General features: G+C 69.6%; 51 protein-coding genes and 1 tRNA gene (2 of these 52 only partly in view). 31 read left to right on the top strand and 21 right to left on the bottom strand.

The window, feature by feature from the left end; genetic code table 11:
• On the bottom strand, window positions 1–310 hold the beginning of the coding sequence (locus ACMGFE_RS12225) for a hypothetical protein (RefSeq protein WP_436925478.1). The gene continues 1,178 nt to the left of window position 1, outside the view; only the first 310 of its 1,488 coding nucleotides appear in the window; the start codon lies at window positions 308–310; the stop codon falls past the left edge of the window.
• Between the two features lie 339 nt (window positions 311–649).
• Between ACMGFE_RS12225 and ACMGFE_RS12220 the strand changes: the two genes are divergently transcribed.
• The 5 genes from ACMGFE_RS12220 (at window position 650) to ACMGFE_RS12200 (ending at window position 7,658) form a co-directional block, all read left to right on the top strand.
• Window positions 650–2,020, top strand: a complete 1,371-nt coding sequence (locus ACMGFE_RS12220; RefSeq protein ID WP_436925477.1) for a polysaccharide deacetylase family protein — start codon at window positions 650–652, stop codon at window positions 2,018–2,020.
• 44 nt (window positions 2,021–2,064) lie between these two features.
• Window positions 2,065–3,789 carry an asparagine synthase-related protein gene (locus ACMGFE_RS12215; protein ID WP_436925476.1) on the top strand — a complete coding sequence of 575 codons (1,725 nt, stop codon included), beginning with the start codon at window positions 2,065–2,067 and terminating at the stop codon, window positions 3,787–3,789.
• Between the two features lie 80 nt (window positions 3,790–3,869).
• Window positions 3,870–4,841 carry a hypothetical protein gene (locus tag ACMGFE_RS12210; RefSeq protein ID WP_436925475.1) on the top strand — a complete coding sequence of 324 codons (972 nt, stop codon included), beginning with the start codon at window positions 3,870–3,872 and terminating at the stop codon, window positions 4,839–4,841.
• 184 nt (window positions 4,842–5,025) lie between these two features.
• A complete protein-coding gene (locus ACMGFE_RS12205) occupies window positions 5,026–6,216 on the top strand; it encodes a glycosyltransferase family 4 protein (protein WP_436925474.1) in 1,191 nt (396 codons plus the stop codon).
• Complete coding sequence (locus ACMGFE_RS12200; RefSeq protein ID WP_436925473.1) at window positions 6,216–7,658, top strand: sulfatase-like hydrolase/transferase; 1,443 nt, start codon at window positions 6,216–6,218, stop codon at window positions 7,656–7,658. Before ACMGFE_RS12205 ends, ACMGFE_RS12200 begins: the two co-directional genes overlap by 1 nt.
• 531 nt (window positions 7,659–8,189) lie before the next feature.
• Here the strand turns inward: ACMGFE_RS12200 and ACMGFE_RS12195 are convergent.
• The 6 genes from ACMGFE_RS12195 to ACMGFE_RS12170 all read right to left on the bottom strand — a co-directional run bounded on the left by ACMGFE_RS12195 (window position 8,190) and on the right by ACMGFE_RS12170 (window position 16,679).
• Window positions 8,190–9,701 carry an oligosaccharide flippase family protein gene (locus ACMGFE_RS12195; RefSeq protein ID WP_436925472.1) on the bottom strand — a complete coding sequence of 504 codons (1,512 nt, stop codon included), beginning with the start codon at window positions 9,699–9,701 and terminating at the stop codon, window positions 8,190–8,192.
• A gap of 156 nt (window positions 9,702–9,857) precedes the next feature.
• Entirely contained in the window at window positions 9,858–10,814 is a 957-nt protein-coding gene (locus ACMGFE_RS12190) for a hypothetical protein (protein ID WP_436925471.1), read from the bottom strand.
• A gap of 344 nt (window positions 10,815–11,158) precedes the next feature.
• On the bottom strand, window positions 11,159–12,523 hold the full coding sequence (locus ACMGFE_RS12185; RefSeq protein ID WP_436925470.1) for a polysaccharide deacetylase family protein: 1,365 nt from the start codon (window positions 12,521–12,523) through the stop codon (window positions 11,159–11,161).
• Window positions 12,524–12,697: 174 nt separating this feature from the next.
• Window positions 12,698–14,326, bottom strand: a complete 1,629-nt coding sequence (locus ACMGFE_RS12180) for a right-handed parallel beta-helix repeat-containing protein (RefSeq protein ID WP_436925469.1) — start codon at window positions 14,324–14,326, stop codon at window positions 12,698–12,700.
• Between the two features lie 320 nt (window positions 14,327–14,646).
• Window positions 14,647–15,672, bottom strand: a complete 1,026-nt coding sequence (locus ACMGFE_RS12175; protein WP_436925468.1) for a DUF354 domain-containing protein — start codon at window positions 15,670–15,672, stop codon at window positions 14,647–14,649.
• Window positions 15,669–16,679 carry a glycosyltransferase family 2 protein gene (locus ACMGFE_RS12170; RefSeq protein WP_436925467.1) on the bottom strand — a complete coding sequence of 337 codons (1,011 nt, stop codon included), beginning with the start codon at window positions 16,677–16,679 and terminating at the stop codon, window positions 15,669–15,671. The genes ACMGFE_RS12175 and ACMGFE_RS12170 overlap by 4 nt, the downstream gene beginning before the upstream one ends.
• Window positions 16,680–17,055: 376 nt before the next feature.
• Here ACMGFE_RS12170 and ACMGFE_RS12165 point away from each other — a divergent pair, with 376 nt between their 5' ends.
• The 4 genes from ACMGFE_RS12165 (at window position 17,056) to glmS (ending at window position 23,189) form a co-directional block, all read left to right on the top strand.
• Complete coding sequence (locus tag ACMGFE_RS12165) at window positions 17,056–18,393, top strand: nucleotide sugar dehydrogenase (protein ID WP_436926090.1); 1,338 nt, start codon at window positions 17,056–17,058, stop codon at window positions 18,391–18,393.
• 365 nt (window positions 18,394–18,758) lie between these two features.
• Window positions 18,759–19,385, top strand: coding sequence for a DUF7344 domain-containing protein (locus ACMGFE_RS12160; protein WP_436925466.1), 627 nt, complete (start codon window positions 18,759–18,761; stop codon window positions 19,383–19,385).
• A gap of 277 nt (window positions 19,386–19,662) precedes the next feature.
• Window positions 19,663–21,156, top strand: a complete 1,494-nt coding sequence (locus tag ACMGFE_RS12155) for a helix-turn-helix transcriptional regulator (protein ID WP_436925465.1) — start codon at window positions 19,663–19,665, stop codon at window positions 21,154–21,156.
• A 215-nt stretch (window positions 21,157–21,371) separates the two neighbouring features.
• Window positions 21,372–23,189, top strand: a complete 1,818-nt coding sequence (gene glmS, locus ACMGFE_RS12150) for a glutamine--fructose-6-phosphate transaminase (isomerizing) (RefSeq protein WP_436925464.1) — start codon at window positions 21,372–21,374, stop codon at window positions 23,187–23,189.
• 287 nt (window positions 23,190–23,476) lie between these two features.
• Here glmS and ACMGFE_RS12145 read toward each other — a convergent pair whose 3' ends face one another.
• Window positions 23,477–24,298, bottom strand: coding sequence for an AAA family ATPase (locus ACMGFE_RS12145; RefSeq protein WP_436925463.1), 822 nt, complete (start codon window positions 24,296–24,298; stop codon window positions 23,477–23,479).
• A 370-nt stretch (window positions 24,299–24,668) separates the two neighbouring features.
• Between ACMGFE_RS12145 and ACMGFE_RS12140 the strand changes: the two genes are divergently transcribed.
• Window positions 24,669–24,953, top strand: coding sequence for a PadR family transcriptional regulator (locus ACMGFE_RS12140; protein WP_436926089.1), 285 nt, complete (start codon window positions 24,669–24,671; stop codon window positions 24,951–24,953).
• A gap of 217 nt (window positions 24,954–25,170) precedes the next feature.
• On the opposite strand, the gene ACMGFE_RS12135 is transcribed toward ACMGFE_RS12140, so the two are convergent.
• The 5 genes from ACMGFE_RS12135 to ACMGFE_RS12115 all read right to left on the bottom strand — a co-directional run bounded on the left by ACMGFE_RS12135 (window position 25,171) and on the right by ACMGFE_RS12115 (window position 30,353).
• Window positions 25,171–26,790: an alkaline phosphatase family protein gene (locus ACMGFE_RS12135; RefSeq protein WP_436925462.1), complete on the bottom strand. Its 1,620-nt coding sequence runs from the start codon at window positions 26,788–26,790 to the stop codon at window positions 25,171–25,173.
• A gap of 175 nt (window positions 26,791–26,965) precedes the next feature.
• Window positions 26,966–27,373 (bottom strand): hypothetical protein, encoded by a 408-nt coding sequence (locus tag ACMGFE_RS12130; protein ID WP_436925461.1) that lies wholly within the window; start codon window positions 27,371–27,373, stop codon window positions 26,966–26,968.
• Between the two features lie 416 nt (window positions 27,374–27,789).
• The gene (locus ACMGFE_RS12125; protein WP_436925460.1) at window positions 27,790–28,527 is read right to left on the bottom strand and encodes a helix-turn-helix domain-containing protein; all 738 of its coding nucleotides are present in this window, start codon (window positions 28,525–28,527) and stop codon (window positions 27,790–27,792) included.
• A 179-nt stretch (window positions 28,528–28,706) separates the two neighbouring features.
• Entirely contained in the window at window positions 28,707–28,940 is a 234-nt protein-coding gene (locus ACMGFE_RS12120) for a DUF7576 family protein (protein ID WP_436925459.1), read from the bottom strand.
• A 201-nt stretch (window positions 28,941–29,141) separates the two neighbouring features.
• Window positions 29,142–30,353, bottom strand: a complete 1,212-nt coding sequence (locus ACMGFE_RS12115) for a site-2 protease family protein (RefSeq protein ID WP_436925458.1) — start codon at window positions 30,351–30,353, stop codon at window positions 29,142–29,144.
• Between the two features lie 127 nt (window positions 30,354–30,480).
• Between ACMGFE_RS12115 and ACMGFE_RS12110 the strand changes: the two genes are divergently transcribed.
• From ACMGFE_RS12110 to ACMGFE_RS12100, 3 genes are all read left to right on the top strand, one after another.
• The gene (locus tag ACMGFE_RS12110; protein ID WP_436925457.1) at window positions 30,481–30,876 is read left to right on the top strand and encodes a cupin domain-containing protein; all 396 of its coding nucleotides are present in this window, start codon (window positions 30,481–30,483) and stop codon (window positions 30,874–30,876) included.
• Between the two features lie 80 nt (window positions 30,877–30,956).
• Entirely contained in the window at window positions 30,957–31,358 is a 402-nt protein-coding gene (locus ACMGFE_RS12105; protein WP_436925456.1) for a DUF7968 family protein, read from the top strand.
• Window positions 31,359–31,456: 98 nt separating this feature from the next.
• Window positions 31,457–33,508, top strand: a complete 2,052-nt coding sequence (locus ACMGFE_RS12100; protein ID WP_436925455.1) for a DEAD/DEAH box helicase — start codon at window positions 31,457–31,459, stop codon at window positions 33,506–33,508.
• 16 nt (window positions 33,509–33,524) lie between these two features.
• On the opposite strand, the gene ACMGFE_RS12095 is transcribed toward ACMGFE_RS12100, so the two are convergent.
• On the bottom strand, window positions 33,525–34,169 hold the full coding sequence (locus tag ACMGFE_RS12095) for a DUF8127 domain-containing protein (RefSeq protein WP_436925454.1): 645 nt from the start codon (window positions 34,167–34,169) through the stop codon (window positions 33,525–33,527).
• A gap of 163 nt (window positions 34,170–34,332) precedes the next feature.
• On the opposite strand from ACMGFE_RS12095, the gene ACMGFE_RS12090 reads away from it, so the two are divergent.
• From ACMGFE_RS12090 to ACMGFE_RS12040, 11 genes are all read left to right on the top strand, one after another.
• The gene (locus ACMGFE_RS12090; protein WP_436925453.1) at window positions 34,333–35,163 is read left to right on the top strand and encodes a CehA/McbA family metallohydrolase; all 831 of its coding nucleotides are present in this window, start codon (window positions 34,333–34,335) and stop codon (window positions 35,161–35,163) included.
• 57 nt (window positions 35,164–35,220) lie between these two features.
• The gene (locus tag ACMGFE_RS12085) at window positions 35,221–37,095 is read left to right on the top strand and encodes an SLC13 family permease (RefSeq protein WP_436925452.1); all 1,875 of its coding nucleotides are present in this window, start codon (window positions 35,221–35,223) and stop codon (window positions 37,093–37,095) included.
• Window positions 37,096–37,171: 76 nt separating this feature from the next.
• A tRNA-Pro gene (locus ACMGFE_RS12080) sits at window positions 37,172–37,244 on the top strand.
• A 245-nt stretch (window positions 37,245–37,489) separates the two neighbouring features.
• On the top strand, window positions 37,490–38,035 hold the full coding sequence (locus ACMGFE_RS12075; protein WP_436925451.1) for a hypothetical protein: 546 nt from the start codon (window positions 37,490–37,492) through the stop codon (window positions 38,033–38,035).
• Between the two features lie 90 nt (window positions 38,036–38,125).
• Window positions 38,126–40,222 carry a minichromosome maintenance protein MCM gene (locus tag ACMGFE_RS12070; protein ID WP_436925450.1) on the top strand — a complete coding sequence of 699 codons (2,097 nt, stop codon included), beginning with the start codon at window positions 38,126–38,128 and terminating at the stop codon, window positions 40,220–40,222.
• 11 nt (window positions 40,223–40,233) lie between these two features.
• Window positions 40,234–40,599, top strand: coding sequence for a DUF7854 family protein (locus ACMGFE_RS12065; RefSeq protein WP_436925449.1), 366 nt, complete (start codon window positions 40,234–40,236; stop codon window positions 40,597–40,599).
• A 145-nt stretch (window positions 40,600–40,744) separates the two neighbouring features.
• Entirely contained in the window at window positions 40,745–41,326 is a 582-nt protein-coding gene (locus ACMGFE_RS12060; RefSeq protein ID WP_436925448.1) for a DUF7504 family protein, read from the top strand.
• 67 nt (window positions 41,327–41,393) lie between these two features.
• The gene (locus ACMGFE_RS12055; RefSeq protein ID WP_436925447.1) at window positions 41,394–41,732 is read left to right on the top strand and encodes a DUF7855 family protein; all 339 of its coding nucleotides are present in this window, start codon (window positions 41,394–41,396) and stop codon (window positions 41,730–41,732) included.
• A complete protein-coding gene (locus ACMGFE_RS12050; protein WP_436925446.1) occupies window positions 41,729–42,610 on the top strand; it encodes a DUF7856 family protein in 882 nt (293 codons plus the stop codon). Before ACMGFE_RS12055 ends, ACMGFE_RS12050 begins: the two co-directional genes overlap by 4 nt.
• An 87-nt stretch (window positions 42,611–42,697) precedes the next feature.
• Complete coding sequence (locus tag ACMGFE_RS12045) at window positions 42,698–43,540, top strand: DUF7857 domain-containing protein (protein ID WP_436925445.1); 843 nt, start codon at window positions 42,698–42,700, stop codon at window positions 43,538–43,540.
• Entirely contained in the window at window positions 43,537–44,226 is a 690-nt protein-coding gene (locus ACMGFE_RS12040) for a MinD/ParA family ATP-binding protein (protein WP_436925444.1), read from the top strand. Before ACMGFE_RS12045 ends, ACMGFE_RS12040 begins: the two co-directional genes overlap by 4 nt.
• A gap of 167 nt (window positions 44,227–44,393) precedes the next feature.
• Here ACMGFE_RS12040 and ACMGFE_RS12035 read toward each other — a convergent pair whose 3' ends face one another.
• Entirely contained in the window at window positions 44,394–45,263 is an 870-nt protein-coding gene (locus ACMGFE_RS12035) for a transcription initiation factor IIB (RefSeq protein ID WP_436925443.1), read from the bottom strand.
• Between the two features lie 144 nt (window positions 45,264–45,407).
• Window positions 45,408–45,809, bottom strand: coding sequence for a hypothetical protein (locus ACMGFE_RS12030; protein ID WP_436925442.1), 402 nt, complete (start codon window positions 45,807–45,809; stop codon window positions 45,408–45,410).
• A 294-nt stretch (window positions 45,810–46,103) separates the two neighbouring features.
• Between ACMGFE_RS12030 and ACMGFE_RS12025 the strand changes: the two genes are divergently transcribed.
• A complete protein-coding gene (locus ACMGFE_RS12025) occupies window positions 46,104–47,159 on the top strand; it encodes a DUF2249 domain-containing protein (RefSeq protein ID WP_436925441.1) in 1,056 nt (351 codons plus the stop codon).
• Window positions 47,160–47,320: 161 nt separating this feature from the next.
• Here the strand turns inward: ACMGFE_RS12025 and ACMGFE_RS12020 are convergent, their stop codons facing one another.
• Window positions 47,321–47,605, bottom strand: coding sequence for a sulfurtransferase TusA family protein (locus ACMGFE_RS12020; RefSeq protein ID WP_436925440.1), 285 nt, complete (start codon window positions 47,603–47,605; stop codon window positions 47,321–47,323).
• Window positions 47,598–48,614: a hypothetical protein gene (locus ACMGFE_RS12015; RefSeq protein ID WP_436925439.1), complete on the bottom strand. Its 1,017-nt coding sequence runs from the start codon at window positions 48,612–48,614 to the stop codon at window positions 47,598–47,600. The genes ACMGFE_RS12020 and ACMGFE_RS12015 overlap by 8 nt, the downstream gene beginning before the upstream one ends.
• Before the next feature lie 197 nt (window positions 48,615–48,811).
• Here ACMGFE_RS12015 and ACMGFE_RS12010 point away from each other — a divergent pair, with 197 nt between their 5' ends.
• From ACMGFE_RS12010 to ACMGFE_RS11995, 4 genes are all read left to right on the top strand, one after another.
• Window positions 48,812–49,120 (top strand): CGCGG family putative rSAM-modified RiPP protein, encoded by a 309-nt coding sequence (locus ACMGFE_RS12010; protein ID WP_436925438.1) that lies wholly within the window; start codon window positions 48,812–48,814, stop codon window positions 49,118–49,120.
• Between the two features lie 198 nt (window positions 49,121–49,318).
• Window positions 49,319–50,215 (top strand): hypothetical protein, encoded by an 897-nt coding sequence (locus ACMGFE_RS12005; RefSeq protein WP_436925437.1) that lies wholly within the window; start codon window positions 49,319–49,321, stop codon window positions 50,213–50,215.
• Window positions 50,216–50,360: 145 nt separating this feature from the next.
• Entirely contained in the window at window positions 50,361–50,987 is a 627-nt protein-coding gene (locus ACMGFE_RS12000) for a DUF7998 family protein (RefSeq protein ID WP_436925436.1), read from the top strand.
• 181 nt (window positions 50,988–51,168) lie between these two features.
• On the top strand, window positions 51,169–51,831 hold the full coding sequence (locus ACMGFE_RS11995; protein ID WP_436925435.1) for a helix-turn-helix domain-containing protein: 663 nt from the start codon (window positions 51,169–51,171) through the stop codon (window positions 51,829–51,831).
• A gap of 31 nt (window positions 51,832–51,862) precedes the next feature.
• Here the strand turns inward: ACMGFE_RS11995 and ACMGFE_RS11990 are convergent, their stop codons facing one another.
• Complete coding sequence (locus ACMGFE_RS11990; RefSeq protein ID WP_436925434.1) at window positions 51,863–52,900, bottom strand: Gfo/Idh/MocA family protein; 1,038 nt, start codon at window positions 52,898–52,900, stop codon at window positions 51,863–51,865.
• A 126-nt stretch (window positions 52,901–53,026) separates the two neighbouring features.
• On the opposite strand from ACMGFE_RS11990, the gene ACMGFE_RS11985 reads away from it, so the two are divergent.
• A complete protein-coding gene (locus ACMGFE_RS11985; RefSeq protein WP_436925433.1) occupies window positions 53,027–53,545 on the top strand; it encodes a DUF7858 family protein in 519 nt (172 codons plus the stop codon).
• 72 nt (window positions 53,546–53,617) lie between these two features.
• A complete protein-coding gene (locus ACMGFE_RS11980; protein ID WP_436925432.1) occupies window positions 53,618–54,115 on the top strand; it encodes a helix-turn-helix domain-containing protein in 498 nt (165 codons plus the stop codon).
• A gap of 726 nt (window positions 54,116–54,841) precedes the next feature.
• Here the strand turns inward: ACMGFE_RS11980 and ACMGFE_RS11975 are convergent.
• Both ACMGFE_RS11975 and ACMGFE_RS11970 read right to left on the bottom strand, forming a co-directional pair.
• A complete protein-coding gene (locus ACMGFE_RS11975) occupies window positions 54,842–56,179 on the bottom strand; it encodes a sulfatase family protein (protein ID WP_436925431.1) in 1,338 nt (445 codons plus the stop codon).
• A gap of 62 nt (window positions 56,180–56,241) precedes the next feature.
• Window positions 56,242–57,004, bottom strand: partial view of an IclR family transcriptional regulator gene (locus tag ACMGFE_RS11970; RefSeq protein ID WP_436925430.1) — the 3' portion only. Its footprint extends 14 nt past the window's final position; 763 of the gene's 777 nt are visible here — the last part of the coding sequence; its start codon lies beyond the right edge, outside the window — the gene reads right to left on this strand; it ends in the stop codon at window positions 56,242–56,244.

Below are 57,004 nucleotides of genomic sequence, written 5' to 3'. Positions count from 1 at the left end.
CGTCCAGCCCCGCCATCCCGAAGTGGTCGAAGTCGGTGAACCGGACCTTCCGGTCCATGTAGTACCGCCCCGACGGGAACTTCAGGAGCGTGTCGTCGTCCGCGAGGTCCTCGATCACGTCTACGACTGATTCCTCGCCGGTGCGGTCCGCGCCGTAGTCGGTCACGTAGAGCGACGTGCCGTACTCGTCGTCGAGTTCGTGGTACGCCGACGCGACCCCCGAAAAGAGCCCCGCTCCCGCGAGTCCCGCACTCCCCGATTTCAGAAACGATCGCCGGTCGAGCCGCGTGGAAGACAGTTCCGATGTCACGGGAGATGGGCCGTGGCTGGGGGTGATGAATGACCCCCATAGTCTCGACCGTTTCGGACTGTTTCGGCCGATTTCGCCGGCGAAACGGTCAGTCGCGCGAACACTATCCCGGAGGTCGGGCCCGAACTGCGAGGGATCTGCGCGGTCGACACCCGTCGTTTAGGCCCTCGATAGTCGCCGGCCGACCCGCCGACGGCGGCCAAACCGGCCGATCGAGGCGGTGGGCACGAGCGACGCAGCCACGCGCGAGTGAGACCGGGTGGAGGGACGGCGGTGGCCACCCGGTGGCGGCCTACGCGACAGATAAGTAAGTAGGTCGATGGCGTGGGGACGACCCAGATGAGACAGTCCAGACGAGCCTTCCTCGCGACCGTCGGAGCGGTCGGCCTCGCCGGGTGTAGCGACGTCGGGGGCCGGAACGACCCGGACGCCGCCGCGCCCGCGGGGGGAACCGACCCGGCTATCGAGGTCGCGACCGGTACCGAGACGGACGTCGCGACCAGCGGCCAGACGAGCGTCACGACCGCTGGCGCGACCGACGGGGAGACGAGTACCCCCACGCCCGCCAGCCGGACGGGAACCGCGTCGGCCCCCAGGACGGACGTGGGAGCGCGGCTCGAAGGCTTCGAGGACCTCGAGTACTGGTACGCGCTCTCGGACCAGGGGACGATCGAGCCGGAGAGCGAGGGCGTCTACGCCGGCTCGCAGTCCCTGCGCCTCCGGGCGTCGGGCGACGACGCGTTCGCCGGCGCGTTCACGTCGTTCGGCGAGCCGCGGGACTTCGGCGGCAAGAACGTCTCCCTGGCCGTCAAGGTGCGAGAGCCGGCGATCGCGAAGCTCTCGGTAGCGCTACTGGCCCCGGACGAGTCGAACATGGTCAGGATGACGCGGACGTTCCCCGGACCCGTCGGGGCGTGGGTCCGCTCGGACATGGGCGTCACGGCGGTCCGCGGCGACCCCGACCGCTCCGCCGTCCAGGAGGTCCGACTCGTCGCCCGGCGCCGCGACCAGGACGGTGCCGCCATCGACGTGTCGGTCGACGACGTGCGGCTCGCGGACGCCCCCGACACGGGCTCCGTGACGTTCACGTTCGACGACACCCACGAGAGCCACTACGAGACGGCGTTCCCGCTGATGGAGGAGTACGGCTTCAGCGGCGTCGAGGGCGTCATCGCGGACGCCGTCTACCGGGGCGACCGCCTCGACGTGGGGATGATGACCGAGATGGCGGACGCGGGCTGGGACATGGCCTCACACCCGTACGTCGGGGAGAAGCTCCTCACGGAGTTCTCCGCGGCGAAGCAGCGGCGCGTCGTCGAGCGGAACAAGCAGTTCCTCGTGGACAAGGGGTTCGAGGAGGGCGCGCGGCACTTCCTCACCCCGAAGAACATGGTCGGGCCGGCGACCATGCGCGTCGCCCGGGACGTCCACGACTCGCTGTACACCTTCGGCGGCATGCCGAACGGACGGCCCGCCACGACGAACTACTACAACAGCCGGATCGCGGCCGCGAACACCGACCGGATCAGGCGGTACGTCGACTACGCGGCCGAGTTCGGCCAGCACCTCGTTCTCAATCACCACGCGATCGGGACGGGGGCGGGCGCGCTCGCCGAGACCGACTTCGCGGCGCTGCTCGAGTACGTCGACGGCGCGGACGTGGACGTCGTGACGTGTTCGGACACACTCGCGCCGCAGGGACAGCATTGACGAGCAACGTGAGCGACTCTCTCCGCGACACCACGAGGGGCACGATGGAACTGTTGACACGAGAAGACGACTGGATCGCCCGGGCCGGGACCGACCGGACCCGAATGCGGATGCGCAAAGAGTTGTTCGGCCTCTTCGGCGACCGGTCGGCTTTCGAACGCCACCGCGAGACGGACGCGTTCGACACCGTCGTCGCCGGCGAGTACCTGACCGTCGGTCTCAGAGACCCCGCGCTCGGCGTGTCCGGCCGTAGCGACGTCTACGAACACGACGCTGGCCACTGCGTGGTCTGGGGTGAGGCGTTCTGTCCAACCGGCGGCGACGACGTCGCCGCCTGGCTCGCCGACGCCTACGCCGAACGCGGCGAGGCGGCGTTCGCCGATCTGAACGGCTCGTATCTCGTCGCGCTCGAACACGGCGAGGAGGCCCTCGTCGCCACCGACCCGATCCGTTCGTGGGAGTGTTTCTACACCGACGCTCCCGGGACCCGCGTCTTCGGCTCGGACCCGACGCCGGTCCAGGAGACCGTCCCGGACCCGGAGGTGCGCCGCACCGCCCTGCTGGAGTTCCTCCACCTCGGGACCGTGCTCGGGGAGAAGACCCTGTTCGAACGGACCCGTCGCGCGCCCTTCGACGGGTACGTCACCCGCGACGGCCACGGGGAGTTTCGCCGCTTCGTCTACGATCCGGCCGAGTTCGACTACGCGGCCGAACTGGCCGACCGCCTCCGCACCGCCATCGACCGTCGGAGCGACTACCCCGGCGAGACCGGGCTCCTCCTCTCGGCCGGCTACGACTCGCGTGTCCTCCTCTCCGAGCTCCCCGCCGTCAGCCGATGTTACACCGTCGGCTCGCCGAACGACCAGGAGGTCGCCGCCGCCCGGCGGGTGGCGGACCAGTACGGCGCCGACCATCGGGTTCTCGAGACCGACGACCGCTACCTGTCGCTCGACCCGTCCAAGAGCCGCTACAGCCAGTCGATCAAGGAGTCCCTGCACGTCCACCACGCCGGCTACACCGACGACATCGAGGTCGACTCGGTGTACCACGGCCTGCTGTACGACACCCTCTTCAAGGGCTTCTTCCTCGAACGCGACGCCGTCGAGATCGCCGGCAAGCGCCTCCCGTGGCGGCGGCTGGCGGCCGACCCGGACCCGTTCGACTCGCTCCTCGACACGCTCGGCTTCTCGGCCCCTGACAGCCGAGACCTCACTCGGTCGGCGACGCGCGTCTTCGAAGACGTCGAGGTCGACGACCCCGCCGCGTTCCTCCGATCGTCGCTGGAGAGCGAACTCGACGCCTGCCGGGACCGGGCGGCGAGCGCCCACAACGCCACCGACCTCCTCGCCATCCGCAACCAGCCGGTGTTGCCCTTCCGGACGCACCTGGCGGACAACTTCCTCGAATCGTTCGTCGCCGTCGACAGCGGCCTCCTCGAGTGGCACCTCCGCACCCCGCCCGAACACCGATCGCCGGACACGTTCCGCGAGGCGATGGAGCGACTCGATCCCGCGATCGACCGCCACAACCCGCCGGACCGCCCCCACGACGCGCCGCTACTCAATTACGCCGAGTCGTTCCTCCGTCGGTTGCTCCCGTTCCTCTCGCCGTTCGAGTCGGCGTGGCCGGACCGCGAGGCGGTCTACGAGCGCTACGACGTGGCCGCCCGCCTGTCCGCTCCGGTGCCAGAGGACCTGTCGGTCCGGCACGCGCTCCGGCTGCACGACGCGCTCACGCAGGCGGCCGCCCACGAGTGCCGCGAACACTGACCGCCCAGCCGCGAAACGGGGCTCCGAGGGACTTACCGCGTGCATAAGGAAGGGCCGGCCGCCGGTACGGGCCGGTACCCGTGAACATCGCCGAACTCGCCCGGAGCGGCTCGGGCCTGTCCTACGCCGTCGCGCGCCGCGCCTACGACGCGTACCTCGGGACCTGGTACACGATCACGTCGCGATACCCCCTCGGGACGAACGTCTACGAGCGCGAGTGGGACGTGCTGCTCGTGCTCGACGCCTGCCGCGTCGACGCGCTCCGCGCGGTCGCCCCGGAGTACGACTTCCTCGACGCCGACCGGATCGAACGGACGGTCTCGGTCGGGAGCCACTCCTTCGAGTGGCTGGCCAAGACCTTCACCGGCGACCGGCGCCGCGAGGTGGCCGACACCGCGTACCTCACCGCGAACACGCACGCGCAGATGCTGTTCGTCGACGGCGACGTCCCGCCCTACGAGCGAGAGGTCCCTGGCCGACCGGCCTGGGACGCGGTCGACGCCGCGGACTTCGGCCGGCTCGACATGGTCTGGCGGGACGGTCACGACGACGACCTCGGCAACGTCCCGCCCAGGCGGGTCACCGACCGACTCGTCGACGTGGCGCGCTCGGAGGACCACGGGCGGGTCATCGCCCACTTCATGCAGCCCCACGCGCCCTACCTCGCCGGCGCGCTCGCCGAGGACCGCGATCCGACCCCTCTCGAACGGTCGCCGCTGGACGCCTTCGCGCGCGGCGACGCCGACCGCGAGACGGTGTGGGAGCTGTACCTCGACAACCTGCGGCTCGTCCTCGACGAGGTCGCCCTGGCGCTGGAGAACCTCGACGCGGAGACCGTCGCGATCACGGCCGACCACGGGGAGGCCATCGGCGAGTGGGGCGACGTCGACCACCGCGAGGCGTTCCTCCACCCGGTCGTGAAGACGGTCCCGTGGATCGAGACGACCGCCACCGACGAGGGCACCTACGAGCCCGAGACGGCGGAGGTGCCGGACGACGACGAGGGAGACGTCGACGTCGAGAAGCGACTCCGCGACCTGGGGTACGTGTGACGCGGCCCCGGTCGGCTCGCGGTGTGACGCGGCCACCGTCGGTTCGCAGTGTGTCGCGACCATGGCCGGTTCGCAGTGTGACGTGACAACGGCCGGTTCGGACCACCTAACCCGGTTGGACGTGCCCTTATCGGACCGATAAGGAAGTGCGGTGGGCGGGTAGTCGACCTCGATGCATATCGGGATGGTTTCGATACCCCTCCAGTCCGGAGGGGCGGAACGGCTCGTCATCGAAGAAGCGAAATACTTCGCCGGGGTCGGACACGAGGTCACGCTCGTCACCGCCGACTACTCCGACTCGTTCCTCGACGAGTTCGACCTTCCCGCGAACGTCTCCGTCCGCACCTACAGCGCGCCGAACACCGCCTCGGGGATCGCCGACTTCGTCACCGAGACCGGCGGTCTCCTCGCGACGGTCCCCGACGTCGACCCGGACGTTCTCTTCACGCACTACCGCAACATCCAGATCTACCTCGTCGAAGCGTTCTCGGATCTGGACGTGCCCTTCACGACCCACGTCCACGGGTCTATCCTCTGGTTTCGCGACAACCCGCGCCTGCTCCCCCACCGCCGCGACGACGGCTTCGACGACCTGATCGACGCCGTGCCCGGCCACTCGGAGTTCCAGTCCGACATCGACGACGCGCTCGTCCCGCGGGGGAAAGCCGAGATCGAGGAGTGGCTCCAGCGCCGGGCGATGGCCGCCTGCGACGTCGTCTTCACCGGGTCGAACCGGGTCGCGGCAGAGCTCGAAGTGCTCTACGACGTCGACCCGGTCGTCGTCCACCCCGGCGTCGCCGACGAGTGGCTGTCCGACCACGACGAGACGCCCCGCGTCGAGCTGATGGACCGCGAACACGTCGTGCTGGCGCTGAGCCGCCTCGACCCGCGCAAGCGTCTGGACCTCCTCCTGCGCGCGTTCGCGCGCCTCCGCGAGCGTCGCGACGACGTCGGCCTCGTGATCGGCGGCACCGGCTCCCACGAGGAGACGCTGCGAGAGATCGTCCGTGACGAGGGCATCGAGGACGACGTCAGGTTCGCCGGCTACATCCCCGACGACGAACTGCCGGCCCACTACAAGTCGGCCGACGCCTTCGCCTGTCCGGCGTGGATGTCCTACGGCCTCGCGCCGCTGGAGGCCTACGGCATGCGGACGAAGCTCGCGCTCTCGGCGGACACGTTCGTGAAGGAGCTGCTGGGCGACCAGCGCGGCGTCGCCGTGGCCGAGCCCCGGACCGAGGCGTGGGTCGACTGCCTCGACGAACTGCTCGACGCCGACGAGACGCCGGGGGCCGACGACGTGTCCGTGGTCCCCACCTGGACGGAGTACTGCGCGGAGAAACACCGCGTCCTGGAGGCCGAGGGGGTGCTGTGATGGGGCGGCGCAACGTCGCGCTCGTCGTCCTCGACACCGTCCGCAAGGACGCCTTCGACCGTCACGCCACCCGCCTGCAGGCACTCGCCGACGTCGACGTGGCCGAGTGCCGCGCGGCCAGCGTCTGGAGCACGCCGAGTCACGCCAGCATGCTCACCGGCGAGTTGCCCCACCGCCACGGCGCCCACACGCACAACGTCGACTTCGCCGGTATCGACCGGGCGGACACGTTCCTCGCCGACCTGCCGGACCACGCCGCGCTCGGCGTCAGCGCGAACGTCCAGGCGAGCTCGGCGTTCGGCTTCGCGGACTGCTTCGACGCGTTCACCGACGTGAACCCCGACGCGCGATTCAGCGAGGGGCTCGACCCGGCGGCGTTCTACCGGTCGGACGACCGCACCGGTGCCGCGCTCTACGCGGGCTTCCTCCAGGCGGCGCTGTCGCACGAGCGCCCGCTGGCGAGCCTCGCGAACGGCGCCCTCGCCCAGATCGACAGCCTGGCAAAGCGGGGTCCGACGCCGGCGCTGTTCGACAACGGCGCCCGCGTCGTCGCGCGGGACGCCAAGCGCGCCGTCGACCGCACCGACGAGCCGTTCGTCCTGTTCGCGAACTTCATGGACGCGCACGTCCCGCTCCGCCCGACCTACGGGTTCGACGGCGACCTCCACGACGCACCACCCCGGTGGCACTCGGCGGAACTGGCCAAGTGGGAGATAAACCTGGACGGGCTCGGACCCGAACACGAGCGCGACCTGCGCCACTACCGCGACCTCTACGGGGCCGCGGTGGACTACCTCGACCGCCGCGTGGCCGACCTCGTGATGGATCTGCGCGCACGGACCGACCGCGAGACCACGGTCGTGATCACCGCCGACCACGGCGAGAACCTGGGCTACCCCGACGAAGACGGACTCGTCGACCACAAGTCCTCAGTGAGCGAGGGCCTGCTGCACGTCCCGCTGTGCGTCGTGAACCCGCCCGACGGCTTCGAGCGAGTCGCGCGCGACGCCGACGGGTACCTCTCGCACCTCGCGCTGGGCGACGTGCTCGCGGCGTTCGCCCGCGACGAGGTGCCCTCGCCGTTCACCGACCGTGCGGTCGCCGAGGTGGTCGGCGTCGGGACGACCGTCGGGCCGCTCGACCAGCCCGGCCGCGAGGAGGAGTACGAACACTGGGACCGACTCATCCGGTGTGCGTACGACGACGGCGAGAAGTACGTCTGGGACTCGCGGGGCGCGAGCGAGCGGTACGCCCTCGACGGCGGCCCCTGCTCGCAGACGCTCCGGAGCGACGACGCCGCCGTCCCCGCGTGGGCGACCGACCGATTCGACGGGACGGCGAGCGAGGCCAAAGCCGCGGCACGGGGCGACGGCGACGACGGCCTCGAATCGACCGTCGACGACGACACCCGCGACCGGCTCGCGGAACTGGGCTACCTCTGAGGAGAACGGGTGATCTCGTGGTCAGCCCCCGTGGCGCGGTACGGTTGCCGTCGCGGATTTGCTGTCCCTGGCATCCTGACGAGCGAAGCGAGTCGGGTCGCAGGAGCGTTTGCGCTGGTGGTGGACTGGACGGGCGAGGCGCGCGTGGCGCGCCTAGTGAGGGACCGAAGGTCCCTCATACCATGCGAACGGGCGGCGAAGCCGCCCGTGAGCAGACGAAGGGAGTGCCACGGCTGGCCGAACGGGGTCCTGTCGAACCGAGTCAGACAGGGCTCGGAAGACGAACCCAGTGAGTCTTCCGGAGAGCGAAGCGAACCGTGAGGCGCGCTCGCGGCGTCGCGAAGTCGTCTGAGCGGGCCACTATCCGCGCGAGTGCTGTGCGGTACGGCTGTCCGAGCGCGGATATCCCGTCTCGGTTCGAGAGAGATCCGCTCTCCCGCCGTCCTGATATCCTGCGTTTTTCTGAGACAGCGACCGTGAGCGGGGCAAATCCCACCGAGCGTCTACGACGGCTGACATCGTATACGCCTCTCAGTCGCCCACCTGCGAGAGCGTCTGGTCGACGAACTCGCGGTCGGCGTCGTCGATGCCGAGGAGCCAGACGACGGCGCCGAACGTGCCGAGGCCCACGAGGCCGCCGAAGAGGATCAGGGGGAGCCCCGAGAGCGGCGGCGCACCGAACAGGCGGACCGCCAGCATGGCGATGGTCGCGTACCCGACGGCCCCGACGGGCTTGAGGTAGCGCCGCGAGTACGGCGTCATCCCCTCGAAGTACCAGACCTGGGCGATGCGGGCGACGTTGACGACGGCGATGGAGATGCCCGTGGCGACCGCCGCGCCGACCATCCCGTAGCGGAGGATGAGCACGTAGTTGAGGACGACGTTGAGGAGCGCGGTGCTCACCTGGTTGACGACGTTGAGGTACTGGTGATCGGTCATCATGAGGACGTAGCCGCTGGGCCCGGCGGCGACGTTGACGACCTTCGCGACCGCGAGGACGACCAGCACCGTGGAACCGGCGGTGAACTCCGGGCCGAACAGCGCGAGGACGGGCGCCCGGAAGACGACGAGCGCCGCGCCGCCGAGCAGGGCGACGCCGAACATCCAGCGGGTGAGGAAGCCGTAGATCGATTCGAGGTCGTCGTAGTTGTCCGCCTCGTAGAGGCGGGAGGCGACGGGTGGAAACACCTGGTTGGTCGCCATCAGCGGGAGCGCCAGCAGCGAGGCCAGCGCGAGCGAGACGTTGTAGATGCCGACGTCCGCGGCGCCGGAGGCGAGCACGCCGAGCATGAGCACGTCGACGTTGCTGTAGACGAGCGAGCCGGCGCGCGAAATCGTCAGCGGGAGCGAGTAGTCGTAGTACTCCGCGGCCACGTCGCGAGTGCCGGCGAGGCGCGGTCGCAGGTCCGTCCGCGCGAACAGCAGCGCGAACGAACCGGCGAAGACGACGACGCCGGCGAGGACGAGCGCGACGACGACGCCGACGAGCGACGCGTCGAGGAGGAACGCCGCCCCGACCGCGACGACCTGCGCGGCCGGCAGCGCCACCTTGTTGACGCCCACCGTGTACTCCAGTTGTTCGAGGCTCCGGAACGTCGCGGTGACGACCCGCCGGAGCGTGTAGAAGGGGAGCACGACCGCGAACACCCGGAGCGCGTCCGGGAACAGCGGTTCGTTGAGCGTGTAGGCGTTGATGGCCGGGGCGGCGACAGCCAGAACCGCGGCGGCGGCGAGGCTGGCGACCAGCGAGGTGACCAGTCCGAGCGTCAGCACCGCGCCCTGGCGCTCGGGGTGATCCTCGAACTTCGGCATGAACCGCAGGACCGCCTTGTCGGCGCCCAGGTCCGCGAGGCCGGCGCCGACGGTGATCAGTTTCTTCGCGAAGACGTACACCCCGTAGGCCACTGCCCCGACGGCGTGGGTGAGCGCGAGCGTGAGCAGGAAGCCGAACGCGCGCGCGACGAGCGTCCCGACGGTGAAGATGGAGCTCCCGCGCAGGATCGAGAGCATCGACGACCCTCGTACGTCCCCGTCGTCGCTCACGCGGGGCCACCTCTACGTCGGACGCGCCCGCGCTCGGCAGTCGACCGGCGGTCGCCCGTCACCGAGGGACCGTCAGCCGTCGGCGGGAGCCCGTCGCCCGCCGCCGGGGGACCGTCGCCTGCCACTGGGGGACCGTCGCCCGCCGCCGGGAGCGCTTCAGGCATAGCCGAGGTGGTCGAGGCGGTCCCGGACGGTGTCGCTCGCCACGTCGTCGGTCTGTTCCGGTGGGTCGGCCGTGACGGTCCGGCGCTCGTCGGCCGGGAGCTCGTGCCACGGCACCTCGACGAGTTCCGGGACGCGGAGGCGGGCGGGGTGACCGTACCGGCGGAACGGGACCGGCCACTGGCGCTCGCCGAAGAGGTTCCCGTGGTCGGCGGTGACGACGGTCTTGCCGTCCAGCGCCGCCGCGAGGTCGGCGACGTGCTCCTGGACGAGGTCGAAGTTCTCCGCGTAGGCCGCCCAGGCGGTCTCCGGCGACACGTCGGGGTCGCCGTCGGCGAGGCGGTCCCAGATGGAGTCGGTCGGTTCGTCGGTCTTGGCCTGCCCGGTGACGTGGCCGGTGACGCCCCCGCTGTCGAGATCGCGTCCGCGCTCCCCGATGAAGGGGTAGTGCGGTTGCATGAAGTGGACGAGGAGGCGCTTCCCGGGATAGCGTTCGCTGGCGGCGCGGGCCGCGTCGGCCACCGCCCCGGGCGGGACCGTCCCCAGGTCGGGATCCCACTCGTCGGCGAAGCAGTCGACCACGCGGTGGAAGACGCCGTCGTCGAGCCGCGTGACGAAGGGGTTCGCGGTGACGTAGACGGCGTCGTGGTGCGTCTCGCCGGCGAAGTTGCGCTCCATGAACTCCAGGCTCTGCGAGCCCGCCGACGTGACCTTCCGCAACTCGCCGGGCAGGTCGTGGCGCTCGGCGAAGAGGTCGTAGCGGCAGGCGTCGAGGACGAAGCAGTTGTCCCAGTCCTCGTCCATGATGGCCACGGCGTCCCCGGGCGGGTGCCGGCGCGCGGCCACGGCCCGGTTGAGCCGCGAACCGAGCGCCTCCGCTTCCGTCCGGAGCCGCCGGGGGTCGCGCACCACCCGGCGCAGATTCGTCAGGTTGTACCGAGACGGCAACATACCCGGCCCTTCGGGACGGGTGCATTTTTCTACGGGCCAGCTAATCGGCGGGCGGCGGCCGTCTGGTCGCGATTCCGTCCCGCCCGCGAGCGGCGGTGGCGTCCGACCGCCGTCCGTCGTTCGCGCCGCAGCGGCCCCGAGGGCGCCGGCGAACGGTTTTGGCATCGCGTAAGGCGCCGAGCAGCGGGGCGCGGAAGCGCGGTGGCGCAAAAGCGCGGCGGCGTGGAAGCGCAGTGACGCGGAAGTACGGCGGCGCGGTGGCGCGGTGACGCGGAAGTACGGCGGCGTGGAAGCGCGGTGACGCGGAAGTACGGCGGCGCGGTGGCGCGGGGGCGCGGGGCCGCTTACTCAGCGCGCATCGCCCAGAGGTCGGAGAAGGTGATCGCCTCGACGCCGTCGGTCTCGACGACGTGGTCGAGGAGTCGCTCGTACTCGCCGGGGTCCATCGTGTTGTCGGTGCCGAAGTGGTGGAAGTTGAGGATGCCGCAGTTACGGTGGGCGGCGGCGCGGTCGACGACGGTCTTCGCGACTGCGAGGTCGTGGCCGATGGTCCGCGGGAGGACCAGCGGGTCGAAGCCGTTGACGCCCGTCGTGTTCACGTCGCCCGCCTGGTTCATCCCGCCCATGTTGAAGTAGCGGTCGGTCACGTCCAGCGACGTGGCGTCGAAGTTGTTGCCGGGGTAGACGACGAAGTCGCTCCCGTCGAAGTCGTTGGCGAGCAGCCAGCGCTTCTTGCGCGCCAGCATCGTGTCGAGTTGCTCCGCCGACACGGTGCTGAACGTCCGTCCGGTGGTCCCGTGGGCGACGACTTCGTCGCCCGCCTCGCTGACCTCGTTGAACTGGTCGCGACGCATGAACGGCCCCTCTCCCACGTGGTCGACCGTCGGCGGCATCGTCACGACGCCGGGCAGGTCGCGTTCGCGATGGAGCGGCGCCGCCTCCTCGGCGTAGGCGCGTCGCCCGTCGTCCCAGCTGAGGACGACGTACCCCTGGTCGGGCTTGGGGTGGGTCCGCACGTCGTCGACCCACACCTCGACGTCGTCGGGGCTCGCGTTGAGCGCGACTAGCTGCACCCGCTCGACGTTCGCGAGGTCGGGGACCTGGTCGCTGGTGGCGTAGACGCCCGGGCAGGTGCGGAACCAGCCCACGTCGGGCGGCTGGTAGGAGAGTTTCCGGAGCGAGAGCGCCGCGTAGTTGCCGTAGCCGTCGACCAGTCTGACGACGAAGGCGATTTCCCGGGGCGTCGTCGACCGGATCCCGACCGAGAGGTCCTTGTCCGAGAGGTCGGTGGGCGAGATCGACTTCGCGATCGAGGCGTTCTCCCCGCCCGGGCCGACCAGTTTGACGCCCCCCGCGTCGGTGATCCCCCGGTCGGAGGCGTGCGCCTCCCCCACGACCGTCCGCCACTCGTCGGGGCCGTCCAGCGGGGCGAGCGACACTCCGGGCTGGCCGTATCGCTCGCGCGACCGGTAGTCCGTCTGGAGCTGTTCGCGCGACGGCGTCGCCGTCGCGGCATCGGTCCCGGTGGTCGTTCCACCCGACCGGGCGGTCGTCGTCGCGGTCGTGGTGCCCGGTTCGGCGGCGTCCGTGCCGCTGGTCGTCGGATCGCTCGAATCGAGCGGTGTATCGCCCGTCGCGTCGCCGCCGCAGCCGGCCAGACCGCTCGCCACGACGGCGCCGCTCGCCCGGAGGAATCGACGTCGGTTCATCGGAGACGCATCACACCGCACGTTCGCACCCCCGTGGTCCTTCTTATGGGGTTGATAGCACGGCCGCCGCGCCGCGGCGACGCCGCTAGGGCAGTGGTAATCCGTGAGAGAGTGCGAATCGAACCGGCGCAGACGGAGACAGCGGGGACGCCGGGACGCGGCCCAGCCGCCCACTCAGAAGAAGGTGTTGCCGACCATCTTGAGGTCGGAACAGCCCTCGTCTTTGACGTCGTCGTCGATCTCGTTGTTCTTGAGATAGACGCGCTCCGTGGTGTCGGTGAGGCGGATACCCTGGCGGTCGTCGGCGGACCGGAACGTCGAGTTCTCCACCCAGGTGTCCGCGGCCGTGTCGATGAGCGGGTGCTGGCGGGCGGTGAAGTCACACGCGTACACCATGCAGTCGTCGCCGAAGTTCTCCAGCGCGCGGCGCTTGGACGAGCCGGTCTGATCCACGTCGACGGCGCGGAACTCGACGTTGTTGCGCTTGTTGTAGATGCCGGCGCGGTTCCACTTGTGGCCGGCCGACCCGGTGACGGTGACCTGCGCGAGCATCGCCGACTCGTCGTCGGTGCCCTCGCCGTCGATGTAGAAGGCGGCGCCGCCAGGGCCGTTGTGCTCGACGCTCGTCTGGTAGACGGTCACGTCACCGGTCCGGGCGGCGACGCAGACCCCGTGGTTGAACACGGGGCTGTCCACGACGACGGTGTTCCCCTTCAGGTAGGCTTTCTCCACGTCCCACTGGACCGAGATCGCGTGGCTGTTGGGCGTGTCCGCGGCGATGCGGACGGAGCAGTCTTTCACGTCGATGTCGTCGGTCTTCTCGACGCGGATGCCGCGCTGGGCCTGGGTCTCCTCCCAGTTCCGGTCGACGACGACGTCGACGCCGATGATCTCGCTGTTCGGACCGCCGACGCGGACGTTCGCGCCGTTGCTGTTCCTGTAGGTGCCGCGCCAGACGCGGATCTGTCCCTTGCTCCCCGCCGCGTAGAGGCCGTTGTCCGGGAACCCGCCGAGTTCGCAGTTGCGGAACGTCATCCGCCCCTCGTTGTAGGTGTTGCAGATGAGACCCGAAGGGCCGCGCCAGAGCTTGTCGTGCGGGGCGTTGGCCGAGTACTCGCCGCCGCCCAGTGCGGTGAACCGCTCGACGACGCCCGTCCCGTCGGGATCGGTGACGACGAACCGGCCCGGTCCCCAGGCGCCGGAGTCGTGTTTGCCCTGGACGTCGACGTCGCGGACCTCCATGCGGTCGGCGACGGCGACGTCGAAGACGCGGGCGCCCGTGTCCTCGGCCGTCTGGTCGACGGCGAAGTTCTCGACGAAGAGGCGGTTCCCGGGGTTGTAGGAGACGCCCAGCCGGAACAGCTTGTGCTTGTCGTCCCCGAAACTGTGGTAGTCGGCCGGCACGAACGTGGCGTCGTTGCCGTACATGCCGAACAGGTCGAAGCCGGTCATCCGGAACTGCCGGTCCACGTAGTAGCGGCCCGGCGGGAAGTACAGCAGCGTCCCCTGCTGGAGTCGGTCGTCGTCCCGCAGTCGCTCCAGGACGTCGACGATGGACTCCGAGCCCGTGTCGTCGGCGCCGGCCTCGACCACGTCGACGACGCGGTCGAACGTCTCGCGCAGTCGCGTCGGAATCGCGTCGGTTCCCGTGTCGGCGCTCGCGACGCCCGACCCGAAGACCAGTCCGCCCGCGGCCGCCGCGCCCGTCTTCAGAACCGCACGTCGAGAGAAACGCCGCCCATCGCGACCGCAGGCCCGCCCGGTTTCGCCGCGTTCGTCCGCATTTCCGTCCGTCTGTGTCATGTGTATCTTCTCAATTCGGATACCCACCCCTGTGGCTACCCCTTCACATGTCCACCGTTTAAGTTCGCGGCGGGGAGAGCGCCTGAAAAGCCCGAACGCCCCCCGGAAACCACCGGTCCGCGGCCCTGTCGTTTCGAAACCTGATATTCAGATGGCGCGGGCGGGTGCCGATCGGGGCCCGACGGGAAGACGGAGAGATGCGTCTACCGGTCACGACGAGAACGCTGCACGCGTGCGGAGGTCTATCGGGCGGCCAGTTCGCAGGGACGAAAACGGCGGAGGAGAGCGGACCCGGCCACGGTCCAGCGAAGGGGAGCGGGTCACCCTCCCGCGAGGACGCGGTCGACGACGACGTCGGTCACGTCCCGCTTGTCCTCCAGGACGCGGGCGCGGCGGCGCTGCCACCGCCCCCCGTCGGTCTCGCCGAGCAGTTCGACCGCGCGGCGGACGCCCTCCTCGTGTCTGTTCGGACCGTTGTACTGGAAGACCAGTCCGTACTCATCGGCCAGTTCTGTCGTGTATCCCAGCCGCAGGGAGTTGACGTAGACGGCGGGCGTCCCGAGGAGCGCGCTCTCGGTCGCGGTCGTCGCGCCCTCGCCGACCGTCAGATCGGCGTGGTAGAGCAGGTCGTGCATCCGCTCGGGCGCCACCGACAGCTCCCGGTCGGCGAGTTCGGGCGGGAGGTCGACCTCGGCGGTGAGCTGGACCGTCGCGCCGGCCGATTCGAGCCGTTCGACCACCTCGGTGAGGTCGTCGAACCCGCCCTGGCCCACGTCGTGCGAGGAGTCCCAGCTGCTGAACCGGCAGACGACGAGCGGGTCGTCGGGGTCCACGCCGGCGTCGTCGAGGACGGTCTCGTCGGGCGTGTACCGCGAGGGGTGCAGGTACGCGAGTTCGTGGTACCCCGGGTAGCGGACGTGCTTGTCGCCCTCGTCTTCCGTGTAACAGTCGGGCGTGCAGACCTCGTCGGCGAAGGGGTAGGCCAGCCGCTTGATCAGCGAAGCGTGCTCGGTGTCGTAGAAGACGACGCTGCGGGCGCCGACCGCGGCGGCGACGTGGGACGCGGCGACGCCGCCGATGGCCGCGATGACGTCGGGGTCGATCTTCCAGGCGCGCGCGAGCAGGCGGCTCTCGTAGGTGAGCTGGACCCGGGCGAGCGACGGGAGCGACGCCGAGGCCCCGGCGAGCATCTCGTAGTCGATGCCGTACGCCGACAGCAGGGCCGCGGTCACCTCGTTCTCCCGGGCGAAGACGTGGACCTCGTGGCCGGCGGTCTCCAGTTCCCGGATGGCGTGTTTGAAGAAGTGGACGTGTCCGGGATGCTGGACGGTGACGACGACCTTCATTCCTCGCTCGGCCCCTCCGCGTCGTCGCGGCGCGACAGGACGACCCACGTCACGACGGTGATGCCGACCAGGGCACCGCGGACGGCGGTCCGCGGGTCGGCGTTCCCCGGGACGAGTGCGCGACCGAGACGCCAGCAGAAGCCGCGAAGCAGCGTCAGCGAGGTCTCGGGCACGAACTCGGCGTAGTCGATCGTGCTCTCCTCGTCGTCGTAGACCGCGGGCATCGCGACGTCAGCCACGGACTTGTCGGCCACCTGCAGTCGGACGAGGAGGTCGTTCGGGTAGTCGTGGCCGTCGGGGAGCGACTCGACATCGACGGCCGCGAGCGCGTCGCCGGAGATTGCGGTGTAGCCGTTCTGCGGGTCCATCACCCCCCAGTAGCCGCTGGCGATCTTGGTGAGGTAGGTCAGCAGCCAGTTACCGAAGCGGCGGAACGGCGGCATCCCGCGGCGGTCCTCGGGGTCGGCCAGGCGGTTCCCCTTGGCGTAGTCGGCCCGCCCGTCGGCGACGGGGTCGACGAGCGCCGACATCAGCTCCGGGTCCATCTGGCCGTCCGCGTCCATCGTCACCGTCACGTCGATGCCCTCGTCGAGCGCGGTGAGATACCCCGTCCGGAGCGCCCCGCCCGCGCCCTGGTTCGCTTCGTGTCTGATCGGCATGATCCGCCCGTCGACGTCGTCACCGTGGGGTCCGGGGCCGCTCGGGACGCGGGCGCGGATCTCCGCCCAGGTATCGTCGGTCGAGGCGTCGTCGACCGCGTAGATGCGGTCGACGAACGGCGGGATCGAGTCGAGTACCTCGCCGACGCGGCCGGCCTCGTTGTACGCGGGGACGACGACGGCGATCGTCGTGTCCGGATACGCCGTGGCGGCGGCCCGGTCCCCGTCCGACGAACCGGTCCGCGGACCGCCCCCGTCCGGCGGATCCGCCGGTCGGACGCGCCGATAGTCCGTCGTGCGGTCGATCGTCGCTGCGTTCGCTGTCAGATCGGTCGTGGTGGCGTGCATGGGAAACCCCTGTGTGGTCTGTCTTCGGATCCGTCGCGTGACGGGGCGAAGCCGAGAGATGCCACGCAGTCTGCGGATTTTATTATTGAGCTGATAATCGACAGCAGGATCGAAACGATCGCAACAGTTCCGAAAATCCACCGCACACAGACCCCACGAACCGCAAATACGCCACACCATCCGATCGATTGTTTCGCGTCTTACCCCCGGAATAAGCGACCACCTATCAGATTTATAATAAAGCCCATCGCCGGCCGAGGTCGGACACGGACAGCGAGCGGGCACCCGCTCGCGACGACCACATATGGATCCGAACAGACCCAGCAATCGCGGCGACGAGCAGGCATCGCACGCTCCGGCGGACGGCACGAGCGGAATGACGGCGATCCCGATCGAGGGGGAGTCGACGGCGGCGGACTCGACGGCCGAGCCGGCGACGGTCTGCGTCGTCGGGCTCGGCTACGTGGGCCTCCCGCTGGCCGTCGCGTTCGACGAGGCGGGCCAGACCGTCGTCGGATTCGACGTCGACGACGAGAAGGTCGACGCGCTCGCGGACGGCCGCGATCCGACCGGCGACGTGGACGACGACGCCGTCGCCGACGCCGACGCGGAGTTCACCACCGACCCGTCGCTCATCGAGCACGCCGACTTCGTGATCATCACCGTCCCCACGCCGATAGACGACCTGGAGAACCCGGACCTGGAGTTCGTCCGGGCGGCGGGCGAGACGGTGGGCGAACACATGTCCGAAGACACGACGGTCGTCCTCGAGTCGACCGTCTTCCCGGGCGCGACCGAGACCGTCCTCGTCCCGGAACTGGAGGTGGCCTCGGGGTACACCGCGGGCGAGGAGTTCGACGTGGGGTACTCCCCGGAGCGCGCCTCGCCCGGCGACGAGGGGCGGGGCGTGCGCGACGTGGTCAAGATCGTCGGTGCGGACGACGAGGCGGTGCGCGAGCGCCTCGCGGATCTCTACTCGTCGGTGGTCGACGCCGGCATCTACCGCGCCCCGGACGTCGAGACGGCGGAGACGGCGAAGGTCATCGAGAACGTCCAGCGCGACCTGAACATCGCGCTCGTCAACGAACTCGCCATCGCCTGCGACCACATGGACCTCTCGACCGAGGAGGTGCTCGCGGCCGCGCGGACGAAGTGGAACTTCCACGGCGAGTACTCGCCCGGGCTGGTCGGCGGCCACTGCATCCCCGTCGACCCGCACTACCTCGCCCACCGCTCCGAGCGCGACGGGTTCTCGCCGACCCTCGTCCTCAAGGCGCGCGAGATCAACGAGTACGTCCCCACGCACGTCGCCGAACTGGCCGTCAAGGCCCTCAACGACGCCGGGAACGTGCTCTGTGACAGCTCGGTCCTGCTGCTCGGGCTCTCGTACAAGCCGAACGTCGGCGACATCCGGACCTCCGAGGTCGACGGCGTCGTCGACGAACTGTCCGAGTTCGGGGTCGACGCGGAGGGGTTCGATCCGCACGCGCCGGACGACCGCGCCCGGGAGACCTTCGGGCTGCCCGTCCAGTCCACGTTCAACCCGACCGGGTTCGACGGCCTGGTCGTCACGACGGCCCACGACGAGTTCGAGTCCATCGACTTCCACGGAGTGGCCGACGCGATGGCCGACGACCCGGTGATCGTCGACGTGCCGGGCGCCCTCGACGAGCAGGAGGTCGTCGAGGCCGGCTTCGAGTACCGGCGGCTGTGATCGGTGGCCCGGTCGAACCGACGACGGCCCCGGGGACCGAATGCCGGCCGGTCGAACCCGCCTCGGTCGGCCGGCGGACCGACGCGCCCCCGTCAGACGGCCGTCAGACGTTCGCCGAGTGACCAGGCGGTGACCGGTCACGGCTCCGATCGAAGCGCCACATCGGGCGAGCGAAACCGGTCGGTTCACGATCAAACCGGATTGAATCGAGTTAACCCGGTTTTGGCAGTTTCAGGCCCCGAGGAACGATTTTAGATCGTTTCAAGCGCCGATTTACGACCCTCCATAGCCGCTGCAACAGTCGGCAACGGTCGGGACGAGAGCCCCGTCTTATTAGAATATCTTGGAATGTCCAGACGAAGCCAATGAGCTACTCACTGCAGAAGACCGACGCGACGGCCGCGAACTCGCTCGAGAACGACGAGCCTACCGACGAGGAGCAGGAGACAGCCCCCGACGAGGGGTCCGACCCGCTCGGGAAGAACGAGCTCTTCCACCTGCTGCAGAACGAGCGGCGTCGTGCGGTCATCCGCTACCTCGAGGGGACCGACCAGACCGTCAAGATGCGCGACGTCGCGGAGCAGGTCGCCGCCTGGGAACACGACACGACGGTCCGTGCGCTCACGTCCGACGAGCGCCAGCGCGTCTACATCGCGCTGTACCAGTCTCACCTGGACACCCTCGACGAGGCGGGCGTGATCGACTACAACAAGTCGCGAGGGCTCGTCGACCCGCAGCCGGCGCTCGACGAGGTCGCGTCGTACATCGAGGACCAGCCGGGGACGGACGAAGCGGAGGACGACTCGGTCGACGTCTGGGACCAGGGCTACCTGAGCCTCTCGCTCCTGGGGTCGCTGCTGCTCGTCGGGACCGTGCTCAATGTCACCCCGTTCCAGCTGCTCTCGGGATTCATCGTCGGCGTCATCGTCGTCACGATGGTCTCGCTGCTGACGGTCGCCAAGATCACGACGACCGCGGACACTGACGCCTGACGCTACTGCGACCGAACCCGCCTCGCGTCCGAACGCCCGATCGACGAACTACGACAGCCACGAGCCCCTGCTCACGCGAGGCAGGCGCACGGACACCGAAACACCGTCTGGCGACGCACCGGACCGAAACATACCGGGCGGTGACTTAGTAAAGTAATACGTATACCGGAACGAGTTGTGAAGGCTAACAACACGCAACGAAGCCGTTTGGGAGACGATGGAAATGGGTAGCAGAATACACGCTGGAGCGTTCGAAGCGGCCCGCAAGCTATAGAACATGGCTCGAACACACGTCATCGCCGTGCTGCTGTGCCTCCTCTTCGTCGGCAGTGCCGTTACGCCGCTGGTGGGGGGGACGGTGGCTGAAGGTACCGGAGTGGTCCAGGAGGACTCGGATCGCGGTCACACCGCCGCGGTCGCACCCGCGGGGAGCCCCGCCGCGACCGAGGGCAGCTCCGAGACCGCCTCCGCGAACCTGACGATACGGGACGGGGCCGTCCAGCAGCGGTACGACGACACGACGTACGTCTGGCAGCAGTCGGCGGTGACGCTGGTGGCCGAGACGAACGCGCGCACCCATCGGAGTTTCAGCGTCTGCCTCACCGTCGACGGCGAGAACGTGACCGACGGCTGCCGGTCTCACTCGCTCATCACCGACGACTACACCGTCACCGACGAGTACGCGTTCGACTCCTGGCCGACGAACCGGACCGGGGCGCAGACGGTGACGGTCACCGTCGTGAACGAGACGGGCGGTGCCGTCATCTCGTCCGTCAACCGCTCCATCGTCGTGATCCGCCCCGAGGGCGACTTCGACTCCGACCGCCTGACGAACGAAGAAGAGGTCAAGCACGGCACCGGATTCAACCGGACGGACACCGACAAGGACGGGCTGGAGGACGGGTCAGAGGTCATGGAGTACGGGACGGACCCGCTCAACAACGACACCGACGGCGACGGGCTCACCGACGCGACCGAGGTCAACGGCAAGACGAACGCCACGAACCCCGACACCGACGGCGACGGGCTCGAAGACGGGGCCGAAGTCGACGAGTACGACACCGATCCGATGGACGACGACACCGACGGCGACGGCCTCTCCGACGCAGCCGAGGTCGACGGATCGACCGACCCGACCGAAGCCGACACCGACGGCGACGGCCTCACCGACGAACGCGAGGTCGACGGGCCGACCAACGCGACCGTGCCGGACACCGACGACGACGGCCTCGCCGACGGCGCGGAGGTCCACACCTACGGCACCGATCCGACCGAAGCCGACACCGACGGCGACGGCCTCGCCGACGCGACCGAGGTCTCCATCGGGACGAACCCCACCAGTCCGCTGACCACCGTCTTCATCGTCATCGGCGTGATCGCCGTCCTCGCGGTGCTCCGCCTGATCCAGCGGAAGATGCTCCCGGACGTGTCTTCGATCGGGCGCGAACCCGATCCGCCGGCGAACGACGCTGCCGACGGGGGCGAAACGCTCGACGCGCCCCCGGACCCGGTCCCTCCGCGAATCCTCAGCGACGAGGACCGCGTCCTCCAGTTGCTCCGCGAGGAGAACGGCCGCCTGCCCCAGAACGAGATCACGGAGAAGACCGACTGGTCGAAGTCAAAGGTGAGCCGCCTCCTCTCGAAGATGGAAGACAGCGGCGAGATCGAGAAGATAAACGTCGGCCGCCAGAACATCATCGCGCTCGAGACCGCCGTGCCCGACAGCGCGCGGTCGCCGTTCGAAAACGCCGCGCCCGGGGACGACACCTGACGCGGCGGCCGATCCCGACAGTTGTCCCGAGTTGCGGCCATTACTTCGGCGCTAACCCGATCGTTACTATCTGGATAGTAAACTCCGCTCCGCGAGTGGACGGTGCTATGCAACGAGTACGACGCTCTCGAACCGGCGGACACCCCCGCACCACCGGCCGTTCACGACGCGCGACCGGGCGGCGGTCGTCCCCGCTCCGGGGGGTGTTCGGATAGATGTGCGGCATCATCGCGCGGATCGGCGAGGGAGGAACGGTCGACGACCTCGTCACCGGGCTCGAGAACCTGGAGTACCGCGGGTACGACTCGGCCGGCGTCGCCGTCCAGAACGGCGACGGGATCGCCGTCCGCAAGCGCTCCGGGCAGGTCGACGAGCTCCGCCGTGCGGTCCGGCGACGGCGCCTCCACGGCGAGGTCGGGATCGGCCACACCCGCTGGAGCACCCACGGGCCGCCGACCGACGAGAACGCGCACCCCCACACGGACGAGTCGGGGGAGGTCGCCGTCGTCCACAACGGCGTCATCGAGAACTACGACGACCTCCGCGCGGACCTGCGCGCCGACGGCGTCACGTTCTCCAGCGACACCGACACCGAAGTCGTCCCGCACCTGATCCGGCGCAAGCTGGGCGAGGGGCTCGCGCCCGAGGCGGCGTTCCGCGCGGCCGTCGACGCGCTGGAGGGGAACTACGCGATCGCGGCGCTCGTCGAGGACGACGAGACGCTGTACGCGGCCCGCGACGGGTCCCCGCTCGTGCTCGGCGTCGCCGCCGACGGCTACTACCTCGCCAGCGACGTGCCCGCCTTCGTGGAGTTCACCGACCGGGTGATGTACCTCGAAGACGGCGACGTCGTCGTCGCCCAGCGGGACGAACTGCGCGTGACCGACACCGCGGGGCGGCCGGTCGACCGCGCGGTCGAGGCCGTCGACTGGAGCGCGGACGAGACCGGGCGGGGGGCCTACGACCACTTCATGCTCAAGGAGATCCACACCCAGCCCGGCGCCCTCGCCAACACGATCGAGGGGCGGATCGACGCCGAACGCGGGACGGTCTCCCTCGAGGACTTTCCGCCGGGAGCCTTCGAGGACGTGCGGCGCGTCCAGCTCGTCGGCTGCGGCACCTCCTATCACGCCGCCCTGTTCGGCGAGACCATGCTGAAGCGGGCGGGCGTCAGAGCCGAGGCGATACGGGCCAACGAGTACGGCGTGGCCGCCGGGCCGGCCGACGCGGAGACGCTCGTGGTCGCCGTCACGCAGAGCGGTGAGACGGCCGACACGCTCGCCGCGGTCGAAGACGCGACGGAACGGGGTGCGCGGACGCTCGCGGTGACGAACGTCGTCGGATCGTCGGTGACCCGCGCCGCCGACGACTCGCTGTTCATCCGCGCAGGCCCGGAGATCGGCGTCGCCGCGACGAAGACCTACTCCTCGCAGACGGTCACGCTCGGCTTGCTCGCCCTGCGCCTCGTCGACGACGTCCCGGCGGCCGATCCGCACTTCGACCGCCGCGAGCTGCTCTCGGCGCTCCGCGACCTGCCCGACCAGGTGGAGTCGGTCCTCCAGACGACGGCCGCCGAGTCCCTGGCGCGCACCTACAGCGACCACGACTCGTACTTCTTCATCGGTCGCGGGCAGGCCAACTCGGTCGCCAAGGAGGGCGCGCTGAAGTTCAAGGAGATCACCTACGAGCACGCCGAGGGGTTCGCCGCCGGCGAGCTGAAACACGGCCCGCTCGCGCTCGTGACGCCGAACACGCCCCTGTTCGCCGTCTGTTCCGGCGACGAGGCCCAAGACGAGAAGACGCTCACGAACGCGACCGAGGCGCAGGCCCGCGGCGCGCCCGTCGTCGTCGTCGGCCCGGACCAGTCCGACGACGTCGCCGACGCGCGCCTGCCGGTCCCCGACACCCATCCCGTGTGGGCGACGCTGCTCGCGAACGTCCAGCTCCAGCTCGTCTCCTACCACGCCGCGGTCCAGCTCGACCGCGCCATCGACAAGCCGCGGAACCTGGCCAAGAGCGTGACCGTCGAGTGAGGCGACGGCGCGAGCGGCTTCTCCAAACGCGGCTTCCCAGAGTGTCGGCCTGATTTTCGCCACCGACTGCGCGACCGCCGTCAGCGAGCGCGCGCCCCAGTGACCGCGCGACCATGGACCTGTCGATACTACGAGCGGGGCTAGCGCTCCCGGCCGCTTGCGGGACGCCGGGGACGCTGGCGCTCCCGAGACGGCACGGACGAGAAGTGAGGAGCCGAAGCCGAGGCTGCGGGCGAGTGGCGACGACCAACCGGAAGACCCGGCCGCGCAGCGACCCCGGTCGCGGACTACAGGAAGATGTTCGCGATCGAGGGGAACAGACCGCCGTCGTCGTCGTCGTCCGTCGGCGTTGCGGTTGGCGTCGGCGTCGGCGTCTCGGTGTCGTTCCACGTGTCCGTCGGCGTCGGCGTCTCGGTGTCGTTCCACGTGTCCGTCGCCGTCGGCGTCTCTGTCTCGTTCCACGTGTCCGTCGCCGTCGGCGTCTCTGTCTCGTTCCACGTGTCCGTCGAGGTCGGGGTCGGTGTCTCCGTGTCGTTCCACGTATCCGTCGGCGTCGCCGTCGGCGTTTCAGTCGCACCCCACGTATCAGTCGGCGTCGGTGTGGGCGTCTCGGTGCCGTTCCACGCGTCCGTCGGCGTGGGCGTCTCCGTATCGTCCCATGCGTCCGTCGGCGTGGGCGTCTCCGTATCGTCCCACGCGTCCGTCGGCGTCGGCGTCGCCGTGGCCGTCGCAGTCGGCGTTGGGGTCGGGGTCTGCGTTGGAGTCGGGGACGCCGTCGCGGTCGGCGTCGGAGCGCCAGTCGCCGTGGGCGACGCGTCCGTCGGCGGCGCGGTCGCGGTGGTCGTCCCGGCAGCGCTCGTTCCGGGCGGGTCCGCCGACGCGCTCGTCGTCGAGGGCGGATCGGCCGGCGTCGCCGTCTCGTTCGCGGCGCCGAGTCCGGGGGATCCGCCGACCGTGTCGCCGGCGAGCGCGAACCCGATCCCGGAGAGGAAGAGGAGGACGCCGACGCCGGCGAGGAGGAGCTGGAGTCTGTCGGCGAATCGTGCGCGGCGTTCAGGGCGGTTCGGTCCGCGCCTGACGGCGCCCGCACTGGCGCGCCGGGGTGTCACGGGCCGGCCCCCCGGTGCGGACGGCGTCGGTGGTCGGTTCTGTCCGCTCGGCCGGGACTGACGGGTTCCATGGGTAAGACGCTGTAGCCCGTCCGGACGGTTTATTATCGGCACGGTAAGTCGACCACCGCGACGGGGGCCGGTCGAACGGGCGCGCGACGGCGTTTACCGTCCGCATAATAAACCCACTGGCCGCTGTCCGTCCAGTCGGCCGGTCGGTATCGCAGGCATCCGGCAGGCCGCCCGTGACTCCACCGACCCTCGCCCGCCTTCATTTTTTGCCAGACGGACGAGATATCGGGGCCGTTAATCGCGGCAACGATCGGGACGGTATATACTGGTCGTCGCCCACTGATGGGACATGAGAACGATACACGAACTCCGCGGCTTCCAGCGAGACCTGTTGTTCGTCGTCAGCGGCCTCACCGACCCCAACGGGCAGGATATCATGGCCGAGATGGAACGATCGATCGACGACGAGATCCAGCACGGCCGCCTCTACTCGAACCTGAACGAGCTCGTCGAACTCGAACTCGTCGAGAAGACGGCGAAGAACGGGCGCACGAACCGCTACACGCTCACCGCCGCGGGCTGGCAGGTGCTCGAGTCCAGACACGAGTGGGAGAGCCACTACCTCGAGGCCGGGTCGCCCTGAGCGGAGCGGGGCACCCGGTGACGGTCTCCGATGGCGGGACGGGCGCACGACGGGGGCTGAGGCGGGGCGAGCGAACGACCGGTCGGTGACGACCGCTGCGACGGCGACACAGCTGTTTCTGCGACGGCTTCCGCGGTCGGAACTCCGCGTCAGTGGCGGCGACGCTCCCCGAGTCGCGCGCGAAGAGAACGGGCGCCGACGGCGTCGGCGGCGGCGGTCACTCCAGGTATCCGAGGTCGGCGAGGCGGCCCTCGACGCCGGCTTCGATGTCGTCGCCCGCTCCCTCGTAGGCCGGGTATTTCCTGGGCGGGACGGGATCGGTGACGGGCAGCACGTCGCCGTCCATCCGGTCGCTCGGTTCGATCCCCATGCTCGCGAGGATGGTCGGCGCGACGTCGAACAGGTGCGGGTCGACGGGCGCGGTCTCGTCGATCCCGTCGCCGCAGGCGACGAAGACGCCGTCGCGCTTGTGGTTCCAGCGGGTCTTGCGCTCGCCGAAGGGGTCGCCCGCGAGCTGGTCCGAGAGGAAGTGTTGGAAGTCGTTGGGGACGACGACCACGTCCACCGCCTGTTCGAGTTCGGGCCCGTGGAAGTACTCCTCGCGGGGACCGACCTCCTCGAAGACCGGCTCGCCGCCGGGAGCGGTGACCGACCGGAGCGCCTCGACGAGGTCCGCGCGGACGGCGTCGTACTCCGCGGGCGAGACGACGCCGTCGGGCTCGCGGCCCGCCAGGTTGATGCGGACGCCCAGTTCAGTCCGGGCGCGCAGGTACGCCGTCGACGCCGCGAAGTCCACCTGTTCGGCGGCCGTCCGGGAGACGTTCGCGGAGAGGTGCTGGCTGACGGCGTCCGCGAGGTTGACCCGTTCGAGCGCCGAGCGGACCCGGTCGGCGGTGAGGCCGACGGAGGCCGCGCTCGCGGCGGCCCGCTCGACCAGCGACGGTTCCCACGACTCCGTCGTCTCGCCGTGGCGGAGCCTGTCGCGGATCGGCGACCAGCCGGGCATCCCCTTGCCGCCGCGCGTGCCGACGACGTGGCCCTCCTCGCGGAGGAAGTCGTTGACGCGGAACTGCGGGCGCTCGTAGGGACCCATCCCGTGGTCGCTGGCGAGGAAGACGCGGTCGGGGTCGCAGTCGTCGAGCACTCGACCGATGGCCTCGTCGGTGGCCTCGTACACCCGGCGGACGGCGTCCCAGTTCCCGTCGAACTCGTGGAAGACGGTGTCCGGGCGCTGGAACTGGACGAATCCGAAGTCGGGGTCGTACCGGTCGGCGAGGTAGCGAAAGGCGTCACCCCGCATGTGCACGAGATCGGCGTACTCGCTCGTCTTTTCGTCGACGGTGTAGGAGTCGTCGTCGGTGTGGTACGCGGGGTAGATGCGGTAGTCGCCGATCTCCTCCCGGACGTCCTCCAGGAGGCCGGACGGGTGACAGTCGGGGTCTTCCGGACCCATGAATCCGGGGATCACGGCGCCGTCGATGGCGGGCGGTGGGGCCGTCACCGGCCCGTTGACGACGACGCTGGTCTTGCCGTGCCGGTCGAGCAGTTCCCAGAGCGTGAACTCCCTGACGTCGCTGGCGGTGACGACGCGCCAGTCGTATCCCTCGTAGGTGACGAAGCCGTAGACGCCGTGTTTGCCGGGGTTCACGCCGGTGTACAGCGACGGCCACGCGCTCGGCGTCCACGGGGGGATCTGCGACTCCATCGGCGCGGCGACCCCCTCCGAACAGAGCGACTCGAGGGCCGGGAGACGCCCCTCGTCGAACAGCCGTCGGAAGACCGGCAGACAGCCGGCGTCGATGCCGACGAGGAGCGTGTCCACGTTCGCGCCCGTCACGGTAGATCACCCGAGGGGGGCCGTGGTGACCGCCGACTGGCGCCAATCCGGTCGCTCGAAATCGGTCGGACCGTCAGTGCTCGCAGACTCATGGAACGGCGTTGCGGTGCCGTCCATTTCGTTATGAATCAGGTAAACGACGGCGGAGTGGCCGGCCGGACCGCGCCGCGAGGAACTACTCCGCCGCGGCCGTGTCCGCCGATTCCGTCGCCGTGTCGTCGTCGGCGCCGTCGCCGAATTCGGAGTCGGTCTCGGTGTCCGTACCGGCTTCGGTGTCGTTGCCCGCGTCGGTCTCGGTGTCGTCGCCAACGCCGGCTTCGGTGTCGTTGCCCGCGTCTGACTCGGTGTCCGTCTCGTCGTCCAGCAGGTCTTCCTCGGTGGTCTCGGTCTGCTCCTCGACTGGGTCGTCCTCGTCCGGGCTATCGGTAGTCTCACCGAGCGGGGCGTCCGTCGACGTGCCCGCGTCGAGACCCCCGTCGTCCATCGGCTCTGTGCTCGTGCCCGCTCCCGGGCCCGGGCTCGAACAGCCCGCGAAGACCAGGAGCAGGGCCAGCATCGGAACGAGTAGCAGTTTGGGCTTCATGCGGCGAGTTCGGCTGGCGCCCGTTCGATGATAAACCGGTCCGGTCGTTCCGTTCGTTGCCCGCAATTCCGGCCATTTCCAACGGTCGGAGCGACGTGACCGCGTCACGCCCGACCGCCGGTTTTCCCCTTCGAGAGCCGACGAGTCGCCGACTAGCCCACCGCTAAACGTCTGCCCGTCGCCACCCGTCCCGGCCGGGAACCGTCCCTCCCCGGACTGCGACAGACGCGCGTCAGACAGGGAGTCTCGGGCGGGGTCCCCGAGCGCGTGCGGACGGGCAGCCGACTGAGCAAGTACCGCAAGACCGCGGGTGGTTCGACGGCCGGACCACTGACTCGTCGGTGCGGTCGGACGAACCGAGACGGGGGCGAGAGAGGGGCCGATCCGTTCGGGACGCAGCGGGAGCGCCGGCGCGGTCAGAACGCGCCGAGGTTGTGGGCGACGAGCTTCCCGGTTGCAGTCCGGAGGCGCTGGGAGATGGCGGACGGCGAGACGTCGAACATGCTCGCGAGGTCGTGCTGGGAGATGCCGCGTGGCGTCTCGAAGTAGCCGTGGTCGATGGCCGCGGCCAACAGCTCCCGCTGGTCCTCGCTGAGAACGACGTCGTCCACGTCGTCGACGGTCCCGAGCCGGGAGAGCCGGACGAAGTCGAACGACAGGTCCTCGGCCCGGAACCGGTCGGTCAGCGTCGTCAGCACCGATCGAGCGGAGACGTACGCGCGGACCGACCAGCCGTCGCGGGTGGCGCGGACCTCCCGGACGACGGCGTCGACCGCGTCGAACGCCGGCATGAGTCGCGTCGCGTCGGGGGAGACCGTCACGCGGTAGAGTCGCTCCGTGTCGAAGGCCGCGACCGTGCGGTAGTCGGCGACGGTCGCGTCGTCGTCGAGCGCCGCGTCTAACCCGTCGAGTGCTCCGCCCGAGGCGGTGACGAACACCTCGTCGGTGCCGGTTCCTGCCCAGGAGTGGACGTCGAAGCTGAACGAGACCGGCGGGAGGGAGGTGATCGTCGGCGTCAAAACGAGGTCGGATCGTGAGAGACGGATCTCCGCGTCGATGTCGTACGTATCGGCTCCGCTCCCGTCCGCCGGCGCCGAGCGAGAGGCGGCGACGCCGGGCGGCGTAGAAATCGACGAATCGTCTGCAGCACGCATTGCCGCGTCGTACACCCGACGGGTGGAAGGGTCTGTTCGCTATTATCAGCGGGATCCGCGACCGGCCGGGTGCTAGATGGCTAGTGCGGGCCGCGACGGGGTCGCGTCGACCGGCGTGCAGTCCTGCGAATCCGCCGACTTCTGCCCGGTCACCGGACGGTGGGGCGTCCCACCGGTGCTCACGGCGAGTCGTCGGGCTCGCCGCGCGCGGCGAGCCACGCCGACCGACAGCCCGCGCGACAGAACGGATAGACGCGGTCGCCGTCCGTCGGAACCGCGGCCGAGTGCCAGGCCCCCAGGGCGATTCCCGTCCCGCAGTTCGTACACCGGGTGCGCCGGTGCGAACGCGACGGGTCGGTCGGTCCGCCGGTCGCCGGTCGCCGGGCGGCACCGTCGACCGACGGACAGTCCATAGAGCGTCGTCGGAGTCGACTCACATTCCTCCACTCGTTCACATCTGGCCCGCTTAAGTGAGCGCTCGTGAGACTGTCGGGAGGGCCGACGCATCACGGACGTCCAGATCGGCGAGACGAGCGAGTCGACGGGCACCCGCTTCGCGATCATCGGCGACGAAGAAAGAGGAGTCGACAGCCACGTGGACCGGCCCGAGTCGCTCAGGACTGGCGCGACTCGTCGGCCCGGAACACGTCCGGTTCGGTGCCGTCCGCCGGTTCGGACTGGTAGCGGCCGCTGGATTTGATGATCGAGAGGGCGGTCATGATGTCGGTCCGGGTGAGGAGGCCGACGAACTCGTCGTCGTCCATGACGAGCAGGCGGCCGACGGCGTGTTCGTCGAGTCGCTCCAGCGCCGTCATGACGTCGGCCTCGGGCGTGACGGTGTAGATCTCCGTCGACATGACTTCCCCGACCCGGTAGGCGTCGCGCTCGACCTCGCGGACGGCCCGGGCGTCCTCCAGGGCGACGAGCCCGACGATCTCGCCGTCGCGCTCGACCGGGTACCCCGTGTGGCGCTCGCGGAACATCGTCTCGATCAGGTCCGCGACGGACTGGTCGGCGTCGACGGCCGTGACGCGTTCGGCCGGCGTCATCACGTCCCGCACGGTCACTCCCTCGAAGGCCGCGCGCATCACCGTCTGCTGGGCCTCCGACGCCGCGCCGATGTAGATGAAGAAGGCGATGGCGACCAGGAACAGGCCGCCGCCGCCGAACAGGCCGAACAGGCCGAGGAGGATGGCGAACAGCTTGCCCACCTCGGCGGCGATCTCGGTCGCTCGCGCGTAGGGCCGGGTGCGGTTGAGCAGCGCCCGGAGGACCCTCCCGCCGTCCATCGGGAAGCCCGGGAGCATGTTGAACACCGCGAGGACGACGTTCATCAGCGCGAGGTAGCCGAGGACGAACTTCGTCGCGGCGACGGCGAGCGACCCGCCCGCGGGCACCGCGAGGAAGGCGGCGTAGGAGACCGCGCCGAGCGCCACGCTGACCGTCGGGCCCGCGATGGCGATGGCGAACTCCTGGCGCCAGTCCTCGGGCATCTCCTCCATCTGGGCGATGCCGCCGAAGATCCACAGGGTGATCGACCCGATGGGGAAGCCGTAGCGCATCGCCACGAGCGAGTGGCCGAGTTCGTGGAGGACGACGCCGACGAACAGGCCGAGCGCCGCGACCAGTCCCAGCCCCAGCGAGAGCTCCGTCGACGAGGTGAGCAGATCCACGGGGATCGACGACCCGAACAGGTCGTTGACGAACCCCACGTACCGGCCGAGTTGCGAGCCGATGGCCCAGGCGAACAGCGGCAACACCAGGAGAAAGGTGAGATCGACGTTTATCGGGATCCCGAACGCGCTCCCGATGCGAAATCGTCGCATACCGGATATTGTGCGGGAACGCCCTTAAGCCCGTGTGTGGGTGGGGCACGGTCGGCCGCGGGCACCGGGGTGCGTGCCGGCCGACCCGTCCGGGAGTGACTTCACGGGTCCGTTCGTACGCGCTCGTATGAGCGACACCGACGCGACAGCCGACCCGGAGACACCACTGATTCGCCGCGCCGGAGACGTCGAGTACGAGGCCGTCGACGCCGCCGAGGGCCTCCAGAAGGGCGTGCTCATCGGCGAGGAACACGGCGCGACTAACCTCGCGATCCGACGGTTCACACTCGCTCCGGGCGCCGAGGTGCCGAAACACACCAACGAGATCGAACACGAGCAGTACGTGCTCGCCGGCGAGTACGTGGTCGGGATAGACGGCGAAGAACAGACAGTTCGGGGCGGCGACTCCCTGCACATTCCTGCGGGCGCCGTCCACTGGTACCGCAACGAGGCCGACATCGAGGGCGCGTTCCTCTGTGCCGTTCCCACCGGCGACGACGCGATCGAACTGGTCGAGGAGTAGCGGCGCTCCGGGTGCGCGACGGAGCCGACTCCACGGTCGACGCCGGAATCCCCATGTTCGTCGCGCACCTATCGTCCGCCATGAGCGAACAGGTATCGGAAGACGACGCCACCGAGTCCGTCGCCACCCGTCTCGAGCTCTCCTTCCCGGCCGACATCGGGAAGCACGGGCGCAAGCGGATCAACTCGGACTACTACAAGACGTACCTCAAGAAGGTCCACGACAGCGCCGAAGTCGGCGACGAGTGGGACGAGTTCACCGACGTGGGCTGTTGTGGGAGCAAGATGGACGTGCCGCTGGTCGTCGAGCGCGTGGTGACGGAGTCACCACGACAGGACGAGGTCGGCGACGCCGACCTCGCAGTCGAAGGTGGCGCCCGGATCGATTCCGACACCGAGATCGAGTACACCGAGCGGGAGGCCTGCGGTGTCAACCCCGGCTGGTCGGTCCAGCACGACGAACCCGAGGCGCTGGACGACTGAGCCCGTCCCGGGTCGGCGACCGGCCCGTTCCTGTCCTTCGGTATCGAGGGACGCGACAGTCCGAACCGCTGATATAGTTCGATCACGGAGGGAGGAGTGTGTCACAGCAGGTCGGCGAGGTCGGGACGCTGTTCCTCCACGAGTACGGCGACGACGTGCGGGTCGCCGTCGTCAAGAACGGGGAGCGGCGTCTCCACGCGATACTGGAACTCAAAGAGACCGACGCCGGGCCGCGACCGGCGCGACTCCGCGTGAAACGGGGATCCAGCGAGGAGCCCCGCCCGCCCGACCTGTTCCTCGAACTCGCCCGCAACGCGACGCGGATCCGCATCTCCGAGCAGACCTCGCCGGCGACGCGACAGCGCCTCCAGGACCTCCTCGACGCCTACCAACTGGAGGGGAAGGCGGTGCGGACCTGCCGGTACTGCGCCAGCGAGGGCCACTACTCGCCGGTCACCTCCGAGACGGCCATCGCGGCCGACGACGAGTTCATCTGCGTCGACTGCGCGAAGGCCGAACTCGACCGCGAACTCGCCTACAAGGGCGAACTCACGAGCGGCGCGCGCGACCGGCTCTACGACCTCCTGCTGGAGGTCCAGGACCTCGAACGCGTTTCCAATCTCCTCAAGGGCGACCTCGACCCCGACCTGACGAAGTTCGACGAGATCTCGGCGACCGTCGACGAGGTCGACCCGGTCCGCGTCGATTCACTGAACCTGCACCCGGGGATGCAGGAACACCTCGAATCGCGCTTCGACACGCTCCTGCCCGTCCAGAGCCTCGCCGTCGAGCACGGCGCGACCGAGGGCGAGGACCAGCTGGTCGTCAGCGCGACGGCGACGGGGAAGACGCTCGTCGGGGAGATGGCCGGCATCGACCGCGTGCTCAACGGCGAGGGGAAGATGCTCTTTCTCGTCCCGCTGGTCGCGCTCGCCAACCAGAAACACGAGTCCTTCGAGGAGCGCTACGGCGACATGGTCGACGTGTCCCTGCGCGTGGGCGCGAGCCGCATCAACGACGGCGGCGGCCGCTTCGACCCGGGCGCCGACGTGATCGTCGGTACCTACGAGGGCATCGACCACGCGCTCCGGACCGGGAAGGACCTCGGAAACATCGGGACGGTCGTCATCGACGAGGTCCACACCCTCGGCGAGGACGAACGGGGCCACCGCCTCGACGGCCTCATCTCCCGGCTCAAGTACTACTGCGGCGAACTGTCCGACAACCGGAGCACCCACGGTACCCAGTGGATCTACCTGTCGGCGACGGTCGGCAACCCCCAGGACCTGGCGCGCAAGCTCCGCGCGAAGCTCATCGAGTTCGAGGAGCGGCCGGTGCCCATCGAGCGCCACGTCACCTTCGCCGACGGCCGCGAGAAACGGCAGATCGAGAACAAGCTCGTCAAGCGCGCCTTCGACACGAAGTCGTCGAAGGGGTATCGCGGCCAGACCATCATCTTCACCAACTCCCGGCGGCGCTGTCACGAGATCTCCCGGAAGTTGCAGTACGACTCCGCGCCGTACCACGCCGGGCTGGACCACGGCCGACGGAAGAAAGTCGAGCGGATGTTCGCCGACCAGGACCTGGCCGCGGTCGTCACGACGGCGGCGCTCGCGGCGGGCGTCGACTTCCCGGCCTCGCAGGTGATCTTCGACTCGCTGGCGATGGGCATCGAGTGGCTCACCGTCCAGGAGTTCCACCAGATGCTCGGCCGCGCGGGCCGGCCCGACTACCACGACAAGGGGACCGTCTACGTCCTCGTCGAACCGGACGGTCACTACCACAACAGCCAGGAGATGAGCGAGGACGAGGTGGCGTTCAAGCTCCTCAAGGGCGAGATGGACCCCGTGATCACCCGCTACGACGAGGGCGCCGCCGTCGAGGAGACGCTCGCCAACGTCACCGTCGCCGGGAAGCACGCCAAGCGGCTCAACGACCGGATGATCGGCGAGGTCCCGACCAAGCACGCGCTGGGCAAGCTGCTGGAATACGAGTTCATCGACGGCCTGGATCCGACGCCGCTGGGGCGGGCAGTCACCTCCCACTTCCTCTCGCCCGACGACGCGTTCCTCCTGCTCGACGGGATCCGGAAGGGCCACGACCCCTACGAGATCGTCGCGACGATGGAGCTGCGCGACGAAGAGCGATAGTCGAGACGCCCGTCACCTATTCTCGCTGACCGTATGCGACGCCGGAGTACCACAGCGCGGCCAACCCACCGAGGTACCCGAGCGAGCGGATGGGTCCGACCGACCAGCCCGGTAGCACTCGCTTGAGGGGGTTCGTCTCGCGGTCGTCGACGGCCCGCGGGCGAAGCTGATAGAATTCGCCGTCGTGTTCGAGGTAGGTCCGCGGCAGTTTCTCTGTCGTGGTCCCGGTCCCGTCCTCGATAGCGCTCACGGCCGCCGGCCACTCGTCGGCATCGGTCGCGAGTTCGCGCTGGACGGTTTCGAACGAGACGGGCTCCAGCCCGACGACGACGGTGTGGTTCTCGACGGTCGAGACCGGGCGGTAGTAGCCGTCCGGAACCGCGACGAACTCGTACTCCTCCCCGAGCGGGTCCGAGACGCCCGTCTCGGTATCGAGGGTGATCGTGTCGCCGTCGGCCAGATATCGGGCGACCGCACAGTTGCGGGACTGCAGCGGGTGCCAGTCGCAGTCGGCGAATTCCGGATGGTCCGGTTCGCCCGCGGTCTCTGCTTCGTAGGTGTAGACGCGTTCGGTCGTGTCCGCGGCAGGGACTGCCAGCGGCGTCCCGGCGACGAGGACTACGCCGAGTATCGCGAGTAGCGCCACGCGACGGAGGGGCATCGGTCGACAGTTCAGCTATCCCGGTAAGTGTCTGTTGGTCCCACCGCGGCCGCGGTCCCGATCGCGCGACGCGCCCGGACGACGCAGGCGGTCGGGCGACTCGATCCTCGGCCGCGAGCGGGCCATCGCTTCAGTTATCGTGGTCGGCGGACTGGAAGACGCAATGACCGCCGCGACCGGGTCGGACCCGACCCGAACGATCACCCTGGACGCGCACGTCCACACCGACGCTTCTCACGACTGCTCCGCACCGCCCGAACGGGTCGTCTCCGCCGCCGTCGACGCCGGACTCGACGCGATAGCCGTCACTGACCACGACGCCGTGGACGGTGCCCGACGAGCCGTCTCCGCCGCCGAGGGGGTGGACCTCCTGGTCGTCCCCGGCGTCGAGGTGTCGACCGCCGACGGGCACCTCCTCGCGCTCGGCGTCGACGAGGCGCCCGATCCCGGACTCCCCGTCTCGACGACGACCGAGTGGGTCCGCGAGGCCGGCGGGCTGGCGGTCGTCCCGCACCCCTTCCAGGTCAGCCGCCACGGCGTCCGAGCGGCGGCGCTCGCCGACTGCGACGCCGTCGAGACGCTAAACGCGGTCGCCGTCACCGGCGCCCAGAACCGCCGCGCCCACCGGTTCGCGACAGCCGAGGGGTACCCTTCTGTCGGCGGGAGCGACGCCCACGTGCCCGACCTGATCGGTCGCGCGTTTACGAGCGTCGAACTTCCGGAGGGCGTCGACTGGACGACGATGACGGTCGCCGACGTGGTAGACGGCGTCCGCGCCGGCGACGTGACCGCGCGCGGAACCGTCACCACGCCCGTGGAGTTCGTCCGGACGTACGCGTGGCACGCACACAACGTCGCCGCGAGCGCCGTCCAGTCCGCCGGGACGGCGGCGGCCACGGGCCGGACAGCGGTCGGATCCCGTGTGATGACGGTCGGGTCGCGGGCGGCGACAGTCGGGCGTCTCCCCGACCGCCTCGCGACCGGACCGAGATAGCCGCCGCGAGGGCGGCGATGAGTGACTTTTTTCCCGCCGCCACGAGTCGACTGGGACGTGCCATTCGGGATCACCACGGCGACGGCCTTCGTCTTCCTCGTGATCCTCGTCGCGCTCGTCCTCTTCGCCACCGAGCCCGTTCCGGTCGACATCACGGCCATCGGGATCCTCATCGCCCTGCTCGTCGTGGAGCCGCTGTCAGCGGCCGCGGCGGACGTGGGCCTGATCGCCGACCAGTTGGTCGTGCTAAGCGACCCCGAAGCGGGGCTCTCGGCGACCGACAACGGTCTCTCCGGGTTCGCCAGTTCGGCGACGCTCACGGTGCTGGCGATGTTCATCCTCTCGGACGGCGTCCAGCGGACCGGCGTCGTCCAGATCCTCGGGTCGAAGATCGCGGGGTTCACCCGCGAGAGCGAGGGTCGGCAACTCGGCGCGATCGTCGGCCTCGTCAGTCCCATCTCGGGCTTCATCAACAACACCGCCGCGGTCGCCATCCTCCTGCCGATGGTCACCGATCTGGCCCACGAGGGCAAGACATCGCCGTCGAAGCTCCTCATCCCGCTCTCGTACGCGTCGATGTTCGGTGGCATGCTGACGCTCATCGGCACGTCGACGAACATCCTCGCCTCGGAGCTCTCGGGACGGCTCATCGGTCGCACGTTCACGATGTTCGAGTTCACCCAGCTGGGCATCGTCGTCTCCATCGTCGGCACCGTCTACCTGCTGACGATCGGTCGCTGGCTCACGCCGGCGCGCATCCCGTTCGCCGAGGACCTCACCGCGGAGTTCGAGATGGGCGAGTACCTCACCGAGGTGGTCGTCCGCGAGGACTCGCCGCTCGTGGGCGAGACGGTCAGGGACGCCCTCCGGGAGACCGACTTCGACATCGACCTCGTCCAGCTGATCCGCGGCGACCGCGCGTTCACCGAACCGCTCGACCCCAAGACGATACGGGCGGGCGACGTGTTCGCAGTGCGGACCGACCGCGACACCCTCGTGGCCCTCTCCGATTCCGAGGGGCTGGACCTCCTCCCGGAGGTCGAGGTCGACGAGGACGAACTCGAAGTCGCCAACGAGCGCGACAACCTCGTCGAGGTCGTGATCGCGCCGGGCTCGAGCCTCGTCGGCGAGACGCTCCAGACGACCAACTTCCGCCAGCGCTACGACGCGACCGTCCTCGCGCTGCGGCGCGGCCAGGAGCTGTTCCGCCAGCGCATGGACGAGGTTCGGTTGCGCGTCGGCGACACGCTCCTGATCCAGGGGCCGCCCGACAGCATCGAGCGCCTCAACGTCAACCGCGACTTCATCGTCGCCCAGGAGATCGACCGCCCCGACTACCGCAGTTCGAAGATCCCCGTCGCCGTCGGCATCGTCGCCGCCGTCGTCGGCGTCGCCGCCGTCGGATTGTTGCCCATCGTCGTCGCCGCGCTCGCCGGCGCGCTCGCGATGGTCCTCACTCGCTGTCTCAAGCCCACCGAGATCTACGACGCCGTCCAGTGGGACGTCATCTTTCTGCTGGCCGGCGTCATCCCGCTGGGCATCGCCCTGGAGAACACCGGCGGCGCGGATCTGGTCGCCGACTTCGTCGTCGGGTCGGCCGTCCTCCTCCCGCCGCTGGGCGTGCTCGCCATGCTCTATCTCGTCACCGCGCTCCTGACGAACATCATCAGCAACAACGCCAGCGTCGTGCTCATGGTCCCCGTCGCCGTCGAAGCCGCCCGGCAACTCGGCGTCAACACCTTCTCGTTCATCCTCGCCGTGACCTTCGCCGCCTCGACGGCGTTCATGACCCCCATCGGCTACCAGACGAACCTCTTCGTCTACGGCCCCGGCGGCTACCGCTTCTCCGACTACCTCCGCGTCGGGACGCCCCTCCAGCTGATCTTCGCCGTCGTCACGACCCTCGGCATCGCCTTCTTCTGGGGTCTGTGAAAGCGGTCCACGGGGACCGGTCGGCCCCGACGCGCAACGAAACGCTTTCCACGGTCCCGGCGCAACGTCTTCTCGCGGGACCGTGGGGTAGCTTGGTATCCTTTCGGCCTTGGGTGCCGATAACCTCGGTTCAAATCCGAGCGGTCCCATTTCTATTCAAGCAAACCAGTGAGCCACAGGTGGATGGACCCCACTACGTAAATGCCCTCAACGTTGTGGATTCACAATCAAGCCGTCACACGTCCCAGATCAAATCGGCCGAGGAGCACTCGGCCGCGGGGCGGACAGCGAGGGCGACCGTACCCTTCGGATATCTCTCTGCTCGGGGACCCCCGGGCGCTTTTCCTAACTGGTTTGGCAGGGTTCACTTTACGTGACCCGTGGTAGGGGGCATATGGGCTCCGGACGCGGCGACCACCCGGTGGCGGAGATGGAAGTAGCCGGGGAGCTCGTCGCGGCGGTCGTCGGGGGCGTCGAGAAGTTCTCCACCGACGCTCGCGAACCGGCCAGGAACGCGTTCGGTGACCGCGACCTCGCGACCGCACAGTCGGGCGAGTGGTATCCGCTCTCGGCGTACGTCGACGCGATCGACGCCGTCCACGACTTCGTCGGCGACCACGCGGTCCACGCGCTCGGGCAGCGCATCGCTCGCGCGGTCGCGTTCCCCGCGGACGTCGACGGCGTGCCGGCCGCGCTCGCCGCCCTGGACGAGGTCTATCGCGACCAGCACCGCGGCGGCGACGTCGGCGGCTTCGCGTTCCGGCAGATCGGCGACGAGGACGGCCGCGTCGAGTGTCACACGCCCTATCCATGCGCGTTCGACCGCGGGGTGGTCGAGGGCGTCGCGGTGGCCCACGCCGACGGGTTCGTCTGCGTCTGTGAGGTGGGCGCCTGCCGCTCGGAGGGCGCCGACCGCTGTACCTACGACGTGAGCTGGTGACGGTACCTCGACCGCTCGGCCGCCGGCGTTCACTTTCGCCCCGGTTTGCGAACCTTCTTATCCGAGGGAGGGCTAAACTGGGTTCACCCAATGGCGCGCGCGGAGAACACCGAACTGATAGACGCCTTCGAGGACCTCTACCGGGACTACTACCGCAACGAGATCGGCGACCTCGCGCAGAAGTACCCGACCGAACAGAAGTCTCTCTACCTCGACTGGCAGGACATCTACCGTTTCGATCCCGACCTCGCGGACGACGTGCAGAGCCACCCCGAGGAGCTCCGGGAGTACGCGGAAGAAGCGCTGCGCCTCTACGACCTCCCCGTCGACGTCAAGCTCGGGCAGGCCCACGTCCGGGTCCGCAACCTCCCCGACTCGACCGACATCCGGGAGATCCGCGCCGACCACCGCGGCCAGCTCATCTCCGTCCAGGGCATCGTCCGCAAAGCGACGGACGTCAAGCCCAAGATCACCCAGGCCGCCTTCGAGTGCCAGCGCTGTGGCACCCTCACGCGCATCCCCCAGCAGACCGGCGACTTCCAGGAGCCCCACGAGTGCCAGGGCTGCGAGCGACAGGGCCCGTTCCGCATCAACTTCGACCAGTCGGAGTTCATCGACGCCCAGAAGATCCGCGTCCAGGAGTCCCCCGAGGGCCTGCGCGGCGGCGAGACGCCCCAGAGCATCGACGTCAACATCGAGGACGACATCACCGGCGAAGTGACCGCCGGCGACCACGTCCGCGTCTCGGGCGTCCTCAAACTCGACCAGCAGGGCAGCGACCAGGACCAATCACCGATGTTCGATGTCTACATGGACGGCTTCTCGGTCGAGATCGAGGACGAGCAGTTCGAAGAGATGGACATCACCGAGGAGGACAAACAGGAGATCATCGAACTCTCGGGCAAGGACGACATCTACGAGGAGATGGTCGGCGCCATCGCCCCCTCCATCTACGGCTACGACCGCGAGAAGCTCTCGATGATCCTCCAGCTGTTCTCCGGAGTCACGAAACACCTTCCCGACGAGTCCCGGATCCGCGGCGACCTGCATATGCTCCTGATAGGGGATCCCGGAACTGGCAAATCCCAGATGTTATCATATATACAAAATATCGCACCCCGTTCCGTCTATACATCAGGGAAAGGGAGTTCCAGTGCAGGGCTTACTGCGGCGGCGGTTCGCGACGACTTCGGCGACGGCCAGCAGTGGACTTTAGAGGCTGGTGCGCTCGTTTTAGCCGATCAGGGCATCGCCGCCGTCGACGAGCTGGACAAGATGGCCGCCGACGACCGCTCGGCGATGCACCAGGCGCTCGAACAGCAGGAGATCAGTGTAAGCAAAGCAGGTATTAATGCAACACTTAAATCTCGTTGCTCGTTGCTCGGCGCGGCGAACCCGAAGTACGGTCGTTTCGACCAGTACGAGCCGATCAGCGAGCAGATCGACCTCGAACCAGCGCTCATCTCCCGGTTCGACCTGATCTTCACCGTCACCGACCAGCCCAACGAGGAGAAAGACCGGAACCTGGCGGGGCACATCCTGCGGACCAACTACGCGGGCGAACTCCACACCCACCGCGTCGAGTCGAACACGTCGAACTTCAGCGACGAGGAGGTCGAGAACGTCACCGACGACGTGGCGCCGACCATCGAACCGGAGCTGCTTCGCAAGTACATCGCCTACGCGAAGCGCAACTGCTACCCGACGATGACCGAGGAGGCCCGCGAGGAGATCGAGGACTTCTACGTCGACCTGCGGACCCAGGGCGCCGACGAGGACGCGGCGGTGCCCGTGACGGCACGGAAACTGGAGGCGACGGTGCGGCTGGCCGAGGCGTCGGCGCGCGTCCGGCTCTCGGACAAGGTGACCGCCGAGGACTCCCAGCGGGTCATCGAGATCGTCCGCTCGTGCATGGAAGACGTGGGCGTCGACCCCGAAACCGGCGAACTCGACGCCGACATGATCGAGGCGGGGACGACCAAGAGCCAGCGCGACCGGATCAAGAACATCAAACAGCTCATCGACGACCTCGAAGACGAGTACGACGAGGGCGCGCCGGTCGACGTGGTCATCGACCGCGCCGAGGAGGTCGGCATGGACGAGACGAAGGCCGAACACGAGATTGAGAAGCTCAAACAGAAGGGCGAGGTGTACGAGCCGCAGACCGACTACCTCCGCACGACCTGATCACGACCACGATGGACCGCATCTCCGCCCTGCGCAACGTCGAAGACGCCCTCGGGGAGTTCGAAGACGGCGAGATCGACCTCGCCGCGCTGGAGCGGGAGGTCCGCGGGACGCTCCGGACCTACGCGACGGAGTTCGACGGGGAACTCGCCGCCTACCAGGCCCGCAGTGTGGAGCGGGACGGGCGCACGGGCGGGGAGTCCCACGGCGGCGACGGGGGCGACGCCGACGCCAGCGCTGGCGACACCGACGACGGCGCCCAGCAGGTCGACGGGACGGTCGTCCTCGCGGGGTCGCCACAGGGCGCCCGGGAGCGGGTGCGCGAACTGCTGGACCGCCCGGGAGAGTTCACGGTCGAGCGATACGACGACCCGTAGCGGACGACCAGGTCGGCGAACGGTACCGGCGACCGAGCCCGCGAGTCGTAGCGGACGGAGCCGATCGCCGAGAAATCCGCCATATCCCGGAGCGGAAGGACTTTGGTCGCTCCGCGGGTATATCGAGTGAACTGACCGACCAGTGATGACTGATCTGAGCTCCGAATTGGCCGACGCCCGGAACGTGCTGCTGTGTGCGCCGTCGATGACCGGCGGAGAAGGCGAAGCCTGTACCGACCTGTTGATCCCGTCGGACCCCGGCGGGGCGAACGTCCTGTGGGTCACCTTCCGCGGGGACGCGAGCGACTGCCTCGACCAGTGGGCCGCGGCGACGGACGACGAGCCCGGCCACGCGGCGGTCGTCGTCGTCGGCGAATCCCCGGGGCCGAAACCCGAGGGCGTCACCGTCGAGCACGTCTCCTCGCCGAGCGACCTGACCGGGCTCGGCATCGCGATCGGAGAGTTGCTCTCCGAGTGGGATGGCGCGCCGGTCGTCTGCGTCGACTCGCTGACGGCGATGCTCCAGTACGTCGAAGCGGAGACGGCCTACGAGTTCCTCCACGCGATCACCGGCCAGCTATACGCCGCCGACGCACGGGCGCACTTCCACATCGACCCGAGCGCCCACGACCGGAAGACCGTCGACAGCATCGCCTCGCTGTTCGACGCCGTCGTCGAGTTCGGCGACGGCGAACCGAAGATCCGCAAACGACACCTCCTTCGGTGACAGCCGGCCGGGCGCTCGTTCCGTCTTAGCGACACTTTTATCCCGTCCGGGAGTGCAATCGCCGGCCGTGCTACTGGTGGTGGCCTATTCACGGGCGGCGCGGGGGACGCTCCGGAACGTCTGTCGGACCCACGAAGAGGTCGTCGTCCGGCGGTTCGGGCGCGTCGCGCTGCTCGCGGAGACGGAGTTCGCCGCGTTCCAGGCGCTTCGACTCCGCGAAAAACACGGTGGGGACGTACAGATCGAGCGGACGCGACCGTTCAACGAGTTCGAAGCCCTCGACGACGCCGTGCGGGAGGCCGCGGCCGCCTACGAACGCCGCGAGGAGCCCGCACTCCCGTACGCGACCTTCGCCGACGGGTCCGAGCACCCGGCACCGGAACGGATGCGCGACAGCGAGCTATGAGCGCCGAGGAAGCGCCGATCATCGAGATCCGCGGCGAGCGCGAAGCCGGCCGGGCCGTCGACCTCCGGGGGAGGGGAATCGATCCCGAACGGCTCGCGGCCGCGATCCGCGACGACGCGACGCCGGGTGGCGGCGAATCGGTGGACGACGGGGTGTCGGTCGACGTCGACTGCCCGGCGCCGCGGCCGGTCCACGACCACGTCGGGTGCGTGCGACCGTCGACGACGCTCCGGGTCCGGACGGCGCTGGCGGCGGCGGCCAGGTCGCGGGGCGGGGAGGCGCCCCAGGACGACGAACTCGCCGCCGTCCGGGAGCAACTGGCCGATCTGACAGTGCCGTCGCCGCCGGACCTCCGGACGCCGCGCGAGCGCCTCGCCGGGACCGACGCGGCGGTCGACCGGATCCGCGAACGAGTCGCCGCGCTCCGTGGACGGGTCCAGGCCGGCCGCGAGGCCGGCCGCGACGTGAGCGACCTGGAGGCCGAACTGGCCGAGGCGACGCGGGAACTCTCCGAGCGCGAGACCGAGCGTGCCGCCGCGAAGGAGGCACTGGAGCGGGCCGAGCGACTGGCCCGCGAGAGCCGGGACGCCCGCGAGCGACGCCGGCGACTCGAAGACCGGCACGCGAACCTCGAACGCCGCGCCCGCGCCCACCTCGTCGACCGGATCCGCGGGGAGTACGAGGCCGCCCTCGCGGAGGTGCCGGGGGCGCCCGCGGACGCCTGCGCCAGCGATCCCTTCGAACTCGACGGCGCGACCGCCGTGCTGGCCGTGGGCCGCGTAGCCGCGTTGCGGGCGCCGGTCGTACTGGCCTGCGACCGGTTCGAGACAGTCGACGCGGCCGCCGGGTGGCTCGACGCGCCGGTCGTCAGAGTCTGAACGGGAGCGGGCGGGGACGGTCCAGCGGGGCCGCCGGCGGACGACCGGTCCGCGAATTTAAGTCGGAACGGGCGACCACCCCCTCGCATGGTCACGCTGGACTGGAGTCTCGAACGGAGCGACGGGGTGACGCTGGTCGGCCTCGTCGTCGCGGCGGAGCGGCCGTGCCGAGTGCGGATCGAGAACCGCCTCGAGGGCCCGGTCTGGCCGCCACGGCGCCGCGGCCGGCCCGCCGACGGCTGGGAGGACGGCGTCTTCACGGGCGAGGTGCCCGCCGAGGGCCGATTGACGGTCGGGTACGCGACGCCCGCCTCGCCGGCCGACCCGCCCGCGGAAGTCGTCGAAACCGAACCCGCGAGCGACCGCGAGCGCGAGGGGGTCGACCAGACGGCGCGAGCGAGTCCCGTCCCCGCGGTCGGTTCGACGCCGGCGGACGTCGTCCGCGCGCTGGGCGATCCGGTCGTTCCGCGGGACAGCGTCCCGGTTCCGGAGATTCCCCACGCGGAACCAGAGGGTTCACCGGGAGCGAGCGCGGGAGGCGACCGGTCCGGCCCGTCCGTGCACCGCGAGCGCGTCGACGAGCCGAACGCTGCGAACGAGCGTCCGCGACCCGAAAGTCAGCAGTCGGACCGCGCCGAGACGACCGAGGAGCGCGTCGAGGCCTCGCGACTTGTCGTCCCTAGCGGCGTCCGAGCGTGGCTCGCCGACGTGGAGGCACGTCTCGACGCTGGTGAGCGAGGCGACGAATCGGACCACCAGCCGACGGAATCGACGCTCGCGTCGGCGCGGGCGGTAGACCGGGGGGCGCTCAGACAGGTGCGACGGCGAGCCGACGCGCTGCTCGCGCGGGCCGAGGGGGAGGGGCCCTCTCAGTGCAGTCCCGAGCGGAGGGAGACGGCCGCGACCGGCGGTGACACGGTGGGGCGATGATCGTCGCGGTCGTCGGCGGGAAGGGCGGCGTCGGCAAGTCGACGGTCGCGTACAACCTCGGGGCGCACCTCGGCGGCGTCGTCGTGGACGCCGACCTCGCGATGGCGGACCTGCCCGCCGACCGCGGCCCGGACCTCCACGACGTGCTGGCCGGGCGGGCCGACCCGGCCGAGGCCGTCCGGGAGGGCGGCCCGGTCGCCCTGCTCCCGTGCGGCCGGTCGCTGGCCGGCGCGCGGGCCTGCGATCCGACCGCGCTGGTCGAGACCGTCGAGCGCGTCAGCCACGAGTACGGTCGCGTCGTCGTGGACTGTCCGGCGGGGATGTGCGGCGACGTTGGGCTCGGGCTGCTGGTCGCCGACGCCTGCGTCCTCGTCACCGAACCGGCACCGCCGGCGCTGGGCGACGCGCTCCGGGCGCGAGCGCTCGCCCGCGAACTCGACGCCGGACTGGCGGCCGTGGTGTTGAACCGGGCGAGCGAGGCGTCGCCGACGGACGTGATCGCCCGCGAACTCGGCGGGCCGGTGACGACGATCCCCGAATCCGACGCCGTCGCCGACGCACAGGCCTCGGGCGTCCCGGTCGGTGAGCACGCACCCGACGCACCCGCGACCGCGGCCTTCGCGGACCTGGCAGACGCCGTCGAGCGGGCCTGCCGGTACGCCGGCCCGGTGGGGCAGGCTCCCTAGGGTAGAGCGATCTGCAGTGTGTGACGTCCTCTCAACCGTCGGGACCATCGGGGTCCGTCGAATCTGACGCCCCGGTCACGGGCGACGGCCCGCCGTCAGCCGAGACCAGTTCTCAGGGCTGCATCGCCGAACAGATACTGACAGGTTCGGAGCCCCCGAGCCTGTCGTCAGTCGTCGCTGGCGGTCAGCGCCTGGTAGGTCGCCCGGAGGGTGACTGGCGTCACGTCGGCGACGTCGGCGGCCTCCTGCTGGGTGAGCGGGTACGCGCGCTCGTCGGCCGCGGTGTAGAGACAGCCCGCGGCGACGCCGGCGGGGTTGCGCCCGGTGACGTGGTCCCGTTCGCGGGCCGCTTCGACGAATTCGCGGGCGCGACCCTCGATCCGCTGAGGCAGGTCGAGGTCGCTAGCGAAGCGCGCCAGGTACTCCGCCGGGTCGATGGGACCTGTCGGGAGGCCCAGTTCCCGGTTGAGGGCGTCGTAGGCGGCCGAGAGTTCCGCCTTCGTGGCGCGGGCCTCCCCGACCACCTCGTCGACGGTCCGGGAGACGTCCGCCGTGCGGCAGGTGGCGTACACCGCCGCGGCGGCGAACCCCTCCAGCGAGCGCCCTCGCAGGAGGTCCTCGTCCTGCGCGGACTCGAAGAGGATACAGGAGCGGTCGCGGACGTGGTCCGAGAGCCCGAGAGCACCGACGAGGCGGCGGATCTCCGTGAACCCGTACACCTGGTTGCGCTCGGCCTTCGAGCCGATCTTCGTGCGATTGTGCTGGCGGCGGAGTCGCGCCATCCGCCGGCGCTTGCGGCCCTTGAGGCGGGTCGAGCGGCCGATCTCCGTGGAGAGGCCCCGATCGTGGCGCGAGCGGGTCAGCGGCGCGCCCGTGCGTTCGCGGTTGATTTCGTCGTCGGCGAACGAACGCCACTCCGGGCCGCGGTCGATGTTGTCTTCGGCGACCACGAGGCCGCAGCTCGCGCAGACCGTTTCGCTGTCGTCGCTTCGCAGGCGCCCGTCGCACTCGGGGCACGCAGTGACTGTCGTGCTCATATGCGACGCTTCGCCCGGAACCGGGTTAATAAACGGTGCGATGGCCCCCGGTTTCCAGGCCGTTCGCGGCCGATCCACCGACCGGTTACCGGTAGGTGGGTCGATCCGGCGGCCGCTCGGCGGGCGGGTCCGGGACCGGCGCGGTCACTGTTCGGCGATCCACTCTCTCGCTTCGTCCATGTCGCCGGCCAGCACGTAGGTGAACGGGAGGTCCTGGGCCTGGTCGACGAACTCCTCCATCTCCATCTCCGAGATGACGCTGTCGGAGGTGACGGTCACGCTGTACTCGATACCCTCCTCGATCGTCTCGGGGATCCACTCCTCCTGGAGCCATTCCTTGTCCGCATCGTCGTGTGCTCGGATCCCACTCGTGTCCACGATCTGCTTCGATATGTCGTGCTGCCGGATCACGTCGAGCAGATCGTAACAGCCGTCGCGGAACGCTTCACCGGCCGCGAACTGGTCCCACGTGTGGATTACCGCGCCGATGTCGTCGTCGACCTCGATCGTGTGCGTCTCTGTGTCTACCACTGTCTGTGGCGCCATACGGGTAACTCTCGCATCACCCGTGTTGAATGCTACCGCCCGAGTATCAAAACCGATAGTGTTGTGATTCCCCTACAATACTGTCGGCGCTCATAGATGACGCGTAAACAGACAGTGGTAACTGGTAGTCCGATCGCGAAGACGGCGAGGGCCAGCGCGCGCGACTGGTGGACCGCGCCCGATCGCCCCGGATTTCGGTCAGTCGGATCCGCTCGACGGTCTCGACCGCCCACATTCCGCCGGCGAAGCCGTTCGCGACAGCACCTATCGGTGGGACGACCCTCACCGAAGACGATGACGACCCTCGAACTCCGTCCCGTCGACCGGGACGAAAACCGCGAACGGCTCTTCGAGACGCTCGCCGGCACTGACGCGGGAGAAACGGTCACGATCGTCGCCGACCGTGACGCGGGCGTGCTCTTTCACCACTACCAGATCAAACGAGACCACCGGCTCCGGTGGGAGACCGATCAGCGCGACGACGGGGCGGTCGAGCATCGGGTCACGACGGGCGAACCCGTCGACGAAGACGGACTGACCGACTTCGACGTCCGGGACATGCCGCCGCAGCGACGCCACGAGGTCCTCACGGACACGTTCGATCGCCTCGGGCCCGGCGAGGGGTTCGTGCTGGTCAACGACCACGACCCCAAGCCGCTGTACCACGAGCTCCGCTCGACGCGCGGCGACGGCTTCGAGTGGGAGTACCTGAACCGGGACCCCCAGGAGTGGCGCGTCGAGATCGTCAAGACCGACGAGACCGAGTCGGTCGACGACGACGTCGTCGCGTCGTTCGACGTCCGCGAGATCCCGAAACGGGAGCGCCATCCGACGATCCATCACCGGTACGGCAACGTCGCGGAGGGCGAGACGATGGAGATCGTCGCGCCGCACGAACCCCGGCCGCTGCGCCACGAGTTCCGGCAGCGATACGGGGAGTCGTTCACCTGGGAGGTCGCCGAGCAGGAACCGGGCCGCTGTCGAGTCCGAATCACGAAAGGAGCCGAAGGGAGAGAGGGTGACGAGGGGCCCGCTGGCGTCCCGGAGACGGCGGTGGACAGCGACTCGCTGACCGTGACGGAGGAACTCGACGTGCGGGACCTGCCCCCCGCACAGCGACACGAGCGGATCTTCGACGCCTACGCCGACCTCCGGGCGGGGGAGGGGTTCGTCCTCGTCAACGACCACGACCCGAAACCGCTGTATCACCAGTTCGACGCTGAAGCCGGCGACGAGTTCCGCTGGGAGTACCGCCAGCGGGACCCCGGCGAGTTCAGAGTCCTCGTCGGGAAGGGTGACGTGACGGACAGCGGGACGGGTCGAGACGAGAGCGTCGACGCACCGTTCTGACTGCGGAGGACGGACGCGGTAAGCGGGCGCGGTAGGGGGACGCGGTGGGCGGACGCCATGGGCGGACGCGGTGGGCGGACGCCATGGGCGGACGCGGTGGGCGGACGCCATGGGCGGACGCAGTAGCGGGTGCCAAAGCCGACCGTCCGACGGGGCCGCGCTCACTCGCGACCGATCCGCAGGTAGGTCGCGTACTCGTTCCTGAGGAGTCGTCCGCGCTCGCTCTCGATTGCGAGCAGTTCGTGGGGGGTCTGTTCCGCCAGTCGCGGGTACTCCTGTTTCGCCCGGCGGTCGGTGCTCCGGACCACCAGGACGGCGCCGTCCGACAGGTCTTCGAGCGCCCGCTGCACCCGGGCGATCCCGCTCGCACAGCCGCGACCGCGGTTGTCGACGGTCATGTCCGGCTCGACGTCGGGAGCCGTGTCGGGGACCGCGGGTTCAGTCATCGCTCGTCCCCTCCGGTCCGTCACCGACCGGTTGCCGGTCGTTCGACCGGCTCTGGGCGGCGCCGTCTCCGCCGAGGTCTTCCAGCTCGCAGACGCCTTCGATCGGCGAACAGGCCCGCCACATCGGGCAGAGCGTGAAGATAACCACCAGGAGGCCGACGAACCCGATCTTCGCGAGGACGGCGAGTCCGACGGCGCTGCCCAGGTACGTCGCGACGGTCGTTCCCAGGCCGTCGACGGCCTGGTAGAGGCCGGTCAGAAACAGCGTGGGGATGACGAATCGGACCGCCCAGCGGAACCGTTCGAGCTGTTCGCCCGCGGCGCGGACGACGGGGATCGTCGGGCGCTTCCGGCCCGTCGGAACGGCGACGAAGATGTTCCACACGGCGCCGCCGATCCACGCCGCGAACGCGAGAAGGTGGAGCACGCGGACGCCCGCGGCGACCGGGTCGAGCCCGCGAACCGCGACCTCGGCCACTGCCGTCGCGGCGACGACCGCCAGTGCGAGCGCCAGCGCGACGAGTCCGCCCGGGCTCCGGAACTGGTCCGTTACGCCGACATCCCGGCGGGTCGTCGCGGCCGCGACCGCGAGCCAGACCGCGAGCAGCGCGGCGAACGCGTAGACCGGTGGCGCCCGGCCGAACGCGTCGAGATATGCCCGGAGAACGACGGCCCCACCGGTCGCGAGAACCGCGATCGCACCGACCGCGATGCGGTCGAAGCGGTCGTACATCTCGGCGCAGTAGTCGGCGGCGCCGTCCCCCAGGTCCGCCGGACGGACGAAGACGTGCTTCCAGACGAGCCCGCCGGTGAGGACACCGAGCGCGACGAAGTACGCCCACTTCGCCGCGGTGAGCGCCGCGCTCGCGTCCCCAGCGAGTCGCGTCGTGACCCACGTGCCCACCAGCGACGCCGCCAGGATGACGGTCAGGGCCGCCTTCGGAAGCGCGTATCTGTCGAAGAGCGCGTCCGTCCGATCTGGAGCCGTCCGGGTCTGGGACTCTGACATGGCGAGTGTGTTCCTCGGCGTGTCTTTAGGCCGACCGAAACTAAGTCCGTGGGCGGATATATTCGGCCGAGATCACTCGGCGTCTCGCCCGGAAGCCCCCGGCGTGAAATCGATATCCGTCGACGGACCGATCGCGACGCTCGTCCGAATCGTGGACCGATCCCCGCGCTCTCGGGGCGGGAGGTGACTGACCGGCGATGGCGAACGCCTACGCCGACCGCGAACCGGTCACGAGGCGGGAACACGACCGACCGTGGGTTGCCGACCTCGAAGCGGACGAGCACGCGGCCGATCGGGGGCTGACCGTCGCCGAGGCCGTGGACGCGGTGGAACAGACGCGCGCCGGTCGGTTCGTCGACCTCGTCACGCACGAACAGCACGGGCATCCGTCGTCGTACCTGTACGAGCCGGTCCGGTCCGTCGATCGACCCGTCGACGTCTCGGACGAGGGTCGCTGTTCGTGCGGCGGATACGTCACGCGCGTCGCGGTGCATCCGCGAGCGTAGCTGTCCGGGGGCGATGCAGACTAACTCGTCGGATATCCGCCCGTTCGACCGGGGAGGAAGACGGCAGGAGCGAACGACGACAGGAGTTCGTACTTGCAGGGACCCCGGGGCGGCTCGACGGCGTGGTCGGTCTTTCGACGCGGGACCCGAACATCTCGGGACGCAGGCTTTCCCTCGGCGGCGGCGTAGAGACGCGTGATGGACGAGGCGACGGCAGGTGACCGCGTCCCGGCGACCGTCGAGTGGCGAGCGATAGGGCCCGAGGAGGTGTCCTCGCCGGTCGTCCGGCGGCTCCCGTACCTCGAACTGAAACTCGAACACCCCGCGCTCGAACCGAGCGGGCGCGGCGACCGCTTCTTCCCGGACGCGGTTCCGTACGAACTAGAGGGGACGGCGCGGGCGTTCTACTGGCGGCCGGCGGTGGCGCCGTCGACCGGCGATCCGCGGGACTGGGAACTGGCCTGCGCGACCACGCACGAACTCGCCGGGATCGACGTGCTCCCGGCGGCGTGTCCGGCGCTCGTCACGGAGGGCGCGAGCGGGACGACGGTCGTCGTCGACGGCACCGTCGGCGGCGAGACGACGACCAGTCACGTCCGGTCGTACGCGCCGCCCGACGTCCGGGTCGACACCCGCTCGGACGCGGGGATCGAACTGGTGGTCGCAGGGAGCGAGTTCCGCGTGTCGACCGGCGAGCGGCGCCAGATATCCCTCCCTGAGCAACGCGTCGAACCGGTCGACAGCCGCGACGAACCGGTGACAGTCGCGCCGGAACTCGTCGTCCGCTATCCCGGCCGCCGCGAACTGCATCACCCGGCCGTCGGAGCGACGTATCGGCTGTTCCCGTCGTTCGGCCTCGATCTGGACGCGGTTCCGAACCCGCTTCCGGTCCCGACCGCGGCCGACGAACTCGACGACGCGGCGCTGGCGACGGAACTCGGCGTCGACCTGTCGGACCGGCCGTACCCCGAGCGGGTCCTCTGGCAGGCCTTCGCCTACACGGCGTTCGACCCCCACGCCGAGCGGTCGCCACAGTTGACGCAACTGGCGTCCGGCCACATCGTGCTCCGCACTGGGGCTCTCGAACGGAACTGAGCGGACAGCGACGGTCATCGCCGCCGAACGAACGGCGTTTCGGCCGCGAGCCGCGACCGCGTCAGCGTCCCGCCGACGCCCTTCCTGCCGCCCCGCGAATATCTCCGGCAACAGGTGTACGCCTGCTGCCGACGAACGGACGAGTATGCCGAGTTTTCCATCGCCGTTCGGCGGGGACGACGACGACGCGCTGTTCGAGCGCTACGACGAGTTCGCCCCGGATAGCGCCCCGAGACCGGACAGGTTCCTCGACCGGCACGACGTGCTCGCGGGGAACGACCACGTCGCGTTCCACCGCCTGACTCGCGAACTCTTCGAGGAGCGGAAAGTCTACGACATGACGTTCAACTACAACCTCGCCCGGTTGAACCTGGACACCCGTCACAAGAACGCCGGGTACCGTTACGCCGTCGAGCGCGACGGGGCCGACGACGCCCTCGAAGCCGACGACCTCGACCGCGTTCTCCGCGCGGAGTTCACGCCGACGACACCGTTCTGCCCGCAGACGCACACGCTGACGATCGGGTCCTTCCGCGCCTGGAACGGTCTCACCGACCGTCACGAGTACGACCTCGTCCGCGTCCGGGCGGCCCCGATGCACCACCAGAGCGACGCGATCAACGACCAGCTCGCGGAACTCGAGGAGACGTACGTCGAGACCGGGGACCCATCGGTGGAACCCGAAGACAGCGCCGCGGTGGGCTCCACACCGATGGAGCGAGCGAAACAGAACGAGGGAGCCAGTCGGGGATCCCCGGACGCACCGTTCTGAGCCGGCGCTCCACGACCCGGTTTACGACGAACGTCTCGCTCTCTCCCCATTTCGACCGTCGAACACCGACGAGCAGCGAACATGTTCACGCCAAGACTCTTTTAGGCCGGCCGAAAACATGTCGGACGGAGCGGCCCGGACGTATCCGCGAGGAACGATCGAACGCCGGCCGCTGACTACAATGCCCTACGCGAAACTCACGATAACCATCCCGGAATCGGTCTGGATCAGCGAGGTGTCCCGTGCGTATCCCGAGACGCGGTTTCGCGTGCTCGCGGCCACCGCGAACACGGCGACCGGCGTCGCCCGGATCGAGATCCTCGGTGACGACCCCGGCGCCGTCTGCGAAGAGATGCGGGCGTACGATTCGGTGACCGATCTGACGGTCTTCGAGACGGACTCCGCGACGAGCCGAGTGCAGGTCGAGACGACCGTCCCGCTGTTGCTGACCTCGTTACAGGACTCCGGGGTCCCCATCGAGATGCCCTTCGAGGTCCGGGACGGCGAGGTGACCCTCGAAGTCACCGTCCCGCAGCGGACGCTCACAGATCTCGGGGAGACGCTCGACGAGTTCGGCATCCGGTACGCCGTCGAACGGGTCCAGCAGGACGTCGAGTCGGACCCACTGTTGACCGAGCGCCAGCAGTGGGTGCTCGACGAGGCGATCGGCCGCGGCTACTACGATACGCCGCGACGGACGACCCTCGTCGCACTCGCCGACGATCTGGACATCGCGAAGTCGACGTGCAGCGAGATCCTCCACCGTGCCGAAGGGCAAGTGCTGAAAGCGTACAGGACCGACGGACGCGACGCACATCCCGAAGTCGCAGCGACCTCCGATTGACGGACGGCGCGTTCGGGCCGGCGTCACCCGTCTACTCGCCGCGGATCGCGTCCAGCGGGACCCGTTCGCCGGTCTCCGCGGAGCGGTAGGCCGCGAGGATGACGTCGACGGCCGTGCGGGCCTCTCGACCCGGAACTTCGGGCTCGCGCCCCTCTCGGACGGCGGTCACGAAGTCCTGGACGACGCCGTCGTGGCCCGCGCCGGCGTCGTGCGGGTCGCCGCCGAACTCGCGGCCCTCGGTTTCGGCGTGCCACCTGGACTCTTCGCCGGTGCCGATCCGGACGTCGGTGATCTCGGACTCGGCGAGCGCGATGGTCCCCTCGGTGCCGTTGATCTCGGTGCGGTCGGTGCCGCCCTTGGTGGCCGTGGTGACCGCGACGGTGCCGATGGCGCCGTTCTCGAACCGCAGGACGAGCGCGCCGGTGTCCTCGCACTCCATGTCGCGGTCGAGGGCGTCCAGTTCGGCCTGTACGGACTCGACGCCCCCCATGATCCACTGGAGCGCGTCGAGCGAGTGGATCCCCTGGTTCATGAACGCGCCGCCGTCCATCTCGCGGCTACCCCGCCACTCGGCGGCGTCGTAGTAGAACTGCGGGCGGAACCACTTCACGTGGGTGTCGCCCAGCACCGGTCGCCCGATCTCGCCGTCGTCGACGGCTCGCTTCGCCCGGCGGAGCCCCGGATCGAAGCGCCGCTGGAAGACGCCCGCGAGGGTGACGCCTGCGTCGTCGCAGACGTCGATCATCCGGTTCACGCGCTCGGCGGTCACGTCCAGCGGCTTCTCGCAGAGCACGTGCGCCCCCGCACGGGCGACGTCCGCCGTCACGTCGGCGTGGGTCCCGCTGGGCGTACAGACGCTGACGGCGTCGACGTCGCCGTCGTCGACCATCGTCGCCGGGTCCTCGTACGTCTCGGACACGTCGTGTTCGTCCGCGAACGTCTCGGCGGCCTCGGCGTCGAGGTCGGCACAGGCGACGAGCGTCGCCCCAGTGGCCTCCCGGACGGCCTCCGCGTGTGTGTTCCCGATCCCCGCACACCCCACGATCCCGTATCGCAGTTCCTCGGTCATGCTCACCGGGCGCACGGCCAACGGGAAGTATCTGCCGTCGCCGGAAAGATCGGCTGACAACGCGGAGACGATGCGGTGGTGTCGAACCACCAACACTTAAACCGGAGACGGGCGAAGCGGCTGGCAATGGGGCTGTCGGACATCGCCGCGGGGATCGAGGTGGTCGACGAGCAGCGCGACTCGGGGGTGGCGACGGTCGACCGGACGGCGGACCCGCTCGCCGAGCGACTGGCACCCTTCGCCGACGAACTGCCGTGCACGCCCGAGGAGGCCGCGACGCTCGTCGACGCCTACGCCGAGGGCAAGAGCGTCGGTGCGAGTTCGCGCGTCGCCGGCGTCGCCCCCACAGACGGCGCGAAGACGCTCCACCTGTTCGGCGAGTCGGTGTCGCCCGTCGGGCCGATGGGCCGGGAGATCGTCGGCGACTGGCTCGCCGGGGAGCTGGCCCGGACCGAGGCCGTTGAGCTCGCTGGCGTCTCGGACCAGGCGTTCGCACTGGCGGCGTACGTCGAGACCCACGATCCGATCGAGGGGGCGATGGAAGCCGTCGAGGGAGCCCTCTCTCTGGACGGCGACGGCTCGGTGGCCAAACGCGACGAACTGGGCGAGACGATGGACGGCCTCGGCGAGCCGGGGCGTTTCTGACCGAATGCCGCCGGAGGAAATCGGTCAGAAATAACCGACAATTTCATCTCGACCCGGTCCGAAGCGAGTGCAATGGCACGACTGGAGACCGTCCCCGTCGAGGAACTGGAGGCTGCCCTCGAAGGCGCCGACGGGCGCAAGGAGGTGACGCGGCTGCTGGTGGCGATTATCTACAAGCGAGGGCCCTCCGTGCCGATGATCGCGGAGTGGCTCGACGTCCGCGAACAGACGATCTACCGGTGGTTCGACCGACTGGAGGAGGAACCGATCGACCGGGCGGTCCGGGACCGACAGCGCCCCGGGCGACCGCCCAAACTCGACGCCAGTGACCGCGAGGCGTTCCGCCGGGCCGTCCGGGATCCGCCCAGCGAAGCCGGGTTCGACAGGCCAGCGTGGACCACCGAGCTCGCCCGACGGTTCCTCGAAGACGCGCTCGGGGTCGAGTACTCCCGGCGCCACGTCCGGAGACTGCTGAAAGACGCCGGCCTCCGCCGCCAGACCCGACAGCGGCCGGCCGAGGCCGCCGACCGGGACGAACGCACCGAGTTCTGGGAACCGGTCGACCGGTGAACCGGCTGCCGGAGCGGCACCGTCGCTGGATCCGATCGACCGAGAACACGGGATAGCACCGGGACACCGACCGACTGGACCCGATCGAACACGGGCCCGGGCGGCCGACTGGTCGACCGGCGTGTCCGTGGTCCGCTGGTCGCCCGGGGCAGTGACGGTCCGCTGGTCGCCCGGGGCAGTGACGGTCCGCTGGTCGCCCGGGGCAGTGACGGCCCACTGGTGGGCCGGGGAGCGACGGTCCGCTGATAGGCCGGGGGGCGGCGGCCCGCACACATCTCCGCGACCCGGCCTGCACCGGCCAGATTTTCTATACGGTTACTTCTGTCCGATAATTCTCGCGAGCGGGACGCACAGCCACCAGTGAGCGACGCCTCGTCCCGGAGCCGGACTGGCGAATAACAGACATATGTCTGTAATTCCGGTGGCGCACTATCGGGGCCCGGTCACGCCCGGCCCGTCCTGGTGCGCGTCCGAACGGTTTCGCGAGGCGGGGAGGCGATGGACGGCGTACGGCGGCGAGAGTCGCGGCGGCCACGAGAGGGTCCGTTCCCACCTGTCGAAGGACGTGTCCGTTCGACGGTTGCGGGGGGCCAGGACGGGGCGGGGCGGGGCGGGGCAGGGCGAGGCGGGGCGAGGGCGAGGCGGGGTGGGGTGGGGTGGGGTGGGGCGAGGCGGGCCGGCCAGAGACCAGGGGCAGTACGCCGCTCCGGCGCGGACGGTCGCCGGTCACGGGAATCCCTTGTCGTAGGGTTTGATGCGCGGGGTTTCCCCCTCCACGTCGGCGATGTACGCGAGCAGTCGTTCCCGGAGGTCGTCGGCGACGTTCCGGTAGGACGGGCGGCCGGCGAGATTCACCGACTCCTCGGGGTCGCGCTGCAGGTCGTAGAGGTACCGCTCGACGTACAGGTCGCTCGATCGCTCGCTGCTCCCGCCGCGCCAGCCGGTCATCGAGGGCGCGGCGACGGCGTACTTCCAGCGGTCGGTCCGGAGCGCCCGACCGACCTGCGACTCGCTGATCTGGACGAACGCCTCGCCGTCGGCGTCGGGTTCCTCCCGGCGAACGACCGGGAGGAGACTGTCACCGTGCATCGCGTCGGGGACGTCGACGCCGGCGGCGTCGAGCAGCGTGGGCGGCAGGTCGACGAGGCTGGTCACCCGCTCGATGGTCCCGCCGTTCCGGAATCCGGGGCCCGAGAGGATCGCGGGCACGCGGACGGCCGATTCGTGCGGCGTCCGCTTGTACTCGCCGGGCCGCGTGCGGAAGTGACAGCCGTGGTCCGCGGTGTAGGCGAAGACCGTGTCCTCGCGGAGCCCGCGCGCGTCGAGGGCGTCGAAGAGGTCGGCGACGCACTCGTCGATCCGTTCGACGATCCCGTAGTAGTCGGGGAGCTCCCGGAACCACTCGCCGGGCCGTCCCTGCAGGTCCGGCGGGACGTAGGGGTGGGTCTCGTGGTGCTCGGCGTAGCCGTCCGGGGCGACGAAGGTCCACAGCTCGTTCTGGTCGTGTGGCTCCAGATACGAGACAACCAGGAAGAACGGCTCCGAGAGCGCCTCGAGCCCCTGGATGGCGAAGTCGGTGAACGCGTCGACGCGGTAGTCGTCGAACTCGACGGCGTTCCCGTCGGCGTCGTAGAGGTGGCCCTCGTTCGGACTGGTCGTGAACTCCGGAACGTCCGCCGCGATCCAGAAGTCGTCGTAGCCACCCCGTTCCTCCGGGGGCACGGGCTCGTCGAACGTGCTGGCGAGGTGCCAGTTACCGACGTAGCCCACGTCGTAGCCCGCCTCCGCGAACCGGTGTGCGAGCGTCAGCTCGTCCGTGGGGAGCGGCGTCGACCCCTGCCAGACGCCGGTCTCGGTGGCGTACTTTCCGGTCTGGAAGGACGCACGAAACGGCGTGCAGAGCGGCTGGGGTGAGATGGCGCGGTCGATCCTCGTCCCCCTCGCCGCGAGCCCGTCGAGCGTCGGCGTCAGGTCCATCGGGTTGCCGTACGCGCCGACCGTGTCCCAGCGCTGCTGGTCGGTCACCACGACCAGCACGTTCGGCGGGGCGGCGTCGTTGTCCATACGTCCCCGCAGTCTCCGGAAGGTCTTGTATGTAGCCCCACGGGAGGGACGCGCCGGTGGCGCTACAGCCGGCTCTCGATCGACGCGGTGGTGCTGCCGACCAGACTGGCGAAGTCCGCCTCGATGGATTTCTCGGTCATCCGGTCGGCCGGTCCGGAGACGGTCACCGCTCCGATCGCGACGCCGTCGTCGACGATGGGGTTCGCGACGCAGTGCTGGCCCGAGCGGTACTCGCCCTTGTCGTTGGCCAGCCGCCGGTCGCGGACCCGGCGGAGTTCCTCGTCCAGTGCCTCGCGGTCGGTGATCGTCGCGTCAGTCATCTCGGGGAGCCCGTGACGCTCGATGATGCGATCGCGTTGCTCCTCCGGCGTGTACGACAGGATCGCTTTCCCGCCGGCGGTCGCGGTCAGGGGCACGCTCTCGCCCTCGCGAATGTCCACGTCGGGCCGGCCCTCGTTGCTGACCCGGTGGACGTAGACGCCGTAGCCGTGTTCCGGGATCATGATGCTCGCCACCTCGCCCGTCGCGTCGGCGAGCTTCTCGAGGGGATCGTAGGCGATCTCGTACAGGTCGAGGTTCAGCCGCGCGTTCGTGCCGAGTCCGAGAAACCGGACGCTGAGGCGGTACTCGTCGCCGTCACGGACCACGTAGTTCACGTCCCGGAGCGTCGAGAGGTGTTTGTGGACGGTCCCCTTCGCCAGGTCGAGCTCCGCGGCCAGGTCGGTCAGCCGAGCGCTCTCGTGGCGGTCGAGCGCCTCCACGATCCGGAAGCTCGTCACCGTCGTCTTCGCCGTCCGCCCGTCGAACGACGACGGCGGGGGGATG

Source organism: Halosimplex amylolyticum (assembly GCF_051414035.1).
GTDB lineage: Archaea > Halobacteriota > Halobacteria > Halobacteriales > Haloarculaceae > Halosimplex > Halosimplex amylolyticum.
The sequence above is the reverse complement of the archived record's forward strand: the minus strand, read 5'-3'. Positions and strand labels throughout refer to the sequence as shown.

Coding starts and splice junctions, on each gene's coding strand:
- ACMGFE_RS12220 (WP_436925477.1), top strand. CDS start 650: ATGAGACAGTCCAGACGAGCCTTCCTCGCGACCGTCGGAGCGGTCGGC.
- ACMGFE_RS12215 (WP_436925476.1), top strand. CDS start 2,065: ATGGAACTGTTGACACGAGAAGACGACTGGATCGCCCGGGCCGGGACC.
- ACMGFE_RS12205 (WP_436925474.1), top strand. CDS start 5,026: ATGGTTTCGATACCCCTCCAGTCCGGAGGGGCGGAACGGCTCGTCATC.
- ACMGFE_RS12200 (WP_436925473.1), top strand. CDS start 6,216: ATGGGGCGGCGCAACGTCGCGCTCGTCGTCCTCGACACCGTCCGCAAG.
- ACMGFE_RS12190 (WP_436925471.1), bottom strand. CDS start 10,814: ATGTTGCCGTCTCGGTACAACCTGACGAATCTGCGCCGGGTGGTGCGC.
- ACMGFE_RS12185 (WP_436925470.1), bottom strand. CDS start 12,523: ATGAACCGACGTCGATTCCTCCGGGCGAGCGGCGCCGTCGTGGCGAGC.
- ACMGFE_RS12180 (WP_436925469.1), bottom strand. CDS start 14,326: ATGACACAGACGGACGGAAATGCGGACGAACGCGGCGAAACCGGGCGG.
- ACMGFE_RS12175 (WP_436925468.1), bottom strand. CDS start 15,672: ATGAAGGTCGTCGTCACCGTCCAGCATCCCGGACACGTCCACTTCTTC.
- ACMGFE_RS12170 (WP_436925467.1), bottom strand. CDS start 16,679: ATGCACGCCACCACGACCGATCTGACAGCGAACGCAGCGACGATCGAC.
- ACMGFE_RS12165 (WP_436926090.1), top strand. CDS start 17,056: ATGACGGCGATCCCGATCGAGGGGGAGTCGACGGCGGCGGACTCGACG.
- ACMGFE_RS12160 (WP_436925466.1), top strand. CDS start 18,759: ATGAGCTACTCACTGCAGAAGACCGACGCGACGGCCGCGAACTCGCTC.
- ACMGFE_RS12155 (WP_436925465.1), top strand. CDS start 19,663: ATGGCTCGAACACACGTCATCGCCGTGCTGCTGTGCCTCCTCTTCGTC.
- glmS (WP_436925464.1), top strand. CDS start 21,372: ATGTGCGGCATCATCGCGCGGATCGGCGAGGGAGGAACGGTCGACGAC.
- ACMGFE_RS12130 (WP_436925461.1), bottom strand. CDS start 27,373: ATGAAGCCCAAACTGCTACTCGTTCCGATGCTGGCCCTGCTCCTGGTC.
- ACMGFE_RS12125 (WP_436925460.1), bottom strand. CDS start 28,527: ATGCGTGCTGCAGACGATTCGTCGATTTCTACGCCGCCCGGCGTCGCC.
- ACMGFE_RS12120 (WP_436925459.1), bottom strand. CDS start 28,940: ATGGACTGTCCGTCGGTCGACGGTGCCGCCCGGCGACCGGCGACCGGC.
- ACMGFE_RS12115 (WP_436925458.1), bottom strand. CDS start 30,353: ATGCGACGATTTCGCATCGGGAGCGCGTTCGGGATCCCGATAAACGTC.
- ACMGFE_RS12110 (WP_436925457.1), top strand. CDS start 30,481: ATGAGCGACACCGACGCGACAGCCGACCCGGAGACACCACTGATTCGC.
- ACMGFE_RS12105 (WP_436925456.1), top strand. CDS start 30,957: ATGAGCGAACAGGTATCGGAAGACGACGCCACCGAGTCCGTCGCCACC.
- ACMGFE_RS12095 (WP_436925454.1), bottom strand. CDS start 34,169: ATGCCCCTCCGTCGCGTGGCGCTACTCGCGATACTCGGCGTAGTCCTC.
- ACMGFE_RS12090 (WP_436925453.1), top strand. CDS start 34,333: ATGACCGCCGCGACCGGGTCGGACCCGACCCGAACGATCACCCTGGAC.
- ACMGFE_RS12075 (WP_436925451.1), top strand. CDS start 37,490: ATGGGCTCCGGACGCGGCGACCACCCGGTGGCGGAGATGGAAGTAGCC.
- ACMGFE_RS12070 (WP_436925450.1), top strand. CDS start 38,126: ATGGCGCGCGCGGAGAACACCGAACTGATAGACGCCTTCGAGGACCTC.
- ACMGFE_RS12065 (WP_436925449.1), top strand. CDS start 40,234: ATGGACCGCATCTCCGCCCTGCGCAACGTCGAAGACGCCCTCGGGGAG.
- ACMGFE_RS12060 (WP_436925448.1), top strand. CDS start 40,745: ATGACTGATCTGAGCTCCGAATTGGCCGACGCCCGGAACGTGCTGCTG.
- ACMGFE_RS12050 (WP_436925446.1), top strand. CDS start 41,729: ATGAGCGCCGAGGAAGCGCCGATCATCGAGATCCGCGGCGAGCGCGAA.
- ACMGFE_RS12045 (WP_436925445.1), top strand. CDS start 42,698: ATGGTCACGCTGGACTGGAGTCTCGAACGGAGCGACGGGGTGACGCTG.
- ACMGFE_RS12040 (WP_436925444.1), top strand. CDS start 43,537: ATGATCGTCGCGGTCGTCGGCGGGAAGGGCGGCGTCGGCAAGTCGACG.
- ACMGFE_RS12035 (WP_436925443.1), bottom strand. CDS start 45,263: ATGAGCACGACAGTCACTGCGTGCCCCGAGTGCGACGGGCGCCTGCGA.
- ACMGFE_RS12030 (WP_436925442.1), bottom strand. CDS start 45,809: ATGGCGCCACAGACAGTGGTAGACACAGAGACGCACACGATCGAGGTC.
- ACMGFE_RS12025 (WP_436925441.1), top strand. CDS start 46,104: ATGACGACCCTCGAACTCCGTCCCGTCGACCGGGACGAAAACCGCGAA.
- ACMGFE_RS12020 (WP_436925440.1), bottom strand. CDS start 47,605: ATGACTGAACCCGCGGTCCCCGACACGGCTCCCGACGTCGAGCCGGAC.
- ACMGFE_RS12015 (WP_436925439.1), bottom strand. CDS start 48,614: ATGTCAGAGTCCCAGACCCGGACGGCTCCAGATCGGACGGACGCGCTC.
- ACMGFE_RS12010 (WP_436925438.1), top strand. CDS start 48,812: ATGGCGAACGCCTACGCCGACCGCGAACCGGTCACGAGGCGGGAACAC.
- ACMGFE_RS12005 (WP_436925437.1), top strand. CDS start 49,319: ATGGACGAGGCGACGGCAGGTGACCGCGTCCCGGCGACCGTCGAGTGG.
- ACMGFE_RS12000 (WP_436925436.1), top strand. CDS start 50,361: ATGCCGAGTTTTCCATCGCCGTTCGGCGGGGACGACGACGACGCGCTG.
- ACMGFE_RS11995 (WP_436925435.1), top strand. CDS start 51,169: ATGCCCTACGCGAAACTCACGATAACCATCCCGGAATCGGTCTGGATC.
- ACMGFE_RS11990 (WP_436925434.1), bottom strand. CDS start 52,900: ATGACCGAGGAACTGCGATACGGGATCGTGGGGTGTGCGGGGATCGGG.
- ACMGFE_RS11985 (WP_436925433.1), top strand. CDS start 53,027: ATGGGGCTGTCGGACATCGCCGCGGGGATCGAGGTGGTCGACGAGCAG.
- ACMGFE_RS11980 (WP_436925432.1), top strand. CDS start 53,618: ATGGCACGACTGGAGACCGTCCCCGTCGAGGAACTGGAGGCTGCCCTC.
- ACMGFE_RS11975 (WP_436925431.1), bottom strand. CDS start 56,179: ATGGACAACGACGCCGCCCCGCCGAACGTGCTGGTCGTGGTGACCGAC.